This is a genomic window from Pantoea sp. App145 (assembly GCF_047947045.1).
Classification (GTDB): Bacteria; Pseudomonadota; Gammaproteobacteria; order Enterobacterales; family Enterobacteriaceae; genus Pantoea.
Window position 1 is genome coordinate 172551 of record NZ_CP133291.1, and the last position, 57671, is coordinate 230221.

The 57671-nt window shown below is 53.0% G+C and carries 45 protein-coding genes and 2 pseudogenes (2 of these 47 cut by a window edge); 24 read left to right on the top strand and 23 right to left on the bottom strand.

The window, feature by feature from the left end:
- The 4 genes from RCF31_RS20710 to efeB form a co-directional block, all read left to right on the top strand.
- Nucleotides 1-423 carry the final stretch of an ABC transporter substrate-binding protein gene (locus RCF31_RS20710; RefSeq protein WP_416413674.1) on the top strand. It extends 597 nt beyond the left edge of the window, so only the last 423 of its 1020 coding nucleotides appear in the window; its start codon lies off the left edge, out of view; it ends in the stop codon at nt 421-423.
- 353 nt (nt 424-776) lie between these two features.
- Complete coding sequence (gene efeU, locus RCF31_RS20715; protein ID WP_416413675.1) at nt 777-2369, top strand: iron uptake transporter permease EfeU; 1593 nt, start codon at nt 777-779, stop codon at nt 2367-2369.
- A gap of 30 nt (nt 2370-2399) precedes the next feature.
- Nucleotides 2400-3614 carry an iron uptake system protein EfeO gene (gene efeO / locus RCF31_RS20720; protein ID WP_299449875.1) on the top strand — a complete coding sequence of 405 codons (1215 nt, stop codon included), beginning with the start codon at nt 2400-2402 and terminating at the stop codon, nt 3612-3614.
- Between the two features lie 3 nt (nt 3615-3617).
- A complete protein-coding gene (gene efeB, locus RCF31_RS20725) occupies nt 3618-4883 on the top strand; it encodes an iron uptake transporter deferrochelatase/peroxidase subunit (protein ID WP_299449876.1) in 1266 nt (421 codons plus the stop codon).
- A 51-nt stretch (nt 4884-4934) separates the two neighbouring features.
- Here efeB and RCF31_RS20730 read toward each other — a convergent pair whose 3' ends face one another.
- Nucleotides 4935-5240, bottom strand: coding sequence for a DUF1471 domain-containing protein (locus RCF31_RS20730; protein ID WP_299449877.1), 306 nt, complete (start codon nt 5238-5240; stop codon nt 4935-4937).
- 542 nt (nt 5241-5782) lie between these two features.
- Here RCF31_RS20730 and zinT point away from each other — a divergent pair.
- Nucleotides 5783-6430 (top strand): metal-binding protein ZinT, encoded by a 648-nt coding sequence (zinT, locus tag RCF31_RS20735; protein ID WP_416413676.1) that lies wholly within the window; start codon nt 5783-5785, stop codon nt 6428-6430.
- On the opposite strand, the gene RCF31_RS20740 is transcribed toward zinT, so the two are convergent.
- Nucleotides 6427-7335 (bottom strand): alpha/beta hydrolase, encoded by a 909-nt coding sequence (locus tag RCF31_RS20740; RefSeq protein WP_416413677.1) that lies wholly within the window; start codon nt 7333-7335, stop codon nt 6427-6429. The genes zinT and RCF31_RS20740 overlap by 4 nt on opposite strands.
- 290 nt (nt 7336-7625) lie before the next feature.
- Here RCF31_RS20740 and RCF31_RS20745 point away from each other — a divergent pair, with 290 nt between their 5' ends.
- From RCF31_RS20745 to RCF31_RS20785, 9 genes and pseudogenes are all read left to right on the top strand, one after another.
- Nucleotides 7626-8192, top strand: coding sequence for a sugar dehydrogenase complex small subunit (locus RCF31_RS20745; protein WP_416413678.1), 567 nt, complete (start codon nt 7626-7628; stop codon nt 8190-8192).
- Between the two features lie 30 nt (nt 8193-8222).
- A complete protein-coding gene (locus tag RCF31_RS20750) occupies nt 8223-9878 on the top strand; it encodes a GMC family oxidoreductase (protein WP_313688976.1) in 1656 nt (551 codons plus the stop codon).
- Nucleotides 9875-11275 (top strand): c-type cytochrome, encoded by a 1401-nt coding sequence (locus tag RCF31_RS20755; RefSeq protein WP_416413679.1) that lies wholly within the window; start codon nt 9875-9877, stop codon nt 11273-11275. Before RCF31_RS20750 ends, RCF31_RS20755 begins: the two co-directional genes overlap by 4 nt.
- 89 nt (nt 11276-11364) lie before the next feature.
- Nucleotides 11365-11496, top strand: a pseudogene (locus RCF31_RS20760) (LysR family transcriptional regulator); the annotation flags it as partial.
- A gap of 111 nt (nt 11497-11607) precedes the next feature.
- Nucleotides 11608-11886, top strand: a complete 279-nt coding sequence (locus RCF31_RS20765) for a hypothetical protein (protein ID WP_416413681.1) — start codon at nt 11608-11610, stop codon at nt 11884-11886.
- A gap of 341 nt (nt 11887-12227) precedes the next feature.
- Nucleotides 12228-13541 (top strand): MFS transporter, encoded by a 1314-nt coding sequence (locus RCF31_RS20770; RefSeq protein ID WP_416413682.1) that lies wholly within the window; start codon nt 12228-12230, stop codon nt 13539-13541.
- 268 nt (nt 13542-13809) lie between these two features.
- A complete protein-coding gene (locus RCF31_RS20775) occupies nt 13810-16860 on the top strand; it encodes a hypothetical protein (protein ID WP_416413683.1) in 3051 nt (1016 codons plus the stop codon).
- Nucleotides 16861-17018: 158 nt separating this feature from the next.
- Complete coding sequence (locus tag RCF31_RS20780; RefSeq protein ID WP_416413786.1) at nt 17019-18134, top strand: metallophosphoesterase; 1116 nt, start codon at nt 17019-17021, stop codon at nt 18132-18134.
- A gap of 276 nt (nt 18135-18410) precedes the next feature.
- Nucleotides 18411-20771 (top strand): glucose/quinate/shikimate family membrane-bound PQQ-dependent dehydrogenase, encoded by a 2361-nt coding sequence (locus RCF31_RS20785; RefSeq protein ID WP_416413684.1) that lies wholly within the window; start codon nt 18411-18413, stop codon nt 20769-20771.
- Nucleotides 20772-20817: 46 nt separating this feature from the next.
- Here RCF31_RS20785 and RCF31_RS20790 read toward each other — a convergent pair whose 3' ends face one another.
- From RCF31_RS20790 to RCF31_RS20805, 4 genes are all read right to left on the bottom strand, one after another.
- The gene (locus tag RCF31_RS20790) at nt 20818-21618 is read right to left on the bottom strand and encodes a pyrroline-5-carboxylate reductase family protein (protein WP_416413685.1); all 801 of its coding nucleotides are present in this window, start codon (nt 21616-21618) and stop codon (nt 20818-20820) included.
- The gene (locus tag RCF31_RS20795) at nt 21615-22799 is read right to left on the bottom strand and encodes a M20 aminoacylase family protein (RefSeq protein WP_416413686.1); all 1185 of its coding nucleotides are present in this window, start codon (nt 22797-22799) and stop codon (nt 21615-21617) included. Before RCF31_RS20795 ends, RCF31_RS20790 begins: the two co-directional genes overlap by 4 nt.
- Before the next feature lie 62 nt (nt 22800-22861).
- A complete protein-coding gene (locus RCF31_RS20800) occupies nt 22862-23563 on the bottom strand; it encodes a GntR family transcriptional regulator (RefSeq protein ID WP_299449891.1) in 702 nt (233 codons plus the stop codon).
- A 136-nt stretch (nt 23564-23699) separates the two neighbouring features.
- Entirely contained in the window at nt 23700-23936 is a 237-nt protein-coding gene (locus RCF31_RS20805) for a hypothetical protein (RefSeq protein WP_299449892.1), read from the bottom strand.
- 130 nt (nt 23937-24066) lie between these two features.
- Between RCF31_RS20805 and RCF31_RS20810 the strand changes: the two genes are divergently transcribed.
- Genes RCF31_RS20810 through RCF31_RS20835 form a run of 6 tightly spaced genes read left to right on the top strand, consistent with a single transcriptional unit; the run spans nt 24067 to nt 29317 of the window.
- Complete coding sequence (locus RCF31_RS20810) at nt 24067-25173, top strand: ABC transporter substrate-binding protein (RefSeq protein ID WP_416413687.1); 1107 nt, start codon at nt 24067-24069, stop codon at nt 25171-25173.
- A 36-nt stretch (nt 25174-25209) separates the two neighbouring features.
- A complete protein-coding gene (locus RCF31_RS20815; protein WP_416413688.1) occupies nt 25210-26103 on the top strand; it encodes a branched-chain amino acid ABC transporter permease in 894 nt (297 codons plus the stop codon).
- Nucleotides 26096-26968, top strand: a complete 873-nt coding sequence (locus tag RCF31_RS20820; RefSeq protein ID WP_416413689.1) for a branched-chain amino acid ABC transporter permease — start codon at nt 26096-26098, stop codon at nt 26966-26968. Before RCF31_RS20815 ends, RCF31_RS20820 begins: the two co-directional genes overlap by 8 nt.
- Nucleotides 26965-27744, top strand: coding sequence for an ABC transporter ATP-binding protein (locus RCF31_RS20825; RefSeq protein ID WP_313688246.1), 780 nt, complete (start codon nt 26965-26967; stop codon nt 27742-27744). The genes RCF31_RS20820 and RCF31_RS20825 overlap by 4 nt, the downstream gene beginning before the upstream one ends.
- Nucleotides 27741-28460 (top strand): ABC transporter ATP-binding protein, encoded by a 720-nt coding sequence (locus RCF31_RS20830; RefSeq protein WP_299449897.1) that lies wholly within the window; start codon nt 27741-27743, stop codon nt 28458-28460. The genes RCF31_RS20825 and RCF31_RS20830 overlap by 4 nt, the downstream gene beginning before the upstream one ends.
- Nucleotides 28457-29317: a VOC family protein gene (locus RCF31_RS20835; protein ID WP_416413690.1), complete on the top strand. Its 861-nt coding sequence runs from the start codon at nt 28457-28459 to the stop codon at nt 29315-29317. Before RCF31_RS20830 ends, RCF31_RS20835 begins: the two co-directional genes overlap by 4 nt.
- On the opposite strand, the gene RCF31_RS20840 is transcribed toward RCF31_RS20835, so the two are convergent.
- The 13 genes and pseudogenes from RCF31_RS20840 to RCF31_RS20900 all read right to left on the bottom strand — a co-directional run bounded on the left by RCF31_RS20840 (nt 29302) and on the right by RCF31_RS20900 (nt 44008).
- Nucleotides 29302-30891, bottom strand: coding sequence for a hypothetical protein (locus tag RCF31_RS20840; protein WP_416413691.1), 1590 nt, complete (start codon nt 30889-30891; stop codon nt 29302-29304). The genes RCF31_RS20835 and RCF31_RS20840 overlap by 16 nt on opposite strands.
- A 21-nt stretch (nt 30892-30912) precedes the next feature.
- The gene (locus tag RCF31_RS20845) at nt 30913-32121 is read right to left on the bottom strand and encodes a hypothetical protein (RefSeq protein WP_416413692.1); all 1209 of its coding nucleotides are present in this window, start codon (nt 32119-32121) and stop codon (nt 30913-30915) included.
- A gap of 53 nt (nt 32122-32174) precedes the next feature.
- Nucleotides 32175-33821 (bottom strand): hypothetical protein, encoded by a 1647-nt coding sequence (locus tag RCF31_RS20850; protein WP_416413693.1) that lies wholly within the window; start codon nt 33819-33821, stop codon nt 32175-32177.
- Between the two features lie 147 nt (nt 33822-33968).
- A pseudogene (locus tag RCF31_RS20855) lies at nt 33969-34046 on the bottom strand (respiratory nitrate reductase subunit gamma); the annotation flags it as partial.
- A 116-nt stretch (nt 34047-34162) separates the two neighbouring features.
- Nucleotides 34163-35575 (bottom strand): flagellar filament capping protein FliD, encoded by a 1413-nt coding sequence (gene fliD, locus RCF31_RS20860; RefSeq protein ID WP_416413694.1) that lies wholly within the window; start codon nt 35573-35575, stop codon nt 34163-34165.
- A 212-nt stretch (nt 35576-35787) separates the two neighbouring features.
- A complete protein-coding gene (locus RCF31_RS20865; protein ID WP_416413695.1) occupies nt 35788-37518 on the bottom strand; it encodes a penicillin-binding transpeptidase domain-containing protein in 1731 nt (576 codons plus the stop codon).
- Between the two features lie 309 nt (nt 37519-37827).
- On the bottom strand, nt 37828-38199 hold the full coding sequence (locus tag RCF31_RS20870; protein ID WP_416413787.1) for a helix-turn-helix domain-containing protein: 372 nt from the start codon (nt 38197-38199) through the stop codon (nt 37828-37830).
- Nucleotides 38200-38268: 69 nt separating this feature from the next.
- Entirely contained in the window at nt 38269-39615 is a 1347-nt protein-coding gene (locus tag RCF31_RS20875; protein WP_416413788.1) for an ISNCY family transposase, read from the bottom strand.
- A 285-nt stretch (nt 39616-39900) separates the two neighbouring features.
- Nucleotides 39901-40830: an arginase family protein gene (locus RCF31_RS20880; RefSeq protein ID WP_416413696.1), complete on the bottom strand. Its 930-nt coding sequence runs from the start codon at nt 40828-40830 to the stop codon at nt 39901-39903.
- A gap of 132 nt (nt 40831-40962) precedes the next feature.
- Nucleotides 40963-42198: a type II toxin-antitoxin system HipA family toxin gene (locus RCF31_RS20885; protein WP_416413697.1), complete on the bottom strand. Its 1236-nt coding sequence runs from the start codon at nt 42196-42198 to the stop codon at nt 40963-40965.
- Nucleotides 42188-42439, bottom strand: coding sequence for a helix-turn-helix domain-containing protein (locus RCF31_RS20890; protein ID WP_299449914.1), 252 nt, complete (start codon nt 42437-42439; stop codon nt 42188-42190). Before RCF31_RS20890 ends, RCF31_RS20885 begins: the two co-directional genes overlap by 11 nt.
- Nucleotides 42440-42543: 104 nt before the next feature.
- Nucleotides 42544-43680, bottom strand: a complete 1137-nt coding sequence (locus RCF31_RS20895) for an HlyD family secretion protein (RefSeq protein ID WP_299449915.1) — start codon at nt 43678-43680, stop codon at nt 42544-42546.
- 4 nt (nt 43681-43684) lie between these two features.
- On the bottom strand, nt 43685-44008 hold the full coding sequence (locus tag RCF31_RS20900) for a DUF3302 domain-containing protein (RefSeq protein ID WP_299449917.1): 324 nt from the start codon (nt 44006-44008) through the stop codon (nt 43685-43687).
- Between the two features lie 282 nt (nt 44009-44290).
- Between RCF31_RS20900 and pqiB the strand changes: the two genes are divergently transcribed.
- Nucleotides 44291-45958 carry an intermembrane transport protein PqiB gene (gene pqiB / locus RCF31_RS20905; protein WP_416413789.1) on the top strand — a complete coding sequence of 556 codons (1668 nt, stop codon included), beginning with the start codon at nt 44291-44293 and terminating at the stop codon, nt 45956-45958.
- On the opposite strand, the gene malT is transcribed toward pqiB, so the two are convergent.
- Nucleotides 45929-48631, bottom strand: a complete 2703-nt coding sequence (gene malT, locus RCF31_RS20910) for an HTH-type transcriptional regulator MalT (protein WP_416413698.1) — start codon at nt 48629-48631, stop codon at nt 45929-45931. The genes pqiB and malT overlap by 30 nt on opposite strands.
- 285 nt (nt 48632-48916) lie before the next feature.
- Between malT and malP the strand changes: the two genes are divergently transcribed.
- Complete coding sequence (gene malP, locus RCF31_RS20915) at nt 48917-51316, top strand: maltodextrin phosphorylase (RefSeq protein WP_416413699.1); 2400 nt, start codon at nt 48917-48919, stop codon at nt 51314-51316.
- Complete coding sequence (gene malQ, locus RCF31_RS20920; RefSeq protein WP_416413700.1) at nt 51313-53334, top strand: 4-alpha-glucanotransferase; 2022 nt, start codon at nt 51313-51315, stop codon at nt 53332-53334. Before malP ends, malQ begins: the two co-directional genes overlap by 4 nt.
- Before the next feature lie 164 nt (nt 53335-53498).
- Here malQ and malM read toward each other — a convergent pair whose 3' ends face one another.
- From malM to malK, 3 genes are all read right to left on the bottom strand, one after another.
- The gene (gene malM, locus RCF31_RS20925) at nt 53499-54422 is read right to left on the bottom strand and encodes a maltose operon protein MalM (RefSeq protein WP_416413701.1); all 924 of its coding nucleotides are present in this window, start codon (nt 54420-54422) and stop codon (nt 53499-53501) included.
- A gap of 95 nt (nt 54423-54517) precedes the next feature.
- Nucleotides 54518-55819, bottom strand: a complete 1302-nt coding sequence (locus RCF31_RS20930) for a maltoporin (protein WP_416413702.1) — start codon at nt 55817-55819, stop codon at nt 54518-54520.
- A 42-nt stretch (nt 55820-55861) separates the two neighbouring features.
- Nucleotides 55862-56971 (bottom strand): maltose/maltodextrin ABC transporter ATP-binding protein MalK, encoded by a 1110-nt coding sequence (malK, locus tag RCF31_RS20935; RefSeq protein WP_416413703.1) that lies wholly within the window; start codon nt 56969-56971, stop codon nt 55862-55864.
- A gap of 361 nt (nt 56972-57332) precedes the next feature.
- On the opposite strand from malK, the gene malE reads away from it, so the two are divergent.
- A protein-coding gene (malE, locus tag RCF31_RS20940; RefSeq protein WP_313689686.1) for a maltose/maltodextrin ABC transporter substrate-binding protein MalE crosses the window boundary here: on the top strand, nt 57333-57671 show its beginning. Its footprint extends 852 nt past the window's final position; 339 of the gene's 1191 nt are visible here — the first part of the coding sequence; it begins with the start codon at nt 57333-57335; its stop codon lies off the right edge, out of view.

The following is a 57671-nucleotide window of genomic DNA, read 5'->3' on the forward strand; positions in this document are numbered from 1 at the left end:
CGCAACACGCTGATTGATACCTGGATCAACCTTGCTGGTGGGCGCAATGTGGCGGCGGGGATTGATGGCAATATGAAGCCTATTTCTCCGGAGGATGTTATTCGCTGGAACCCGGACGTGATTATCATAGGTGCTGGTGCGGGCAATCTGGCGGATTCTGATTACGCGGGCCTTTTCAATAGCGTGAAGGCGGTGCGGAACCATCGTGTCTGGCAGAATCCGGCGGGCGTATTCCCGTGGGACCGTTATGGTACAGAGGTTGCGTTGCAGATTCAGTGGGCCACCGCGAAGCTCCACCCGGAACTGTTTCCCGCACTGAACATCAATGAGGCGACGCGACGTTTTTATCGCCAGTTTTATCAGTATCCGCTAAGTGCTGCCGAGGCTGAGCGGATATTGCAGGCGCTGCCGCCAGCCTCCTGATAAATAAAATCCCTGTCATATCAATCTGTTTCCTTTACATATCTCTACAATCGCAAAATAACCTCTGCCGGCTGGTGAACAACCCAGCTGGCAAAATTTCACAGGTGTGTATTTTTAATACAGAAAACCGCCAAACAAGAGCCCCCTGATTAATCAGGGGCTTCCTTAAGGTTAACTTAATGTTGTGATGTTCGTCACGATGGTTTGCCAGATAATATCTGGCGAACCAGAGATCAAATAGTGTTTTTCCTTTTTTTACTTCGTCGCTGTTGGGGAATATTTATTATTTTTATGTGTAGTGATACTAATAATTATTATCATTACGCTTTTAGCGACTATCTGGAGCACTCTACTTGCTGGCGACGTTCATTATCGCATTGCGCGAAGGTCTTGAAGCTGCATTAATCGTAGGTATTATCGCCGCTTTCTTACGCAAAAATGGCAAACCACTGACTGCCATGTGGGTGGGCGTGGTATGTGCTGTCATTCTTTCCCTTGCTGTCGGTTTTGTACTGAACCTGACTGAGAATGCCTTACCGCAGGCACGTCAGGAGATGATGGAATCCATTATCGGCCTGGTTGCGGTGTTCTTTGTTACTGGCATGGTGATGTGGATGAACTCCCATGCTCACAACCTGAAGCGTCAGCTTGAAACCGAAGCTGCAGAGGCGATCACCCGTTCCAGTGCGATGGCGCTGGCAAGCATGGCCTTTTTGTCGGTGCTGAAAGAAGGGTTCGAGACCAGCGTCTTCTTACTGGCAACCTTTTCTGCCTCGCAATCGGCAATCTGGGCGGCGGTGGGTGCGGTTCTGGGCTTGCTGGTGGCGATTCTGGTGGGATGGGGCATTTATGCCGGTGGGATTCGTATCAATCTTTCCCGCTTCTTCCGTTTTACGGGTCTGTTCCTGATTCTGGTTGCCGCCGGATTAATCATCTCCGCCTTACGCAGCGCCCATGAAGCGGGCTGGCTGAATGCGGGGCAGCAGCGCGTTGCTGACCTCACCTGGCTGGTGACGCCGGGTACGATTCAGTCTGCACTGATCACCGGCGTGCTCGGTATCCCGGCCGATCCCCGACTGGTGGAGTTTGCTGGCTGGCTGATTTACATCGTCGCAGTTGCGGCATTGATCTACTGGCCAGCACACCTGCGACCGGCACCCAAACGTGCGGCGCAATTCACCGCCGTGACCGGAGCAGGCCTGGCGCTCACCGCTCTGCTGCTGTTCCTGGTTTATCCGGCACCGAATGCCGATATCCCTGATGAAATTCCGCTGGTGAGTCGCACTTCGCAGCAAACCGTGGGCCATATCAGTAGCCAGCCTGCTACAGGCAAACCCCAGTTTGCCGTTACCCTTGAGGGGCTACCTGCCGCAGCGCTGACGGTGCCTGATGATCAGTTAAGCAAAGTCACCACTTCGGGTAAGCAGGAGTGGCAGGCAGATTACAGCTATGAGCCAGCCGATGCCAGCTCGCCACTGACACTGGACCAGGTGATGGAAGCCTATGGCAACCGCATTCCGGTGGGATTAAGCCCGGCGCAGCATCCCGGCCCGTATCAGGCGAAATGGACAGTGAATTGCAGCGTGGATGCCACCATGCTGCGTGGCGTGGTGGTGACCGCCGAATCGCACTCATCAACCTATATCACGTTATCCGGCAGTGGCCTGCAATCGCCCCGTACCATCAGCGCCCGCGCCCGCAATGCAGAAGCGGGCTGTGACTGGCAGATCAGCCCGGCGTTTTCACAGGATATCGAGCAGCGCCTGCGTGATGCGGTGGCTGCGCAGGATGTCTACCACTTCTGGGCCGTTATTTTACCTTCGCTTTTTGCCATTCTGGCCTTCACCTGCTTTTTCTCAGCCAGTCGTCAGTTCAGACGGCTAAAAGGTGATCGCGCCCGAGGACGCAGCAAACAGGGACTGCTGGACAGTTCAACTCACCAATGACATTGCCTGAAAAACAAACAGGAAGGCACGATGAAGACAAAACCGTTCACCAAAAAATACGCGCTCATTGCGGCAGGGATTTCCGCGGCTCTGCTGCTTTCGGTTGATGCGCAGGCCGCAACGCAGGCACCTGTGAAAAACGGTGTTTCGCAGGTCAATATCACCATGACCAGTGAAGGCGATGGCACCTGCCATATCGACCACACCACTGCGAAAGCGGGCCCGGTCACCTTTACCGTCGTGAACAAAACTGCGACGTCACTGACTGAGCTGGAGTTGCTGAGCGACAACCGTATTCTGGGTGAAAAAGAAAACCTGGCACCGGGCCTGCCAGCGGTGAAATTCACCCTGACGCTGGACGGTGGCACTTATCAGATTTATTGCCCCGGCGCGAAGCAGGAGCTGACTAACTTCACCGTGACGGGCAAGAGTGCGGCGGCACCATCAGGTAGCGCGGCGACCTTACTTAACGAAGGGGCGAAAGGTTATGGCGCTTATGTCAGTGGCGTGGTCGATGCCATGGTGGTGGCGGTCGATCGTTTGAAGGCGGATATCGATGCGGGCGACCTGGAAAAAGCCAAAGCTGACTACGCCAAAGCGCGTCCCTTCTATGAACGTATCGAATCTGATGTCAGTGGTTTCGTGTTGCCGGGCTTTAAAGCCACCGATAATGCGGGCAACCTCGACTATCTGATCGATATGCGCGCGTCTAACCTCGATCCGAAAGTGGGCTGGCACGGTTTCCATGCGATTGAACGCGACCTGTTTGAGAAAGGCGCTATCACTGCCGAAACGAAGCAAACTGCGGCGGAACTGCAGGCCAATGTCGGCAAACTGGACAAACTGATCAAATCCATCAACTTCAAACCGGAAGACCTGGCGAACGGCGCCGCGGATCTGCTGGAAGAAGTGCAAAGCACCAAAATCAGCGGGGAAGAAGAAGCGTTCAGCCATCTTGATCTGATCGATTTCGCCGGTGATATCGAGGGTGCCGAGCAGGCATTTGCCTTCCTGAAACCGGGTCTGGAAAAAATCGATCCCGACCTGACCAAACGCGTGAGCGAGCAGTTTGCTGCCGTGCATGCGTTACTGGAAACCTACCGCGATCCAGCGATTCCGGGGGGGTACAAATACTACACCGCCGAGCTGAAAGCTTCCGATGGCGCAAAACTGAGCCGTGCGGTGCAGGCGTTGCAGGAACCTTTATCAAAAATCGCTGAAAAAGTCGCAACCAGCGGAAAATAATCGATGAGCGATAAGTCAAAACCGGCCAGGGAGGCCGGTAATTTCACCCGACGCGATTTGCTGAAAGGGGCGGTGGCCAGTGCGCTGGCTGTTCCGGCCATCAGTGTAGCGCATGGACAGAATGAAGCGATCCACAACCCTGAGGATCGTGTTGATCTTTCTCGTGAGCATGCTTTTTATGGCACTGCGGGTCAGGCGGGCATTGAGACGCCACCGCAGCGTCATATTATGTTTATGACCTTTGATTTAACCTCGCACAATCCGCGTGATTTGCAGGTTTTGCTGGCACGCTGGTCATCCGCCATTGCGCAAATGATGCGTGGTGAAACCATTGGTCAGGTAGAACCGACTCGCACCAGCGGCGTGGGCAATGATACCGGCGAAGCGATGGATCTGGGACCCGCCTCGTTGACCGTCACCGTGGGCCTGGGGCCGCGTATTTTCAGCGAAGCGATGGGGCTGGCGGATAAAAAGCCTGCGCTGATGCGTGAGTTGATTCAGCTGCCAAGCGACAACTTCAGCCCGGAACTGACTGGCGGTGATCTCTCCATTCAGGCTTGTGCGGATGACCCTCAGGTGGCTTACCATGCGGTACGCAACCTGGCACGTATCGCCAAATCGACAGGGACAGCGGCCACACGCTGGTCGGTATTGGGCTTTGGTCGTGCCTCGGCCGGGAAAGGGCAATCCACGCCGCGTAACCTGTTTGGTTTCAAAGACGGCACGCGCAATATCACCGAAAAAACCGATTTTAACCGCCATGTGTGGATCAAAGATGATGGCCCGGCCTGGCAGCAGCAGGGTACCTACCAGGTGGTGCGGAAGATTCGCATGCACATTGAAAACTGGGATACCGACCGCGTCAGCGATCAAAACAATGTATTTGGACGCCATAAGCTTTCTGGCGCGCCGCTCAGCGGGCACAAAGAGTTTGATCAGCCTGATTTTGCAGTGAAAGATCAAAGCGGAGAACTCGTTATTCCGGCAACGGCGCATATCAGCCTGGCCGCGCATGAGAATAACAAGGGAATTCGGATACTTCGTCGTTCCTACAATTATACCGATGGTCTTAATAACCTTGGCTTGCTGGATGCGGGGCTGCTGTTTATCAGTTATCAGAATGATCCGGCGCACTTTGAAACATTACAGGCCAAACTGGGCGCGGCAGATGCGCTGAATGAATATATTTCACATATTGGTTCCGGCATTTTCTTTATTCCACCGGCACCGGCTGAAGGTTCCTATATTGGCGCTGAATTATTCAGCTAAATAACGACACATCGCCAGGAGAAGCGTACCTGGCGATGTGTCTCACGCGCGTTAGCCATATGCCACTTTGTCATTGATGTGATACAGCGTTGCGGTGGCCGCCATCACATGCTGACCATCATTGCCGGGTTTATGGGAATCCACATTGGTGATGTGATAACCCACTGCACCGGCTTCCAGGGCCTTTTTCACAAAGGCGTCGTTGAGTTCTTCCATTGATGTCACCCAGCTCACGCTGGTCACGCCTACGGGGTGGATCGACGCAATTTCACGGTGAGATAATCCTGAGCGGACCAGTACCGGGTTAATTGTCTTCTCGGTAAAAATGGAAATGATGTCATTCACTAATGCTTTCATATCTGACTCCTCAAACGCTACTGTTAAGCCAGTTATACGTATGGTATCGGGTTGTTGTCGTTTAATCTTCGTTGATAAAAATCGACGGTTGCGCACGGCAGGTAATCACCACCGTTAGGAATAATAAATACCTTTTAGCCGGATGACTTTTAGCTTTAACTGCTAATTAACACGCAAGCAACCTTCTGCCACAACTCAATTAACTTTGTGCGAATATTTTTTCATTTGATTACAATTAGCGGTGGCGACAGCGCCCAATAACATCACTTCGCACCATATTATAAATAAGTTGTTAAGCATTGGTTTAATGTGGGTTTGCCTGATGAGAAGTATGTAAATATTTCTCCATGCCACATCATAATAAACATTCTCTACGTCCGATTAGCCCAAAATGAATTTGGGCTTTTTTTTAGGCCCTGCCTGTTATGTGGCGCTTTTTACCCGCCTTTTCCTCAGCCTGCAGGATATGTCGGAGCAAACTTTGCGTTACAAATTGTTATGATATAACATTTCCATTTTGACCAATGGAGAGTGCAGTTGTGATGGGTAAATTTAAAAAAATAGCGTTATCTCTGGGACTTATGACCATCAGCGTTCAGGCGTTTTCACATGGCGATCATGCGCATGGTAAACCCCTGACGCAAAAGGAGCAGCAGGCGGCGGACGGAGTGTTTGCTGATCATGACGTGCAGGACAGAACTTTATCGGACTGGGAAGGGGTGTGGCAGTCGGTTTACCCTTTACTGCTTAATGGCGACCTCGACCCGGTGCTGCGCAAAAAAGTGGAGAAGGGCAACAGCAAAACCTTCGCCCAGATCAAAGAGTATTACCGCAAAGGCTATGCCACCAACGTAGATACCATTGGTATTGAAAATGGGGTGATGGAGTTCCATATCGGCGATCAATCCAGTTCCTGCCATTACGCCTATGACGGGCACAAAATTCTGACCTATGCCTCGGGCAAGAAAGGCGTGCGTTATCTGTTTAGCTGCCAGGATGCCACCAGCCACGCCCCCAAATTTGTTCAGTTCAGCGATCACATCATCGGCCCACGTCAGTCGTCCCATTTTCATATTTTTATGGGCAACACCTCACAGGAGGCGTTGCTGAAGGAAATGGACAACTGGCCGACTTACTATCCGTGGCAGATGCAAAAGGCTGAAGTGGTGGACGAGATGTTGCACCACTAAACCAGGCGCGATAGCCACTTTTCATACAGGCCCGGCCACGCCACGGTAGGGGTGCCGGGCCGTCCCATACCAAAGCCATGCCCGCCCCGGCTGTAACGATGTAACTCAACGGCAACGTGCTGTTGTTCACAGGCGTGTTCCATGATCAGGGTGTTTTCAGGGTTTGATACCGGGTCATCCTCTGCCTGTACCAGAAAAAAAGGCGGTGACTGGGGACGCACATAATTTTGCACTGACCAGGCGGCGTTCTCGGTGGCGGAGGCATGCGGGCCAACCAGAATCCGGTGCGTGGAAGTATGGGTGTAAGGCTGCTCCAGCGTGATGATGGGATAAATCAGTGCAGCCCGGTCAGCAGTGGCTGGCAACTGGTCGATGTCATCCTGTGGGGCATAAGAAGGATAATCAGAGCGGGTTGCGGCCAGCCCGAGAAGATGGCCGCCCGCCGAAAAGCCCAAGACGCTGACCTGTTTTTCGCGTTGCCGCACCATCCGCAGCGCTCGTTGCGCATCCTGCAGTGAAACCCTGTTGCCATCTTTCCATCCTTCACCCGGCAGACGATAGCTGAGTACATAGGCAGTGATACCCCGGGCCACCAGCCACTCAGCGGCAGGCCACGCTTCTTTACCCATCTCAATTCGTTTATAGCCACCGCCCGCAGCAATCAGCACGGCCTGACCACGCGGAACCGCGGGCCTGATCATCGTCAGGGTGGGCAGGGCGATATTGCGCTGAGCACCCGTTGCGGAAATGATCAGGTTGCCAGTCGGCCCGCCACCGCCGGGCGGTTCCCCCTGCCACAGGGGAATGACCGCACGTGAAACTGTCGGTGCGGCGAAAGCCAACCGGGTATGCCCCGCAACGAAAACGCTGGCAGCAAGCCCGGTCAGAAAGTGGCGACGATCCATAGCAACTCCTTGTTAATGCGCTAAACCTCTATCCCGCCATACAATCCGGGAGAAAAGATGAAGTATTCAGCCCGCTGTGTAACAAAATGAATCGCGGATTGATTATGGTGCTTATTTGTTACTCATTCGTTGCTTGTTAATTAATCGATTTCACAATGGGTTATCATTTAGTGCTATTCCCCCTGAGAATATGAGGTGTTTTATAAAAACCTGATAACAGTTTTGAAACTTAACCGGTAGGATGTTACCCGTAACTTTATTGTTCCTTTCGCATTAACATCAGGTAACCCATGAAACGACAAATTCCAACTGAAACCGTTTCTGTAACCAAAAATGGAACCGGTTCCACTCGCAGGGAATTTCTCTTTGCGACCCTTGGTTTGACGCTCACCGGCGCGGTCGCCACCCTGCCGGGCAGGGCTTTCGCCGCCAGCGTCCTCAGTGCCAGCGTTGCAGTAAAGCAGTTCATCAGCATCTCCCAGGCCATCACCGAACATAAGCATCTGGATACTGTGCTGGCCGCGCGTTTTTTTCAGGCATTCAGTCAACGTGATGCGCAGTTTGGCCCGCGTCTGACCCAGCTGGCGCGGCTGCTGCAACCCGGCATGAGCGCGCAGCAGTTGCTGGATCAGGCCGATAAAGCCGGTCTGCACGATTTCCTCTACCAAATCGTTACCGCCTGGTACACCGGTACGGTGGGGAATGACTACCACGGCACCCTGGTCGCTTATAAACAGGCGCTGATGTATCAAACCGTCAGCGATGGCCTGATCGTGCCGACTTATTGTGGTAACGGTCCGATCTGGTGGACCGCACCGATTCCGGATGAGCACAGCAGTCTGATTGACTCGCTATAAATTTCCCTTTCATAAAAAACGACGAAAATCATGAAAAAACCGATTTTTTCTGCGCAGGGTGATGCTGCAGCAGACATTGTTATTGTTGGCTCCGGCGTGGTGGGTGGCTTGATGGCGAATGAGCTGGTCAGCCAGGGCTATTCCGTACTGGTACTGGAAGCAGGTTTACGTATTGATCGTGCGCAGGCAGTAGAAAACTGGCGCAACATGCCATTTGCTAACCGTGCTGGCTCTGATTTTCAGGGGTTATATCCGCAATCGAAATTTGCCCCGGCACCGCTCTACTTCCCACCGAATAATTATGTGAATGTTACCGGTCCGGATGCTGGCAGCTTTCAGCAGGGTTACCTGCGCACCGTTGGCGGCACCACCTGGCACTGGGCGGCATCGTGCTGGCGTCATCACCCCAGCGATTTTGTGATGCAGTCAAAATATGGCGTGGGTCGCGACTGGCCCATCAGCTATGACGAGTTGGAACCCTGGTATTGCCGTGCGGAAAGCGAAATTGGCGTGGCAGGTCCGAACAATGTGGCGATGCAATCGCCGTCGGAGCGTAGCCAGCCTTACCCGATGGATATGGTGCCTTTCGCCCACGGTGATAATTATTTTGCCAGCGTGGTTAACCCGCATGGTTACAACCTGGTACCCATCCCCCAGGGACGCAGCACGCGCCCGTGGCAGGGGCGTCCTACCTGTTGTGGGAACAATAACTGCCAACCCATTTGCCCGATCGGCGCGATGTACAACGGTATCCACCATATCGAACGTGCGGAGCGTGCCGGTGCCGTGGTGCTGGCCGAAGCCGTGGTTTACAAAATTGATACCGACGGTAATAACCGCGTGACAGCCGTGCACTGGAAAGACAGCTCTGGCGCGTCACATAAAGCCACCGGCAAAGCGTTTGCGCTGGCCTGCAACGGTATTGAAACGCCACGTCTGCTGCTGATGGCGGCGAACGGCGGCAACCCGAATGGTATTGCCAATGGTTCGGATATGGTGGGACGCAACATGATGGACCACTCCGGCTTCCATTGCTCATTCCTGACCGAAGAACCGGTGTGGCTGGGTCGTGGCCCGGCACAAAGTAGCTGCATGGTGGGCTATCGTGATGGCGACTTCCGCCGCGATTATTCTGCTAACAAAATGATTCTTAACAATATCTCACGCGTAGTTGCTGCGACGCAGCAGGCGCTGAAGAAAGGGCTGGTCGGGAAAGCGCTGGATGAGGAAATCCGTTACCGCTCGATCCACAGTGTCGATATTTCTATCAGTCTCGAACCGCTGCCAGACCCGGAAAACCGTCTGACCTTAAGCAAAACCCGCAACGACCCGCATGGCCTGCCTTGCCCGGATATCTATTACGATGTCGGCGATTACGTGCGTAAAGGCGCTGAAGTTTCCCACGCCCAGCTGGAACATATCGGTCAGCTGTTTAATGGCAAGGAGTTCGCCATCAGTAAAGGACTGAATGCCAACAACCATATTATGGGTGGCGTGATCATGGGTAAAAGCGGCAAAGACGCGGTGGTGGATGGTAACTGCCGGGCATTTGATCACGAAAACCTGTGGCTGCCGGGTGGCGGGGCGATCCCTTCCGCAAGCGTGGTCAACAGTACCCTGACGATGGCGGCGCTGGGCCTGAAAGCGGCACAGGATATCGCCCAGCGGATGAGGACAATGGCATGAAAACGCTCATTGTCACTGGCTTTGCGGCTTTGGTCACCTTTGGCGCGCAGGCTGATTCCCTTGATACCAACCTGCTGAAGCAGGGTGAACAGGTTGCCATTGCGTCAGACTGCCAGGCCTGCCATACCGCGCCGGGCAGTAAAACCGCGTTCAGCGGAGGTTATGGTATTGCTTCACCGATGGGGGTGATTTATGCCACCAACATCACGCCAGCCAAAAGTGGTATCGGCGACTATACCGAAGCCCAGTTTTCGGCTGCGGTCCGACATGGCGTACGGGCTGATGGCGCACAGTTGTACCCGGCGATGCCTTATACCTCCTACAGCATGATGACCGATGCGGATCTGCACGCCCTGTATTATTACCTGATGCACGGTGTACCCGCTGTCGAGCAACATAATCCGCAGACGGATCTGCCATTTCCGTTCAGCCTGCGTTTTAGCATGCGTTTCTGGAACATGATGTTTGCTAACGACAAAATGTGGCAAAACGATGGCAGCAAAAGTGCGGAGTGGAATCGGGGTAACTACCTGGTTAACGGCCTGGCGCACTGTAATACCTGCCATACGCCACGTGGTTTCCTGATGCAGGAGCAACAGGATCGTCCGCTGGCTGGCGGACCGCTCGGTAGCTGGTATGCGCCGAATATCACCTCAGACCCGGTGAGCGGTATCGGTGGCTGGAGTGATGATGAGCTGGTGCAGTACCTGAAAACCGGTCGTGCCGCGGGTAAAAATCAGGCGGCAGGCGGGATGGCAGAAGCGGTTGAGCATAGCCTGCAATATCTGCCGGATAGCGATCTGCACGCCATTGCGGTTTACCTGAAAGGCACGGCACCGATTCGTGATGAGGGTGAAACGCAACCGGCCTACAGCTGGGGCGCACCGATGGATATCGAAAATAGCGTACGTGGTCGCAACCCCAACAACGCCAATCTCTCCCTGACCAATGGCGAGGCGCTATTTAGCGGCAATTGCGCCAGTTGCCATCAGCCGGATGGCTCGGGCAGCGCCAATCAGGCTTATCCATCGTTGTTCCACAATACCGCCACGGGCATGCGCAATCCGAACAACCTGATTGCCGCGATTCTGTTTGGCGTGCAACGCGATACCGCCGATCACCAGGTGCTGATGCCAGGCTTTAGCTCACCGTCGTATGTTGATAAGTTGAACGATCAGCAGGTGGCGGATATCAGTAACTTTGTGCTGAAAAACTACGGCAATCCGAATGTGACCGTCACTGCCGGAGATGTTGCCTGGGTTCGTAAAGGTGGCCATCCGCCACTGCTTGCGCGCCTGCAACCGCTGATGATGCCAGCCATCATCGGGGGGATTATCCTGGTGCTGGCGATTATCGGCATCATTTGTCTGCTGCGACGAAAAGCGAAAGCGCAGTAATCATGCGACAGGCCAGGCTAATACCCTGGCCTTTTTTATGATTGCATGTTTTTATCCCGGCACTGGATAAAGAGGAATTACGCACGCTTATGTGGAAAACAGATCATCTCGGCAGCATCACCGCCTTCGTTACCACGGCGCAATTAGGTAGCTTCACGGCGGCGGCTGAACGGCTGGGATTAACCAAATCAGCGGTGGGTAAAAGCGTCAGTCGCCTTGAATTGCCGATAAAACCACACGCACCAAATAAAATAAGCATCGCGCTGATGGCATTGTTATGCAGCTGCGTAATGTTTGACAGATAATCGGCGACATAACTGAAGCTGGAAAACATGGCGGCGAATATTGACGTCACGGTGGCGATGGTGAGCCACAATTTGCCGTTACGTAATACCGATAATTGGTTGGCGAACGATACTTTCTGTGTTGCGGGCACAATAATCGCAATTTCTGTGGTTATCACGCCAAATACGGCGACAGAGAGAGCCAGTAAAAGCAATGTGCTTTTATTTTGCATAGAACACCCTTACGAAAAAATCGCTAATGAAATAAAGGGAAAGCGGAATATGGAACCTGACCTTTCCGGGGTGGATATCATCCTTAACTTTTAGCCGCGGGGAAACAGGCCTCTGGATGTTACTGAGGAGACATAAATTCAACTATCGAAGGGTGTTGATGAGCAAATACAACATTGTTGTTACAACCTGATGTTACAACTCCTGTGATAGAGCGCTGATTCTGCGTGTGAAAGGCAGCCGGAACGCGTGCTGTCAGGTTGTTTTATTTTGTTCCCGCCTCTCGCCAGACGTTTAACCACGCGCTTTCCACCGCCACATCACGCTGTGTGTAACAGCTTTCCTTAACACGATTTGCAGTGATTCAGATCGCAAAAATAATATCCAGACTCTCTTTAATAGATAGCAGAACAACGAATCTACACGAAGGGGGCATTATGCAGGACCGTATTCCCGGAACACGTTGGTATCGCGTTATTGCGCCGATTTTGATCGTTTGCATCGTCTCCTTCATGGATCGCGTCAATATCAGCTTTGCGCTGCCTGGTGGTATGGATCAGGACCTGGCAATCACCAGCCAAATGGCAGGTATCGTCAGCGGTATTTTCTTTATCGGTTATCTGTTTTTGCAGGTACCGGGTGGCCGGACGGCGGTGAACGGCAGCGGTAAACGTTTTATCGCCTGGTCGCTGGTTGCCTGGACGCTGGTCTCCATCGCTACCGGTTTTGTCACCAACCACTATCAATTGCTGGCGTTACGCTTTGTACTGGGCGTATCGGAAGGGGGGATGTTACCCGTGGTCTTAACCATGGTGAGTAACTGGTTCCCCGAGAAAGAGCTGGGTCGTGCCAATGCTTTCGTGATGATGTTTGCTCCGCTAGGCGGCATGTTTACCGCACCGATCTCCGGCTACATCATCAATGTACTGGACTGGCGCTGGCTGTTTATTATTGAAGGCTTGTTATCGGCGGTGATCCTGCTGATCTGGTGGCTGGTGGTCAGCGACCGTCCAGAAGAAGCGCGCTGGCTGCCTGAGAAGGAAAAAGCCTGGCTGCTCAGTGAGCTAGGACGTGAACGTGCGGCGGTGCGTGCCGTCGCGTCAGTGACCAAAGCCCCTTTAAAAGCGGTGTTTCGTAACCGGGGCCTGATGAAGCTGGTGGCACTGAATTTCTTCTATCAAACCGGGGATTACGGTTACACCCTGTGGTTGCCGAGTATTCTGAAAAACCTGACCGGATCGAATATGGCGGGGATTGGTTTGCTGGCGGCCTTGCCGTTTGTCGCGACCATTGCGGGTATTTACGCGATTTCATGGTTAAGCGACCGTACTGGCAAACGTCGTCTGTGGGTGATGGTGTCGTTGTTCTGCTTTGCGGCGGCGCTGCTGGCTTCGGTGATCCTGCACAGTAACGTGGTGGCGTCCTACATCGCGCTGGTGGTGTGTGGTTTCTTCCTGAAGGCTGCGACCAGCCCGTTCTGGTCAATTCCTGGCCGCATTGCCGCGCCGGAAGTTGCGGGCAGCGCGCGCGGGGTGATCAATGGCCTCGGTAACCTGGGGGGCTTCTGCGGTCCGTACCTGGTCGGCATCATGACCATGCTTTATGGACAGAATGTCGCGGTATGCTGGCTGGCGGGTTCACTGGTGGTAGCCGGTCTGCTGACCACCACGCTGCCCAAAGCCTGTGACCTGAAACCTTCAGAAGGGTTGGGGGATATGCAGCAGGACAACCTGGCGACGTATAAACATTAACGTCATATTCTGAAGCGGCGCGAATTATCACGCGCCACAATTGCGTTCGCATAAGGGGATGCTTTCCCCTTCCATAAACATGATATCGCGCAACCAGCACCGCGAAGTTGTTATTGATGATGGTTAATTGACATAAATCAATAAATTAAACATTTTGTCGGTATTGCTTTGTTTATTTCCGATAGAAAAAGAGTAAAAACAGAATCTCAATCAGGAGGGGTGGGATAATGTTTTTATGATTTTATTAAACGATTGCCAGGGAGAGATAATGCGATCAACCGACCTCAACTTAAATAATACCAGTCTTAATTTTACTCAGTTGTATGATGCTAAAAATAATCATCGTACATTGAACGAAAATAAAGATGTAAAGATTCTGAATTACCAGGAGCACCCTTTACTTATGGATGCTGAAGAGAAACTGGCGGAATCCAAATGGGACAGAGATATCAGGCAACTGGTGCTCGATATCGTCAGGGAAGAAAGTGGCAAGCCCGATGCAGAAAGCTATGATGCTTTGTTGAATGCTAACGTAAGTAAAAATGATTTTATCAGATTAATTCTTGCCAATAAAAATGGGGAGAGCATTTCAAAGGATAATAATAGCCACCTTCTTTCCAAAATAGAAAAAAAGGATGTTAGCAATTTTAAAGACAAAATCGCCGGTATGGTTAAAGCGTCCCCGGAAAGGACCGAGTTATTATTAAAAAATGGCACCTATGGGTTAGCTCAACAACTGCAGGCCGATAGATGGGATGCTCAATGTTGCGACAAGGCAATGAAATTAGTCAATGCTATGTGGGATGGCTGCCTGACAGATACAGTATCTGACAAAGAATTCCCACTGAACGCGGTTAATAATGCTAATTTACAGGAGCATATTAACAATCACTTTTCAAAGCCAAAAGATAGACATACTTCACCGACGATAGAAAAAAATCAATTTTTGCGATTACTTCTTGCCGCCAAAAAACAGCAGGTGACTTCATCACCGAGTCCGGCAGAAATTCAGGAATTACAGAGCACGATTGAAAAAGAACTGGCTGAACGCCCATTGACAAGCCAGCAAGCGCTAGTCCCGGAACATAATCCCTTCGCCAACACGGAGAAAATCACTTTTGATCGGGTTGAGAACGGGCGAAGTTTATCGGATATGACGCTGGTTCAGAAGGCAACATTGGGCCTCTATGCATCAAATGCTTTAAAGGACATCGCTCCACCAACGTTATCCAAACCTGAGAGGAGGTTTAAGGACCCCAAAGCTGGGAAGACGGGGCTGGTTAAGACAGCAGATAAAGATAAAACCCCCTTTACCAAAATGCCCGGCACCTGTAAGGCGGACTACTCAAATAAAACTATCAAAACAGATAACACGATTAACACAGATAACTCTGTCAAGACGGATAACACAATAGCTAAGTCAGTTCAGACCATTTTAACCACGGCTGCTGCAACTATGCTTGCCGGCCCTAAAGCTGGACTGGCCGCATTCGCAGTCTCAATGGCCGCCCCCACTGAGGAGGCGATGATTAATATCCATACAAAGGCCCGGCATGAACAAATAGAAAAAGAAACGAAATTAAAAGAGGACATGCTAAAAAGCATTGAGGATAATGTCGATATTGATATTGCAGATCAGCCTGGTGATATGATGAGAAGCGCGCTTCTGCAGGCCTATAGATGGGCCCCTTTCCTGAAGAATGCCGAAGAGCGTATTGATAATGACCGTATCATAGCAGATGTCATTCCAAGTACGTTTCCTGCACTTTACCTTAAAGCAAAAATTCTTGGAGAAAAAATCGAAAAAGGATTTACCCCAATCGATATTGCCAGTGGTTTGGCGAAGAAATTTATTGAAGAAAATAGAGACACTTTCTTAAATATTGTAGGATGGGGTGGTGACCTTACCTGGCCAGCTGATTATCCGGGGTATTTAAGAACTGCTATGGAAGATGGGGATATTCTAAAAATTATCGAAGATAAAGTAGATGCGGCGTTAAAGGATCCTAAAAACATACGAAAAATCAAGGAATCGTTGAGAGGTACGGCTGACGTAATGGCGGATATATATAATATCACGCACCCTAATAGTCCGGTAGGAAAACTGACCAGGGCGGATCTTGACAATGTCCAACAGCTCGTTTTCCAGGGAACTACGCTGTCAAATCTCTTCCTGCATAAAGGTTATATATTTAGTATTAATCCTGGTTTTGAGCCTGTAAACCTTAACAGGTTAATGAGTTCACTATTCACACCAATGCCAAAAGAACTCAGAGATGAAATTGACCTGGGCCTTTCCTTTAGAAACAGAGTCGAGTATAATCGCAAAGATAAAGTCCTGATCCCCAATAAAGCTGACGAAATTACCAGAAGGATACAGGGTTTGATTCCTGGTAAACTAAGTGGCAAGGTCGAAAATATTCTGTCAAAACCCGCCATTGATAATGTTGACAGTGATTTCGATTTCGCCACCTGGACGCGTTGGGAGTCCAACATCTTTCGTGGGGCAGAAACATTAAAGGCTGTGTTAGCGCTTTTCCCGATATGGGGACCTGCAATGAAAATAACACCACTGGTCAACTATGGTATAAGTTTATTGGGTTGTTCACCTTCAATAATAAAATCAGTTATTGAAGATAACCCAGAAAAACAAAAGAAACATATCACAGATGCTCTGTTTGCGCTGGGTACCAATGCTTTTGCTGGTTCAGCATCAACGCTTAATGCGCCAGCGATAAAGAATCTGGCAGCAAAGGCGGCGCAGGCAATATCTAAATATCCTCAGGGTAAAGTGGATGTGATAGCGAAATTTATGAAAGCTGCAGGTGTACTTACCGGAAATAAGGCAAGTGGAGGAATAAAAAACGTGGCTGATTTCTGGAATTCACTCAACCAGGGTCAAAAAATGTTGATGGCAAGGGTCTTAGGGAATAGTGGGAAATTATTCAACGATAAACTCGCTAAACTTTTTGCTAATGAAAATAAAGGCACCACGGCAGCCACTGAGCCCACGGCAGCCTCCAGCACTCAGAATTCACAAACAACACGGCAGACACAAGGAGTGAGTGCCAGCTCGGCATCGCAAACGACTGAGGCTAATGCCCAACCGAAGCAGTACTACGTCAGTATAAAAGGTGAGAGTATATGGGATATCGCCCTTAAATTTGAGAGTGAATACGAGAATGCTGCTCGGGCCTTTTGGGAGACGAACAGGGACACACTTCCGGGTGCACCATTTATTACTGAGGAACTCCCGGAATTCACACCGGTTGAAATGCCGGATTACAACAAGTTTGGCAAAAAGGCACCCGCTCAGTAGTATTATTTATCAATAAGTTAACCACTACCACGGCACAACCTCAGGTTGTGCCCTGCCCATAATCCACTGGATGATTCCGCCAGTTTTGAAAAGCCACTGACATTTTTTTAGCCGATAATGGCGAACTAAAACTTGTTAAAATTCCAGGGAATATCATGATGTTTCACCTGATTTTCAGCATACCTGGCTGGTATGTTATCGCGCGTTTTATTGCTCCCCTGGCCCTGCCAATCGGAGTGAAGATTCTGTTCTCCGCCGTGGTGTTGCTTGCTACTCAGTATCTGTTTTTCAGTCGTTTTACCTCCGGCAGCATCATGTCGCCGGAAATGCCGCGTCCGGTGATTATCCTGTTCAACTGGGCATTCTGTGCGGTGCTGTTTCTCGCGATGCTCCAGGTGGTCATCGATGCGGTGGGGCTGATTGCGCTGCTGGTCGGGCATCCGCTGGTCATTTCCCCCGAGGTACGCTATCTGGCTGGCGGGATCGCCATGTTGCTGGCCGCTGTGGGTGTGCATCAGGCGATACGCGTCCCACCGGTGAAAGATGTGGTTTTCAACATTAAGAACCTGCCTGCTGAGTTTGAAGGTTATCAGTTGTTGCAGCTGACGGACTTACACATCAGCAAACTGTTCAATGGAAAATGGACAGCGAAGATGGTGGAGAAGGCGATGGCGCTTGACGTTGATCTGATTGTCGTCACGGGTGATGTGATTGATGGCACCCTGAATAACCGGCGCAATGATGTTGCGCCATTGCAGGGTCTGAGTGCGCCTGATGGTGTGTTTGCCATCACCGGCAACCACGAATATTTCTTTGAACAGGCGCGCTGGACGGAACACCTGGCCTCGCTGGGGCTGAACCCCTTGCTTAACAGCCATACGGTAGTGACACGAGATGATGCCAGCCTGGTGATTGTCGGGGTGACGGATGCGTCAGCGCCAGGCCGGGGTGCGCCGGGGCCGGATTTGGCACGTGCACTGTCGGGTGCACCGCTCAATGCGCCAGTGGTGTTGTTGGACCATCAACCCCGCAATGCCCGTCAGAATGCGGCGCAGGGCGCAGATGTGCAGCTTTCCGGGCATACACACGGCGGCTTAATTGCTGGCTTCGATCGCCTGTTCGCCAAACCGAATGGCGGGTTTGTTTCCGGCCTTTATGCCGTAGAAGGTATGCAGCTTTACGTGAATAACGGCACTGCGTTGTGGCCGGGCATGGCAGTGCGTTTAGGACGTCCTTCTGAACTGACGCGCATTACGCTGAAAAGAGCAAACTGAGTGATGGGGCGCGGAGCCCCATCACTACTTCGCGCGATAAATCGCGCCGCTACGAGTGATATCGTTTCCACCGAAGCTCCATTTCATCAAATCCCCCATATTGACAACTTCAATTCAGAAAGAAGGAATAACAATTAATTATCTGATAAATATGTTTATTTTAAATATTTGGAAGGAATTCGCGCGGAATTATAATGTAAATATCTTGTGATAACGTTTACACTAATGATGTAAATTATTTACAGTTGTCACGTTTTTTCCTTCAAGGTTAATAAAATGTCACGGGCATCCCGAATTTTAAATTTGTTAACACTCATCTTTTCAGTGCTTTGTGCTGCATGGTTGCTGATTGGTGGTGTCTGGTTGCTGTCGCTGGGCGGCAGTGCTTATTACCTGATTAGCGGTCTGGCAATGGCGGCGTTTAGCTGGCTGTTGCTGAAGAAAAAGCGCAGCGCGCTCTATCTTTACGCCGCGATTCTGTTGCTGACCGCTATCTGGGCCTGGCATGAAGCCGGGAGCGATTACTGGACGCTGGTTCCGCGTCTGGATATCTGGGTGTTGTTGGGTATCTGGTTGATCCTGCCTTTCAGCTATCGTCAATTCTCCACCACTAACAAAAAGCCGCTCGGTGCGATGCTGGTCGCCTTGCTGGCTAACGTGGCGTTGCTGGCGGGTTCTGCGCTGCACGATCCGCAGGAAATCAACGGCGAACTGCCGCTGACCGATAAAGCACCGGCTGCTTCTACGGTTCCGGCGGAAGACTGGACTGCGTATGGCCGTACCCAGGAAGGGGTGCGCTATTCACCGCTGCAACAGATCAACGAGCATAACGTTAAAGATTTGCAGGTGGCCTGGCAGTTTGAGACCGGCGATCACAAAACAGCCAATGACCCGGGTGAGATCACTAACGAAGTGACGCCGCTGAAAGTCGGCAACATGCTGTATCTCTGCACCCCACATCAGATCCTGATTGCTCTGGATGCGGCGAGCGGCAAAGAGAAATGGCGCTTTGATCCCAAACTGAAATCGGATCCGACCTTCCAGCACATTACCTGCCGTGGTGTCTCTTATCATGAAATGCCGACCGCAGCCGAAGGCAGCACCAGCCAGCCTGCCAGCTGTGCTCGCCGTATCTTTCTGCCAGTGGATGATGGTCGTCTGTTCGCGCTCGACGCGCAAACCGGCGAGCGTTGCCAGACTTTCGCTAATCATGGCGAACTGAATCTGCAACATCAGCAGCCGAATGCCTATCCGGGTGGTTACGAGCCGACATCTCCGCCGATCGTGACGGATAATATGGTGATTGTGGCGGGTTCGGTGACTGACAACCTGTCCACGCGCGAGCCTTCGGGTGTGATCCGTGGTTTTGATATCAACAGTGGCAAACTGGTGTGGGCCTTCGATCCGGGCGCGAAAGATCCGAATGCGCTGCCAGCGGATGGCGCAACCTTTACCGCCAACTCACCGAACTCCTGGGCTCCGGCAGCCTATGATGCCAAACGTGACATCATCTATCTGCCGATGGGCGTATCCACGCCAGATATCTGGGGTGGCAATCGCACCGCCGACCAGGAACGTTTCGCCAGTGGGTTGTTAGCCCTGCATGCCTCCACCGGTAAACTGGCCTGGTTCTATCAGACCGTACACCACGATCTGTGGGATATGGATTTGCCTTCACAGCCGACGCTGGCGGATATCACCGACAAAGACGGCAACACCGTTCCGGTGGTGTATGTCCCGGCTAAAACCGGCAACATTTTTGTTCTGAACCGCGAAACCGGCAAGCCAGTGGTCCCGGCCCCGGAAACTCCGGTTCCGCAAGGTCCGGCCAAAGGTGATCACCTCAATCCAACCCAGCCATTCTCTGAGCTGACATTCCGTCCGCAGCAGAAATTGCAGGGCAAGGATATGTGGGGTGCCACCATGTTCGATCAGCTGGTGTGCCGCGTGATGTTCCATCGCCTGCGCTACGAAGGGCCGTTTACGCCGCCTTCTGAGCAGGGCACGCTGGTATTCCCGGGTGACTTCGGCATGTTTGAGTGGGGCGGTATTGCGGTGGATACCGATCGTCAGATTGCCATTGCCAACCCGATGGCAATGCCGTTTATCTCCAAACTGATTCCGCGTGGTCCGGGCAACCCGATTGAGCCGGGTGCCGATGGGGCTGCGGGCTCCGGTTCTGAATCAGGTGTGCAGCATATGTACGGCGTGCCTTATGGTGTGGAACTGAATCCGTTCCTGTCATCGTTCGGCCTGCCATGCCTGCAACCTTCATGGGGCTTTGTTTCCGCGATCAACTTACAGAATCATCAGATCGTCTGGAAAAAACGTATTGGTACGGTGCGTGATAGCGCTCCGGTGCCGTTACCGTTCAAAATGGGCGTGCCGATGTTAGGCGGTCCGGTCACCACTGCCGGTAACGTGTTCTTCGTGGCGGGTACGCTGGATAACTACTTGCGCGCCTATAGCGTCCGTGATGGTCAGTTGCTGTGGCAGGCTCGTCTGCCTGCGGGTGGTCAGGCAACGCCGATGACCTATGCGGTCGATGGCAAGCAGTATGTGGTAATCATGGCAGGTGGGCACGGTTCATTCGGCACCAAACTGGGCGATTACGTTATCGCTTATAAGCTGCCGTAAACCTAATCGCCTTCGTTAATCACGCCCCCGTCGGGGGCGTTTTCGCTTAGTTTCCGGATAATTCGGTGGTTCTGCGCAATGCCGCCAGCACGCTTTGCTGTAATCCGGCAGCAAAATCACTTTTGTTCAGTTCAAATATGCCGTTGATACCGACGCCGCCCGGGGAATTGTTGATATCCATCAGCTGGCGCGGGTGGCACTGTTTCAGCTTCAGCATCTCCACTGCGCCGATAAGATTTTCGTACACCGCCTGGGTGGATTGCGTGCGCGTCAATCCCGCCAGTACGCCCGCATCCGCTAACGATTCAATAAAGTAATAAACGTAGTTCACCCCGGCCACGGCAAAGGCGGTGAAGGCATCAATCAGACGTTCCTCCAGCAGCATTACCTTGCCAAAACTCTCGAGGAACGGCAGCAACGGGCCGCGCTCAACCTGTTGATTAAACGCCACACCACTGAAGCCCAGCCCGGTATCGGTGAGGGTATTGGGGATAATGCGCGCGATAGGACGCGTGGCTCCCAGCAGCACCGCCAGTTTCTCCAGTGTCACCCCGGCGATGATAGAGATCACGGTGGTATTCGGGGCGGCATACTGATTAATCTGCGCGGCAACCGCTGCCAGATCATCCTGGGGGCGGATGCCCAGCACAATGTAGTCCGCGCTGGCCAGCGCTGCGGGTTCCGGCAGGGTGCTGGTGAGTTGATAACGCGTCTGGAGCAGTGCAATACGCGCTGGATCGATGTCCGAAAGGGTGACACGGTTGGCAGATAATGTGTGACGTTGTAACGCTGCGCGGATAATGGCTTCTGCCATCTGTCCGGCACCAAAGAAGTGGATGTGGCTCATCGGGGCATCTCCTGGTCAGAAAAACGCGAAGGTAATGACCGTTCCACCAGTGACACCCACAAGCCGATACCAGGGGCGATCAGGTCATCATTGAAATCGTAATCCGGGCTGTGCAGCGAAGCGGACGGTCTCGTGCCGTCAGCGCCGAGCCATAAATAGGCTCCGGGGCAGGCCTGCAACAGATAAGCAAAATCCTCAGCCGCCATTGAGGGACGTGGATTGTCATGCACACAGGTGATAGCTGGCGTCGCGAGGGCGGCCTGGCGCAATGCGTCAGCCTGGCTGGCATGGTTTTGGGTGACCGGGTATCCATAGGCCCACTCGACGCTCCCCGTGACACCCAGGGCCTGCGGGACAGTGCGGGCATAGTCGTCAATCAGCTGCCAGCAACGCTCGCGCGTCGCGGTGCTCAGGCAGCGCAGCGTGCCAGCCAATGTCAGGCGATCCGGGATGACGTTAATAGCTTCCCCGGCGTGAATCTGCGTCACGCTGATAACACATTGCTCCAGCGGCGACAGGCGGCGTGCGGCGATGGTCTGTAACGCCAGCACCAGCTGCGAGGCGGCGATAATCGGGTCAGCGCCCCGTTCCGGCATGGCAGCATGACAGCCTTTACCCTGTAGCGTGATGGTGAAGTTATCCTGCGATGCCATCATTACCCCGGGACTGATGGCGCATTCACCCAGCGGCAGGCCGGGCCAGTTATGCAGTGCAAATACCGACTGCATCGGAAAACGGCTGAATAAACCGTCTTCAATCATCAGGCGGCCACCTCCGGCATTCTCTTCTGCGGGCTGGAAAATAAAACAGACGGTGCCGCTAAACTGGCGCGTTTGCGCTAAATGACGCGCGGCCCCGAGCAGGATAGCGCTGTGTCCATCATGGCCGCAGGCGTGCATCGCTCCTGCATGGAGCGATTGCCAGTCACAGCCAGTGCGTTCCTGCATTGGCAGCGCATCAATATCTGCGCGTAGCCCGATAGTGGGACCTGGCCCGTTGTGCAGGACCGCCACCATACCGGTCCCGGCAATACCACGATGGACTTCCAGACCAAACCCGCTTAATAACTCAGCGATCTTTTCTGATGTTTTGATTTCCTGTAAACCAATTTCCGGGATGCGATGCAATTCCCGCCGCCAGTCAATCGCCTGACGGATCAGCTCCTGAGAAATATCTCCCATAGCGCCCCGCAATATGATAGGTAATAACATGGCGGTGTGAATAACCGCCGCTAATTAATGCTTCAAAGACTTAAATATATCCGCGCCAGGCCTTCTTTGGTCACCGCCACAGCATGCTCTGAACTCAGGGAAATATGTTGTTCCATTAAGCGGACGCCTTTATCAATATCACGGGCGCGCAGGGCGGCAATAATTTCCACATGTTCATCGTAAGCGTTATTGCGGCGTACCGGGGCTTCCAGATCGATACGACGGAAGAAGCGGCTGAGGGAGTTTAAACTCTCCAGCATCTCGTATAGCCGGGTATTGCGGGCGATACGGGCAATCTCCATATGAAACAGCTCATCCACCTGGGCAATGCGCGCCCAGTAGTCGGCATCCTGCAACTCGGGGGGATGAAGGGTGACGTTTTCCCAGATGGCGGTAGTACGCGCAATATCTTCATCGCTGGCGCGCAGGCAGGCAAAGCGAAAGGTGGATTGCTCAATCACCATGCGCACTTCATACAGTTCACGCACACCGTCTGGCGTCAGATCGCGCGAGTAAAAACCCCGGTTCGGTACAAAGTTCATAAAACCTTCCTGCGCCAGACGGTTCAGCGCCTCGCGCACCGGGGTGCGGGAAACCCCCAGCTCCGCCGCCAGCTCGACTTCATTGACACGTTCGCCAGGACGAAACTGGTAGTCAATTGCCAGCAGCTTAACCTTCTCGTACACCTTTTCTACGCTGTCGGCACTGCGGATTTTCTTTTTTGCGATGACCAATGCTGTCCCCTTAATTCCCTGCTGCATCGTGACTACCGCAGCGCTATTTTTAAATTGTTAGCACAGTCCCGGGGCGCAACTCAACAAATAAATGCATACACTTCTGCGTGCATCCTCTCGGGCAATCCCGCTTTATTTAAGACGCCATGCTTATGTTTATTTGCACCATGAAATGACAGCGCTGCACCAAAATAGACTTAAGTGTATTCACTTGTGCATTACGATAAATCCTGCCTGATTGGTTTTTTAATCCCGTGATCGTTTGCCAGGTAAAATTATTTCTGCGGTCACTGGCGTTGTATTTGTTGAGTATTTTCTCACCAGCGGCAGAAACCCGCTGCTTCTTCATGCCTGCCATTGTGGCGTATGGCACAGCCCTTGCTTAATACACAAGTGTATGCACTTCTGCATCGACTTTGTTTCACCTCGCCAACATCAGGGCCCCTTTATGGGGATAGATACCGGCCTCAGAGCCGGAACTTATTGAAAACTGGAGAAAGATCATGAAAAAGATGTTCCCCTTTTCGGCTGTTACGGGTGTTTTGTTGTCACTGGTTGCACATAACGCGCTGGCGGATATCACGCTGGGGGCGATTTTGCCGCTCACCGGGACCAGCGCCAGCATTGGTGAAGATCAGCGTCGTGGTATCGAACTGGCGGTGAATCAGATCAATGCTGCGGGTGGTGTAAACGGTGAAAAACTCCAGGTGATAGTGGAAGACTCAGCAGGCAGCCCGGTGACGGGCCTGAGCGCAGTGCGCAAGCTGACGCAGGTCAACAAAGTGCCGCTGGTCGTAGGGGATTTCTCCTCCAGTGTCACTATCCCGGTGGGGCAATACCTGGTGAAGAACCAGCTGCTGCATATCAATATTTCCGGCACCAGTGCCGATATCCGCAAAATCGGTAAAACCTCGTGGAGCGTGATTGGTCTTGATGATCTTTCCGCGCGTTTCTCAGCCGCAGATGTGCGCAAACTGGGTTACAGCAAAGTGGCATTTGTCGCACCAGATGGGGCCTACGGCCAGGGCATGGCACAGCAATTCACCAAAGCGTTTGAAGCCGCTGGCGGCAAAGTTGTGGCAAAGGTGCTGTATACCAGTGGGCAGCCTTCTTACCGCCGTGAACTGGAGCAAATCTCCCGCGCTCAACCCCAGGCTTACGTGTATACCAGCTACGGTCAGGATGCCATCGTCCTGAATCGTGAGGCGTGGGAACTTGGCCTGCACAACACCCCGTGGTACGGCATGTATTTGACGATGGCGATTGCCGACTCTCCTGCACAGTACACCAATGGTCAGCTTGGCATGGAAGTGGGCGGAGCCAGCGGTAATCAGGCGGCAGAAGCCTATAACCAGCAATATCAGGCACAGTTTAAAGAGAAACCGCGTTCCGTCTACGGTAGCTATGCCTATGACAGCATCATGCTAGCCGCAGCTGCGATCAAGCAGGCACACAGCAGCGCACCGGCAGCCATGATCACCGCCATGCAAACCGTCGCACCAGGTTTTAACGGCCTGACCGGCAAACTCGATCTGGATAGCGATAACCAACGCCAGAGCCAACCGTATCTCAACGTGAAAGCGCAGAACGGTGAACTGGTGGCGCGCTAACCCGTGCCTTTACGGTCTTGATTGCAGGAAAACGTTATGTTGCCGTTTATGCTCGATACGCTAATGCGCACTGCCGATTTATCGCTGGTGGCGCTGGGATTAAGCCTGGTTTATGGGCTGGTGCGTTTTGCCAATATCGCCCATATGCAATACGCCATGACCGGCGCGTTTCTTACCGCCGGTGGTTTGCAACTCGGTATGCCGCTGTTGCTGGCGATGCTGCTGGCCGCTGCGTTATGCGGCCTGTTGTCGGTGCTGTTGCATCACTGGGTGTTTCAGCCATTGCTGAAGAGTGGCACCGCCAACGCCATGATTGGCTCGCTGGCGGTGTCGATGGTGATTATCGCGGTGATGCTGGGGGCCGAGGGATCGGCACCCGTCAGCTTTAATCTGCCGATGGGCAGCATGTGGGAGTTCGCCGGTGCGCGTCTCTCCAGTGACCGGTTGTTCAGCCTGATCATTACCTTGTCGCTGATCCTCGTCTTTGCGCTGGTGTTGTTCTGGACGCCGCAGGGGCGGGCGGTGCGCGCGCTTGCCAGCAATCGTGAACTGGCGGCGGCATCGGGGCTTAACGCCACTGCCATCGTGCATGTGGTGAATCTGGTGGCCGGGATGCTCGCTAGCCTCGGGGGTTCGATGATGGCGATGCAGGGCAGTGCCTACATTAATCAGGGCAATGACCTGATGCTGCCGGTGCTGGCGGCCGCCATTCTCGGTGGGTTGGGTAACCCGCTCGGGGCGGTGTTTGGTGCGTTGCTGATCGCCATCACCGAAACCCTTATCACCAATGTCGATTTCGGCAGTCTGATTGACGGGCAAATGGCCTTTGTGCCGGTGACCTGGGTCAATGCCTGCTCGTTTGTCATGCTGCTGCTGGCGTTATGGCTGCGTCCTTTTGGCTTGTTTAACCGTGAGGTGCGACGTGTCTGAGTTTCTCCTGAATATTTTCTGCCTGGCGGGGATCTATGCGGTCATTGCACTGGCGCTCAATCTCCAGGCGGGTTACGCCGGGTTACTCAACTTCGGCCATATCGCTTTCGTCGGTATCGGCGCTTACGCGGTGGCACTGAGCAGCCAGTTCGGCTGGTCATTGTGGTTTGCCTTACCGGCAGGTATCGCTATTGCCATGTTAGTCAGCCTGCTGATGGCAACGCTGGGTCGTCAGCTGGCAGCGGATTACTGGGGCATCGCGACGCTGGCGCTGGCGGAGATCATCCGCATTGTCATTACCAATGAGGATCAGATAACCGGCGGCGCACAGGGGATTGGCGGTATTAGCGCGCCCTGGAACGGCGGGCCACTGCTGTTTGGCGGAGTGATTTTGCTGGCCGTGGTGTTGAGTACCGTGGTTTCCCTGCGTTTTGCTGCCAGTCGCTTTGGTCGCGCGCTGCGCCTGATGCGTGAGCAACCGCAGCTGGCAATGTGCATGGGCTACTCGCTGCCGTGGCTAAAATGCCGGGCGCTGATGAGCAGCGCGGTGATGGGTTGCCTGGCAGGGATGTTGCTGGCCTGGTACACCAACTACGCCAGCCCTGATTATCTGCTGTCATCGGAAACCTTCCTGATCTGGAGCATGGTGATGATTGGGGGGCTGGGTAACGTGCGGGGTGTGTTGCTTGGCGTACTGGTGGTGGAGGCGCTATACAACCTGATTCCGTTTGCCAAAGACTACTTACACTTCAGCGCTGATCTGACCGGCGCATTACGTCTCGGTCTGGTCGGATTCACCTTGCTGCTCTGCCTGCTGCTGCGTCCGGCGGGGCTGCTGCCGGAAAAATTGAGGGTTTTATCATGACACCCATTTTACAGGTCACTGACCTGAGTAAAGCCTTTGGCGGTAACAAGGTGTTGACCTCCGTCAGCTTCACGCTGGGGAAGGGGGAAATCCTCGGCCTGTTGGGGCCGAATGGCTCAGGCAAAAGTACGCTGCTGAACACCATCTCTGGCTTTACGCCTGCGGACAGCGGCAGCATCCGTTTTGCAGAGCACACCATTGACCGTCTGCCCACGCATCGCATTATTGCTGCCGGTATCGCCCGTACTTTTCAGTTACCGGCGATGCCGGAAAAAATGACGGTGCTGGAAGTGGTAATGGCTGCCGGAACGCGCGCCCATGGCTTGTGGAGTGGTCTGCTGGCCTTGCGGCAGGCACGGAAAATCGAACGGCAGGATAAAGAGAAAGCATTGCATCTGCTGGAAGTCATGTTGCTCAGCAAGGTGAAAGATTTGCCTGCCGCGGCGTTATCGGGCGGGCAGAAGAAATTGCTGGGTATTGCCTGCGCGCTGATGGGCAATCCGCAGGTGCTGATGCTCGATGAACCGATGGCGGGGGTGCATCCGCATCTGCGCCAGCAACTGGTAGAGACGCTGCTGACGCTCGCGGCACAGGGGATTGCGTTGCTGGTGATTGAGCATGATATGCATTTTATCGCCAGCCTGTGCCAGCGCTGCATTGTGCTGGATCGCGGACAGATCGTCGCCAGCTGCCGTCCGGATGAACTGGCTAACAATCAACAGGTGCTGGAGGCCTATCTCGGCCACGGCACAGCTGCATTAAAGGAAGCAGTATGATCACGCTGAATGAAGTGGTGGCAGGATACACCCCAGGCATCGATATCCTGCACGGTATTTCGCTTGAGGTTAACGACTGTGAAATCGTTACGCTGCTGGGTCCCAACGGTTGCGGTAAATCGACGCTGTTAAAAACCATTGCTGGCTTTCTGGCTCCGCGTCAGGGAAGTGTCACCATCAATGGCCGGGAAACCGGCGGCATTCCGGCACACCGCAAAGTGCGCGATTGTGCGCTGGGGTTTGTTCCGCAGTTAAATAACGTGTTTAACAATCTGACCATTGCAGAAAACCTGCAAACCGGCGGGCAGTTTCTTGCCCCGGAACAACGACGCCAACGCATGGCAAGCCTGGCGGAAACCTATCCGGTGCTGAAGGCCAAATGGCGTATGGCAGCCTCAGCGCTCTCAGGGGGAGAACGACAAATTCTGGCGCTGGCGCGTGCGTTAATGCCCGCACCAGAGGTGTTGTTATTGGATGAACCTTCTGCTGGCCTGTCACCGAAAATGCTGAGTGACGTATTCAGCGCGATTCAGACTATCCGTCATCAGGAAAAAGTGACGGTGTTGATGGTGGAGCAGAATGCGATGGAAGCACTGCATATCTCGGATCGTGCCTATGTGCTGGCGCTGGGCAAGGTCGCCATGAGTGGCACCGCAGACAAATTACTTAACGATCCGCAGATGCGGGAACTCTACTTTGGAGGTCGGGCAGCATGACTTCTCCGCTCAAACCACGTTTTGATCACGCGGTGATTAACGTGAATGACCAACTCGATCAGGCCTGTGATCGTTTTACCCGGATGGGGTTTCAATTGCTGGCGCGCGGGCATCACAGCATGGGGTCCAGCAACCATCTGGCGATTTTTGGCGAAAACTATCTGGAACTGCTGGGTTATGAACCGACGCGCGCCACTGGCAGCCGGGGATTGTGGCAGGTGACGATTGGTCTGGCGGGACTGGTGTGGAAAACTACCGATGCCCGGCAGGCGTGGCAGATACTGAAGGCGCTGCACCTGGAGGGGGAACCACCGACGATGTTCTCTCGCGAAGTGACCCTGCCTGATGGTGAACATTGTAATGCCAGGTTCTGTATTACCCGGCTGCGTGCCAGTGCAGTTGCCGGAGGGTTCAGCTTTTTCTGCCAGCACCTGACACCACAGGCGGTATGGCAGCCGGAGTGGCAGCAGCATCCGAACGGGGTGAAGGACATCACCGAGTTTGTGCTGGCTGCTGACAATCCCGGGGCCGGGATGGCGCTGTATGCCCGTCTGTTTGCCAGCGAGCCGGGGCTGGATAGCAGCGGCGCGGGCTATGCGTTGCAGGGGGGGCGGACGCGCATCCGGGTGATCACCCCGCAACAGGTTAACAGGGAGTTTGGCATAGTGGTTACTGCACCTGAAGCCCGGATGGTGGCGCTGGTGTTTGCGGTTGAATCCTTATCGGTACTGCAATCCTGTCTTGATCAGGGGGAAATACCGTTTGTCATGCGTGACGGTGCTGTGCTGGTCAGCGCTGAGGCATCAGGGTATTTGCCGCTGGTGTTTCGGGAGGCTACTCATCAGCCCAACTCCTGATCCCGTGGCCATTTCAGTTGCTGTTCTGGCCCGTCATACCACTGTTCCAGGGATGAAATCGGTGTCGTCTCCAGGGCGGCAAAATGGAGGGTTGATGGTCCAAGCCATTCCAGATCCAGCTGTTCGTGTTGTGAAGCCGGTATCCTGTCCTTCCCTTGGGCCTCGGCCAGCGCCCTGGCCACTTCGGCAAAGTTCGCGGGATAGAACTTAGAATCCCACAATAAACGCAGCGCTTTGGCGGCGGTGACCTCCGGCAATTTGTCACACTGACTTAACATTCTCACCATCTGTTCATAGGGAGTGCCGAAGGTGGGGGTGGAATGATAGATGACACGAAATCTCGCAACCTCTTCCCGTGAGACGTGGGTTCTGACCGTCTCGTGAATCTGTCCCAGCTCGGTCCGATCAGCTGGCACACAGGCGAGCTCCATAGCGTCATGCAACTGCGGCAGGGGAATGTCTTCATGTATCAGGCAGAGCAACAACAGCATCAGCTGGTTGATATTGCTGATATTCTTTCCCCGATTGATGGCATCCCAGCGTGATTTAACCTGTGCGATATGCTGATCCTGCGCAATTCCGCGCAGTTTCATCACGTTTCTCACGGTTGCCATACTGGTTTCCGCCCCGGCATTGTAGAGCAGCAGCCAGAATTGTGGCCCATCCATACCCGGTCGACCATTCTGGCTTAACAGGCTTATCAGCCATTCCTGCCGGGTTTCTTTATGTTTTCTACGTCGGCAACGATCAAACCAACGCTGCTGACGTTCGGCGATCTTCGTCCGGAAAGCCGTCTGTGCCAGCTTAATCATGTCATCACTCATGCGCAGGCCGACGTTATCCAGCGCCGACTTCAGCTCTGCCCAGTGGCAATCTTCATAACCGGGTTGTTGCAGCAAAGCGATCAATATATCCAGCGGCTTGCCTGCGCGAGACGCTGTTTTGAGATTCTCTTTGACCCACTTTTCCATTTTTTCTGACAGCGTCACTTTGAACGGTTTCATCAGAGGGCTGAGCTTAGACATCGGGACATTCAGACTTTCTTTCATTTCCAGCAGAACGCGCCGCATCTGCGCTGGGTTAAGATTCAGATAACTCAGTTCGTCGAGCAGTAACTTCAACCGATCGCTCTTGCCTGCCAGTTTGCATTCTGAGGCAATTCTGTCCCAGGTCGTCTCGATTAACTGTTGGGTATACGCGTCGAGCCTTACCCGAGCGACCGCCAGAGCAGGCGGCAACGTGGTTTTGTTTACCAACACACCGAAGTTATTCAGGATGATCAGCAGTTCAGATGTTTGTGTTTCTTGCAGGAACTTGTCGCTCAGCAGAAACAATAATTTTTCCAGGGCAGTGACCACATCGTTTTCATTGATAAACGTTTCCCAGTACCGTGCAATCAGGCCTGGCAGCTCCAGTAACCCTGCGGTGGGGCCTTGTTTCACCGGTGGCCCGGAAAGTTGTTCCGGGCTTTGGCACACGGTGGTGATGGTGAAAGTTGGGTTGAACAGGTTCTGCGAACAGTCAGCAGTAGCTGGACCTGCTACGGCAGAGAATGATGTGGATGGGCTATACATAAAGATTTCTCTGTAGGGTGGTTAGGGTTCCAGTTCCTGGTCCAACTGCCATTTCCACTCCTGTTCCTTAACAGGGAAAAGTTCGTCTTGCCCTGGTAACTGAAATCGGACGGGTGAGGCTGGTTTTGCAACAGGAGGAGGGGGGCTCATCGCTAACTCAGGTTCCAGATCAATAAGCTCAGGAACCGGGTCATCAGGGACAACGACAACACCATTACGTTGTTGCATGACCATATTGCGTGCATGACCTATGATCGCCGGACAGACATACTCGTCAATCTCCCATAGCAATCGCACCATTTTGCCAGGTGTCATGTCATCCAGATCCTGATACTGGTTGAGCAATTCCACCATTTGCATAAATTGCGGCACTTCTTTGTTGATGCCCGGCCAGACTATCTTTATCCACTCCACATCAGCCTGGGTGAACCTGGCCCGCGCGGCGGCGGCGGCATGTCCCATCGCCGTGGAGTTGACCTCGACATTGCCTTCCGTCAAGGCAACCATGACTTCAACCGGTTGCAGGCTGGACTTGTTTTCGAGCCGCAGCAGCAACCTGATCAGGTGGGGCACCATGCTGGTGGTGTGGCGATGGTCAAGGCTATGCCAGGTATCATTCACTAACTTAATCTGCACCTGGTTGATGTTGACCGTCATTGCCGCCAGCATATTACGCACCGTTGTCATTCCTGTAGGCTGAGCTGCGTTATAAAGCAATAACCAAAGTTCAGGTGGCTTGATAGGGGGTCTTCCTGGCTGACTGAGCAGGCTTCTTAGCCGTTCCTTCTTAGATAAACCGCAGGCCTTTTTCCAGTTGCCATCAAACCATGTTTGCTGCGTATCGGTGATTTTTGTTCGGTGTGCCAATTGAGCCAGCTTCACTGTGTCATAACTCACCTTCATCCCCACTCGCTTCAGGAGGCGTGTCAGGGTCCTCATGCTACAGCCCTGATAACCCGGCATTTTTTGCAGCGCTATCAGTTTATCCAGCGCAGTCGTCTTGCAGCCGACAGCCTTCAGGTTTGTCCTGAGCCAGTCAATTCTCCAGCGTTCATATTCTTCCGCACTGTCCGGATTATTTGGATAATCAGCGCGCGGGGACATTGTAAAATTCAGGGGGCTTTGGCTGACAAAAGCAATCTGTGAAGATAAAACCGTCTGCCAGAGCATCACAGGGGGCGTTGCCGTTGGTACAAAGGGTGAGATCAATAGGGTTGTCTGGCTATTCATAAGGATTCCGTGCCTGGTGGAGGAAAAATGCCCGCGTCAATGCAGGATAGTGGTTATTCCGTGGGTTCAGTCTCGATCAGGCCATCCCACTCGTGTGCCTCCCGATAGCCGAATTCGTCCGGGACGGCTGCGGATAGCCATGGGTTGTCAGCCTGTGGTGTTGTGGTTGTGACGGTAGAGGAGGCGGTAACGTCGGATGTGGCAGCTGTCGATTGACGGGCAATGATATCCAGCACGATACTCAAAGTAATGAAGCAGACATCTGCTCCAATTTCCCACATGAGGCGCAGGAGTGCCGGAGTACTCATCCCATTTAACGCCTGCGGACACCCCTCCAGGTTCAGCATCTCTAACACCTGGAATTTCTTCTCCTGATTAGGAAACGGTGATCGCTTTTTACTGATAATGTGTTCCCAGGCGACAGTTGCCCACTCAATCACCGCCTGGGCCGGGCGGGGTGTTCTGGCAGCCAGACCGGCACGATACATACTCGTCGGGTTGACCTCTACACCGGCGTTGCTCAGGATAAACGACAGTTGAGCCGCATTGATTTTGCACTCTATCATCGTCAGCCCCATTATTTTCTCCAGCGTCCTCCCTCCCTGCTGGACATGGCGATCCCAGCTCTCCTTAATATTTTTCTTTTGTTCATCGGTCAGGTTAACCGCCATGCTCTCAGTGGCCGTGCTGAGCGCCAGGCTAACGCTGCCGAATCCCAAAGTCACGCCTGCTTTCCATAACAGGAGCCACAGCTGCCCTGACCCCAGAGACGGACGCTGCCCCTGACACAGCAAAACAACCAGTGCACCGGACGTGGTTTGGTTACTGAGTTTTTTTCGATTGGCCGTAAACCATGTGTCAAACCAGCGCTGCTGAGCGTTATTGATGGTGGCGTTAAAAACGGAAAGTGCGCTTTTCATCACATGGTCATTCACGGCCAGGGCTTTCTGTAACTGATAATCCTGCAATCCTAACTGCTGATATTCAGCCATATTCAGCAGCTTAACCAGTCGACTAATCACACAGTCTTCGCTGGCAAGTGTTTCCCACAACGCTTTAACCTGCGCCTTTGGTTTATCGGAAAGTACTACCTTGCGATCGCGAAGAAGGACAACAAGCGTGGTGGATATCACATCTACACCAATTTTCAGCAACGCACGCCGCATGGCGGGTTGCCTGAGCCTGGGGCATCCCTCCGCATTCAGCATGGTTCTGACCCAGCCGGTGGCTGGGCGCCTTTGTTTTAAAGGATTTTTTTTACTGTACGTTTCAAACCACAACTGTTCCTCAGCAGAAACTTCCGCCTTAACTGTCGCCAGTGAATCACCTGCTGCCGAGACACTGACCTTTATTTCATTCAGCAACAACACTTCTCTGAGTTGATACCCCATCAAATCACCAATTTCATGTCGCTCGAACTGAAACAACAAATTTTCCATCTGGCTTTGCCTGCTCCCCACTTGTGGGACGTTGTTCCAGTGGGTTGCAAAATCAGTCATCAGCGCCTTCAGGCAGACATTTTTGGTGTCCTCACTCATTATTCTGAGCGCAGTTTTACGCTGGACGGGGGTATTACTGTCTGGTTGAGCAGGGGCATGCTGGACAATTTGCAGATGACTGGCCAATTTGCGCCTTTTAATTGCAGCTGGCATGGCGGAAGCCGATATTGGACGTACCGATAGGGTTGGATTGATATCCATAGGAACTCCGTTTCACGATGGTCATTAACTGACGTTAATTATATGACTTATTGTCAGATAAAAGCGCTACATGCCGCGCAGTTTCAAACTTGCCATCGTAACAGATGAACATCGGCCCAGCAGGCAAATGCCAGCTGGACCGATTTTTTATCTGCGTGATCTCACGACCTGGTAGCGACGGGTAAAATATTCCACTGGTGCGCTCCACACGTGTACCAGGCGGGACAAGCTTGCAGGAGGCAACGCGGGAATTGCAGCGCGAATACATTTTGCGGGTGTTTAATAGCGTCAGGCTAAAAAGCCGGGAATAAAGTGACCCGGCATCTCCGGGTCACTGGGAGTTATTTATTGTTGCTATTGGTCATATTTTCGAACTGTGTGGTCAGATAACTACTCGTGCTGTTGAGTGAGCTGAGCATTGTGTCCAGATGAGTAAATTGAGTTTTATAGCGGGCAATAGTATTGTCTATTTTCTGAGTGGCTTTATTATAGTGATCGGTCAACGAATTAAGTTTTTTACTGATACTATCCGTTGCCCCCTGGAGCACCCCTTTGCTGCTCAGTATTGAAGTCATGCTGGTGGCCAGCACCGTCGCTACCCCGGTAGTTTTCCCATCTCCGGCAAAAATATCGCGGACAGCCTCCGGGGTGACGGAGAGTGCGCTACTGAGCTTGTCCTCATCCAGTTTGAGTTTACCGCTCACGGGGTCGGAAGTGATGCCCGCCTGGGTCATGGTTTTGAACGTGGTGGAGCCGGAACTATTAGCCAGAATACTTTTTAATTGCGTCTGGATAATGCGCAGCGTTCCATCTCCCAGCAAAGCACCATTTTTACTGTCCTGATCCTGACCCGCATCTACCGGTGTGTATTTGGTCAGATTTCCTATTGTGTCCTGTAGCGAATTATACGACGTGACCCAATCAGAAATTGCGTTTTTTGCTTTGGCACTGTCACTGCTAACCGTGAGGACCTGGTTGCCAGTGGTCACATCATTTAATTTAAGCGTGACACCTTCAACCGCATCCGTAATGACATTACTGCTATTTTCAATGCTGACGTTATTAATGCTGAACAGCGCATTTTTCGCAGCGACATTTTGTGTCATCCCGTTACTATTGGCAGCGGCATCGTAACCAATAAAGCCATGTAACGTATCATCACCCGTGACCGCAATGGATTTCACCGCATGTCCGGTGCCGGTTTCGGTTGATGTTAACGACAGACGATACTCTTTATCAGAGACACGAATCAGGCTGGCAGTGATACCCGCATTGGCCTTATTGATGGTGTCGCGTAGTGCTGAAAGTGAGGTTTGGTCTTTGCTGAGGGTAATGTTGTGCTCTTTGCCATCCTCCATGGAAATTTTTAGCGTCCGGCTATCCGCATCACTGCCAGCTGGCAATTTGGTGTCATTTTTTGCCGCGCTGGTGAGGGTCTGTGCCTGCGCGAGTTGCGTAATACTGACGGTATATTTTCCCGGAATCGCTTTGCCGTCAGAATCGGCGCTAAACGCTGTGGAGCTGCTGACTGTGTTGGTCTGGGTATAAAGCCCGGCTTCCTGCAACTTACTGTTAGCTGTCTGAAAATTCTGGATTGCTGTTTTCAGCGAACCATAGGCAGAAAGCCTGGCAGTCGCTGCTGATTGCTGCTTTGAAATAGGGGTTAAAACCTGTTTCTCCGCAGTGGTTAGCTTGGTGAGAATCTCATCAAGTTTTAACCCCGAGCCTATACCTAACGTAGAAATCCCTACCATTTTCTCCTCCTGTTAATATTTTATTACATTTACTGTCTCAAAAATTACAACAAGGTGGGATCTTATGATCGATAGGCTTACGCAATCCTTACGTTATGACGTGTTTTTCAGGGCATTTGTACTGATGGATTGGTTGGGAGGTCAAAAAATAAGCAGCAAGAAAAGGGCGGCTGTCAAACGCCGCGCGCCTTTCCTGGTTTGATTGACTAACTTCAGGAAGAAGTTGCGGAAGATTTCAGGTTAATTGCGTCTGGCGGCACGTTCATATGTTTAAGCACCGGCCCCATGATCTTGCCGAAAATGGGGGCCGCGACAGAACCACCAAAATGATCGCCTGCTGTGGGGTGGTTAACCATCACGACCAGAGCCACATCCGGATGACTGGCAGGCGCAACACCCGCTGTATAGTTGATGTAACCGCCATCATATTTACCGTCGGTACCCATTTTTTCCGCCGTACCGGTTTTCGTTGCCAGACGGTAGCCAGGTACTGCCGCGCGTAATCCCGATCCACCCGGTAAAACGTCACTCTCCATCATATGAACGACGATTTGGGCTGTGGCCTGATTAGCGACCCGAACACCCATCACCGGCGGTGTCACTTTGGTAATTGAAAGCGGTCGATAAATGCCGAAGGAACCAAGCGTTGCATACTCACGCGCAATCTGCAGTGGCGTGACCCGCAGACCATAACCAAAAGAGAATGTCGCACGTTCGATATCAGCCCAACGCTGGCGATGCAACGGGAAGTAACCCACACTTTCACCCGTCAAACCTAACCCTGTTGGTTTACCCAAGCCAAACGCCTGATAGGTATCGACAATGGCCTGAGCAGGCATCGCCAGCGCAATATGGGAAGCCCCGGTGTCACTCGATTTCTGCAGAATTCCTGTTATCGTCAGGCGCGGCCAGTGCCCCACATCACGTATGACATGGCCGTTAACCACATAGGGGGAGGTATCGATAACCGAATCCGGATTAATTAAATGGCGTTCCAGCCCTTCAAGAACGACCAATGGTTTGACCGTTGAGCCCGGTTCATAACTATCGTTGATGGCGGTGTTACGCATATCAGCAGGGGAGGCGCTCTCATAATTATTCGGGTTAAATGAGGGATAGGAGGCCATTGCCAGAATTTCACCGGTGTCAATTTTTACCAACACCGCCGCACCCGAATCGGCTTTATTCAATAGCACGCCATCACGTAACGCGCTGTAGAGAGTATATTGATCGAATTTATCGATGCTGAGTTGCACCGTTGGCGGTGACTGTGGAGGTTCGTAATCAATCATTGAAATGATATGACCGTCACCATCCTGGCGATATTCCTCTTTACCAGGTTTTCCCTCAAGTACGGCGTTATAGCCTTTTTCCAGCCCATTCAGACCGGTATTGTCGGCCCCGACGATACCTAAAAGCGGCGCGGCGGCTTCACTCATGGGATAAAAGCGGCTGTCATCGTCCACAGAGCTAATACCTTTAAGGTGCAGCTCTGTAATATCTTTGGCAATGCCCAGTTCGATTTTACGTCCGAGGTAGAGGAAACGTTTGTCTGGATTATCGGTAATTTCCGCACGTAATACTTCAGGACTCAGATTAAGTGCAGTTGTCAGATAGCTCCACTTGGCACTGGTGAAATCGGGGTTAGCTTGCAGTACGCGTTTGGGATCGGCAATGATGTCACGCGATGGCACGCTGAGGGCCAGCGCCTCACCATCCCGGTCAACCAGCGTGCCTCGATTGGTGGGCAGAGTGACGGTTCGTAGCGAACGCTGATCAGCTTCATGTTCCAGCATCGGATGATTCAGCAACTGTAGATCAGCAATACGAGTCAGCAGCAGTCCCAGGCAGCCGAGAACGCCCACACATATTAAGTTGTATCGGTAACGATTAAATGAGGAACGGGACGAATCCGTTCCCTGGTGTTTTTTTTGGGGGGGCATATTATTCCGCTATGATCATCTAAATTCCCCAATCACTTATAAATAAATAATTTACCTGACAAAAGACAAACTATGTGTCAGTTCGTTAAGAATCTTAATCAGAAGATGTACCTATAACATCTATGTAGCATAGGGCGCATTAACTGAGCTGATTGATGGTAAAACGAGCGGAACCGTCCAGGAGAACATCCGCATCTCCAGAACGGCCAGGTCAGCTTTGCCTCTATAGATTATGTCTATCCATTATTAAGATGTCGTCTCAGTGGCTAAGTTAAAGTGTCATCTCTGGCATGGGCAGAGTCTGGCTGGTCAGAGTTTGTCTTTCGGATGGGCTACCCAGGTCTTCTCGGCAATCATCAGCTTCCTGACGGTTTCTTTTGAGATGCTCAGCCCGCAGCCCGCGTTGAGTAACCGCCATGCGCCCGTCGGACTCATACCGCGGCAGCGGGTGCGGATAAGCTTCACCACCTGAGACTTCAGCTCTTCTTTCAGCTGATAGTTGCTGGGTTTACCCCGGCGCAGATCCACCATGCCGTCCCGGCCGGATTCGCGGTAGCGACTCACCAGACGCCGGCACTGGCGGGGAGAGACTTCCATTGACTGCGCGGCTTCTGCCGCTGTGATGTCACCTGCCAGATACATTTCAATCAGGTCAGCCCGCAGCTGCTCCTGCAGGGTCATCACTTTTTTTCCTGACTCATTTTTCCTCCCTGTGGCGTTGTGTCCGCTGAAGCGGGCCGGGGAAGGGCATCAGCGTTTCAGGTCAGAGACAAAGTCCTCCGGGCTGACCAGCACCGGATTGATCGCCCTCAGCGCTTCAAGTGCGCGTTGCTGCGCCCGCCGTCGCGGCATCTTTTTGCTGCGTGAGCGTTTCCCTTCAGCTTCCAGCTCATCCTGTTTTTCCTGCGCCAGCCGCAGTACGGTTCCGAGGCGTTTGTTATCGACGATCTCACCCTGATCCACGCAGGACAGCTTGTCAAAAACCTGATAACTCAGCTCGCGGTGAGCATAACGAAAGCTGATCCTGCCGTCAGGATATTCGAATACCGTGATTTTCTCACCCGCGATGCGGGTATTGGCATCAGAGGGTTCAATGAGATAAAGCATTTTATCATACTGAAAAGTAAGCGATTTTGATAATTTCCGCTGGTCCTGCCAGGCAAAGATATCGTCCAGCTCTTCCTGCGTTAGGCCCGCCGGACGGTGCAGATCCTTCGGATACTTAGGCGGGCGCGCAAAGCGCCGGTTAAAGTCATCGATAAAGCCTGCAACCCAGCGGTTCGCTTCTCCGATGGAGCTGATGCTCTGCAGCCGCAGCTCCTTCACGAGCCGGTCCTGCAGCGTCTGGTTGGCACGCTCCACGCGGCCTTTGGCCTGGCTGCTGTTCGCACAGATGAGTTCGATGCTCAGATCGCGCAGCGCCCGGCCAAACTGCGTGGTGCCGCTGCGGCGTGCGTCCGTCCCGTTAACGCGGAAAACGGCGTGCTTGTCGCTGTAGAATGCGACGGGTTTTCCATGTAAATCAATATACTCCCGCGTTGCCGTCATATAGTCGAACGCAGATTCTGAATCACAGAAGCGAAGGTGCATCAGTCGGCCGGTGGCATCGTCAACGTACACGAGCAGGCAGCACTTCGGTGCGCGATCCTCAAACCAGGCATGGTGGGAACCGTCCAGCTGAACGAGTTCTCCGGTGCAGTCGCGCCGGTGCCGTGGCTGATAAATATGAACCTGACGACGTGAATGTGGCCGCCAGAGTCCGTCTGAAATCATCCAGTTGCGGACAGTCTCGACGGAGACCGGAATACCGTGTCGTTCAAGCAGCTTTTCGGTGGCCAGAGTCGGGCCAAAATCCGCGTAGTGTTGCCGGATCAGATGCAGTGCGGCGCAACGTAAATCTTCGGGAATGCGGTTGTTGCCGGGACGCCCGCGACGTTCTGATACAATCGATGCCGCACCATGTTCACGGTAACGCCGCAGAACACGCTGCACCTGACGCACGGTGAGCTCGAGAAGGCGTGCGGCTTCGCGCTGGAGCAGCGTGCGGTCGTGAACGCGCTGAATGATGCCGAGCCGGTATAGATCTTTATCTGTCATGGTCACCAACATAAAGTCTGCATCCTGAGCTGAGCCTGAGGAAATTTAAGACTAGTTCAGGGACGAAATCTGTAAATTGTTCCGTACGACATTAGCGCTTTGGAGTAACAGATTAGATGCGCACAATCATGATTATGTTAAATACGATATCCGCACACGCCCCGGACCACACCTCGCCCGTAGCGGCGTGATTTATCACGCGGGTTTTCCCTCATCATGGCTGGACGATGCGCGATAAATCGCGCCGCTACGGCAAAACTTCACCATCATTACCCTGCTCTTTTTTCAGATTTCACGTAGCGACGTCATTCTGGTGATCTGACTGATAATCCGCGCAATCAGTTGAGCCTGCTGGCCGGAAGGATCAAGGTCTGGGTCGTAGATGGTTACAGTGATGCCACAACAGCGTGGATTTTCAAATAAGCGATGGCCAATGTGAGTAAGACTTTGCGATGTCAGCCCAGGTGAACCTGGGCTATCGACTGCCGAAATCTCTGACTGATCCAGCACATCCATATCAAGATGGACCCAATAACGCCAGCCTGGGAAGTCATTAAGACGACGGTATATTCGTGTGATGATTTCGCTGTCACTCAGCTTTAAAGCGTCGAAAATTGTCATTCGTTCAATGTCGGTAGCAAAGATATCTGCCCAGACATAACCCTCATCGAGAGATTCTCGTTCGCCCAGCTGAATCACGGCTCTATCCGGAACCAATGGCCCCTCAATGCCTGGCCAGCTGGTTAAAATGGCTTCTCCTCTGCCAGTCACCAGAGCGAGATCCATTCCGGCAGCTGCAGCTGGTTTTTGGGCCTCTTTGCGGTTCCAGTTTCCGGGATGACGAAAATCGCTGTGACCATCAATATGAACCAATGCCACTGGCCCGAGTTGTCGGCTGCCGGCCAGCGCACCAGGAAGGATTGCGCAATCCCCACCAATAACTATCGGTTTTAAGCCACTGTTTTGAGCTGAACTCACCTCAGCGGCGAGCCGTATATTCAACTCGCGTAGCTTATGGCCGTTAAGGATGTCGGTTCCCGGCTCAGGAAATGGACTGTACTCGGGCTGTGACATTGTCACAACTTCATATCCAGCGAAGGCTTTTCCTAACCCGTGCGCCATTAACACGTCAGGTGCCTTAAAAGTCCCGGGGATATGATTCTCCCCCAGTGGGTTCAGCCCTAAATTCGACGGAACCAGAATGATTTTTTTCATCAGGGGCTGCTCCTGATTGTCAGATACCTTATTTATTCATAGCTTATGATTCTCGAGCCTTTTGCAATTAACATATCTTTTGTATTCATATAGTGACATTTTTTTCATTACCACTGAATTATCACTATATAGCTACAAAAAAGAGTCTGTTTTACGCTTTTTAGGCCGCTTGACATCCGTGGTTAAAAAAAGGTTGTTGGTTGCCCCGCTTCGGCTCAAAGAATGACTGATGGACGTGTGCAGCGCCGGGAAGTCAGCGAACAATGCCTGATTTGCCAGCTGATCGCTGATCACATCGGCAAATTGCTCCAGCACATGGGCGGGATTGATAATTTTCAGTTCTCGTCCGAATTTGATCAAACTGTCGCGGTCGGGAAACTGTTTGCTTTTATTCAACTTTAACGCCAGATCATTATCGTTGGTGGGATAGATCAGCGTATTTACCACATCATATAACGGAGAAAGTCGCGGCGACGCCTCACTTTCAGCCGGATAAACCAGCGAAAAGTTCTTCAGATGTGCATCGCCGTTGCCGACCATGCAGCTAAACAACACATAGCGCCAGTAAAGCTCAACCTGGGACTGGTCGCGGGTAAACAGACTGACGATTTTCGCGCCAGTTTCATACGATCCGCTGTATTTATGATCGGACGTTCTCCCCGATAGCACACAGAAATCCTCCATCGCCTGCCGCTTATCCCCAGCAATATCAAAACGTTCCATGATAAACAGTTCTTTATTGTCTGAAAGCCAGAAATTGGCGACAGGTAAACCACAGGCTTTTGCCAGAGACATACAGATGAATTCGTTCTCTGCAAGACGGGGATATTCTTCATCACCGGTTTTTGCGATCAGATTTGGATAAAGTACCGTGCCCCGGCTTTCAGTGCTGATCATCACTTTAGGTTGCACACCGGAAATCGTAGTTTGCAGCAGGTATTTATTGAGCAGATATTGAAACGCACTCTCTTTGTGGTCCCATCTCAATAAATCTTCCAGTTTTTCCGGGGATGGTCGTGGTAAATCGATATCGCTGACATAAGAAAGCGCGCCAATACCGGTATCCTGCTGCAGTGCGAGAAACAGCATTTCGGAGATATTACCCACATAACGGCGCAGGCGTTCGGCAATGTGATACCGCACATAGCCTTCAGGTATATTCATCTCAAAGATGTTAAACAACCGGCTGCTGTTATAACTCATACGGTTGTCCGGCAGCATGGTTAACGAGATACGACGGCTGTTCGGCGAGGAATAGGTGAAGTTGTAACTGCCATGCTCATGCAGTAATTTGCCGGTGTATTCCCCCCCGTTGTAGACCTCAATCTGGCGTATTGGCCGGGCAAGCTGTTGCAGATCAGTCATCATCGAACAACGCCTCCAGTTCATCCAGCTGCGGCAAGCCAGCAGTCTGAACCGTTAACATCAGGTCCATGGCCGTCAGATAGATGGTTAAGGCTTTCAGCGATCCGGTATAAACTCCGTTCTCAATTTCAGAGACCAGAGTACGGTGGATTCCTGCGCGTGATGCGGCAACCTGTTGTGTCCACCCCCGCGCTTTGCGTCGTTCACGACATGTTGCTCCAATCGCGTGCATTCCTGGCAACATAGATCCCCCTGCATGATGTATCTATATAGTGACAAAATCGCATATAAATGCTTTTTTGTCACTATATAGATACCATAATCGCAGAAGCATCATTTCGCCGGGAATTAGTGATCAAGATACAGATAATGCATCCAACTGGTCATGCGTAGCAGCACTTTGCGCATCACCGAAACATGCGAAAAGTGATCCGAGTAAACAGCAACCTGGGCAAATATGCCATCTGGCAAGGTATCAACATCAGCATTAGGTATCAGTTCAATTACTGCCAGCACCCCATCACTGCCGGGAGTGATGGTGAGCGATTGCAGCGTGCCCTGCGCCTGATAGGTGCCTCCCGGCACAACAGGAAGAATACTGGTTAATTTTCCCGGAAAAACCTGGCCGGGAAGCGCGGTGAAGACCACTTCAGCTTCATCACCGGCTTTCAGGCGCAACAGAGAATTTTGTCGGAACTGGGCAATGATCTGGCGTTTTTGATCCGGTATGAAAATCATCACCGGCCGCAATGGCAAAGCGGCGGCATAGGTTCCAGGGCGGATAAGCACCTGTGTGGCATAACCATCACTTGGGGCACGAACGACGGTTTGATCTAAATTATATCGGGCCTCAGTCAGCTGAGCTCGCAGGCTGACAATTTGTGATTGCTCCCCATTAACCTGGCTATCCAACTGGCTCTTAATTTGTGCCTGTTCAGCCAGGGAACTTTTTACCAGGGCATCCTGCGCCAGAAAGTTTTGTCTGGCATTATCAATATCCCTTTCGGAAAAAGGATTTACTTTTGCCCTGCTCCCCGCAAGATAACGTTGATAATCTTCGTATAACCTGTCTCGCTCCGCACTGACATGTTGCGTATTGGCGATGGCTTCATCCAGCTGCCCTTTCAGGCTTTGGGTATTGTGAATCGCCGTGGTCAGATCCGCCTGTAATCTATCTACCCGCGCCTGGTAGCGGGTGTTATCAAGGCGAAATAACATCTCACCTTTCTTAATTAACGTATTTTGTTTATTGGTCACTTCACTAACGACTCCGGTAACCTGGGGAGTGATTGGAATAGCAACAACAGCTTTTTGCGCCAGCTCGGTATAAGGATGGTTATAATTCATTAACAATATCAGGGCACCGACGATAAAAACCCCACCCAACGCAGCTGTGGGTACGGTCCATTTGTTTACCGGTATCTTAAATATTTTAAATATCGACCATGCGATAGCAACATAAGTCAGAATAATCAGCAAATCCATAGATTTACTCCGAAGGCGGCTGGTTGATTATACCTTGTTTTCTTTCCAGTTCCGTCACGCGCAGTTTAAGCAGCTCCAGACTTTCATTGGTACTTTGCATTCCCCATCCACGTTCCGGGCGATATAACGTGGCCCAGATCCATAAAAAGGGCCAGATAACATGTAATGTGAATAAACTAACCCAACCGGCAACATGAATAGCATCGGCATGTGGATGGTTACGTGATTTTGCAATAAGGTAAGGGATATCATGAAGAATGATAATCCCATAAAAAATAATAAGAAATACAACGACGAGAACGCCCAGCGCGAAGTAGTTTAGAAACATATCCGCCTCGTTAGCAAACCAGCTTGCTGATAAATATAGACGTTGTGAATAATTGAAGAAAGTATAGCAATAAAAAATTATTCCCTGTCAGAAATGGCTGGCACTACCACTGTTACCTGCCTCGCTTTCAGTATTTAAGCCAGGCGGCAACTCTCTCTTATTTTAATTATTTCTGTGATGGGGTTTCCGATTGTCATTTTTCATGGGAATCAGATAAGGTAATATTTTCTATAATCAGTGTGACCTCCTGAGTCCTTTTAACACATGCTGATGAGCTGAGTCATAATGGAAAACAATGACGAGACTACTCCCGTTAATAAGATTAAACGCTGGTCTCCGGTGTGGTTTTTTCCTTTTATCACCCTGGTGATCGGTGCCTGGATTATCTACTATCACTTCAGCCATCAGGGGCCTGAAATCACCCTGATTACCGACAATGCCGAGGGAATTGAGGGGGGAAAAACGGAGATCAAAAGCCGCAGCATTACGGTTGGCCAGGTCGAAAGCACGGTGTTATCGGATGATCTCCAGCATGTTGAGATTAAAGCGCGCCTGCATGAAGGCATGGAGACATTGCTGCATGGCGACAGCCTTTTCTGGGTGGTGAAACCGCAGGTGGGTTTTCAGGGGGTCAGCGGGCTGGGTACTTTACTGTCAGGCGCTTATATAGAATTACAACCTGGATCTGAGGGGCAAGAACCCCCGAGCTATGCGCTGAGAGACACGCCGCCCCCCGCCGCCGCCAACGCCCCTGGGATCAGAGTCACCCTTTTCAGTGAGAAAGCTGGCCAGCTCAAAGCAGGGGATCCGGTCCTTTTCAGGCATTATCCTGTTGGTACCGTGGAGAGCAACCACTTCGATACGGACAAGCGCCTGATGTCCTATCAGCTGTTTATCTCGGCCCCTTTTGATCGTCTGGTCACGACGAATGTGCGTTTCTGGAAGGACAGCGGCATTGCTATCGATATGTCGGCTGCCGGTCTGCGGGTGGAGATGAGTTCCCTCACCACCTTACTGAGCGGTGGCGTCAGTTTTGATGTCCCCGACGGCTTGCCCTATGGCAGCCCGGCAAAGAATAGGGCGGAATACCCGCTTTTTAATGACCAGCACAGTATTCAGGATTCGCTTTATACCGAGCACGTGGATTATCTGTTGTTTTTCAACAGTTCGGTACGCGGGCTGGAAGCAGGCGCACCCGTTGAGTTTCGTGGATTGCGCGTTGGCACGGTCGCGCAGGTACCGTTCTTCTTACCCGGCGTGGTGCAGGATCTGCAACGTAATTATCGCCCTCCCTTGCTGATCCGTATTGAACCCGAACGCTTTGTCAGCAGTATGGGGACAAACTTCAATTTGCAACAACGACTTCAGGAAGCGAAAAAGAATGGCCTGCGCGCCACCCTGAAAACCGGCAGCCTGATTTCTGGCTCGCTGTATGTTGATCTGGATTTTTATCCTCAAGCGGAACCGTATACCGGTCTCACCACGCTGGCAGGCTACGAAATTATTCCAACCATGGACAGTGGGCTGGGTCAGATCCAGCAAAAACTGGTGGCGGTGCTCGATAAACTCAACACGTTGCCGCTTAACCCCTTGCTGACACAGGCGACGGATACCTTCAAAGCCAGCCAACTCACCTTACGTGAGTCGCAAACGGCGCTGCATAATCTCAACCTGTTTATGGGCAGTGAGGCGATGAAATCCTTACCGGAACAAACACAGCAAACGTTACGGGAACTGAGCCGCAATATGCGCAGTCTGCAACCCGGCTCTCCGGCTTACGAGAAAATGGTGGCGAACATGCAGCGTCTTGATCAGGTCCTGCGGGAGTTACAACCGGTATTGAAGACCCTCAACAACAAGAGCAACGCCCTGGTTATCGCCCCTGCCGTTGCTCAGGATCCTCAACCGAAGGCCATACAATCAAACATACCCCATCATGCGCAGCATTGATTGCGCCTGGTTTACCGCATCAGAGCGATGGGACACCCCCAGCTTCTGATACAGATTTCGAATGTGCGTTTTAATGGTGGTGGCGGCAATATCCAGTTCACCGGCAATCTGGTCGTTACTGTAACCTGAGTAAATCAACCCCAGTACCTGCCACTCGCGCTGAGTCAGTGGGCTGGTCCGAATCAGCTCCGGTACGTCAGGGTGACTCAGCAGGCGGCTGACAAAACCTTCATCGAAATGAGCGAACTTATGCCGATGATGTTTATTGATCTCATCAAGAATGCGTCGTGCCCGATGGTTATCCAGTTCATTCAGAATGTTGAGCTGAATCAACTGGCGTAGCTGCTGTGCCATCATCTCGCCCTCAATGACAAAGTGGCAGATGAAACCGGTGCTACGCGCCAGTTGCAGTGCTTCTATTAACGTTCGCTGCGCGTCGGCTTTACGATCGGTCTGCCAATGGATCTGGTTCATCAGCAGCAGGTTGCGATTTAAGTCACTCATCAGCCGCAATGCGCGGGCGTTATCATTTAACTCATCCAGTACCACTTCGGCATGGGTCAGATTGCCCAGCAGAATCTGCGCCCGGGCGATATTGCGCCATTGCCCTTGCAGGAAATGATTATTGGCAAACTCCGGTTTTGCGGTTTGATGCAGCCAGTTGCTGGCGCTTTGTTTGTCGCCAGTCATCTGCCAGTAAATGACTCTGACCTCGTCAGCATTGGTGATCCAGTCACTGTGCCAGTTACCATTGTTCAACAGATTTTCCAGCCGGTTGAGATGACTACGCGCATTATCGAGGTTGCCGCGCGCAAGGGAACATTGCACCAGCAAACCCAGACACTGGATTTGTTGCTGTTGCTGAAAACCTTTCAGCACCTTGATACCACTCCGCGCAGCCTGTTCCGCCTCTTCCAGCCGTCCCCAGGCCCACATCAGCTGAGCGCGGATGCGCAGCAGGAATTCATGCAAAGGAAATTGCGTCAGATGCTGTTCGTGCACCAGCACAAATGCCTTCTCCTGCGTCTCATAGGCATTCTGCAGGTAGCCCTGTGCAAACAAAATTTCGCTTTGCTGAATCAGGCTCCAGAGCGCGTAATGCCAGGCCTCATCACGCCGGGCCATCTGCTCCGTCTGACGCATCAACTGCAATGAATTCACCAAATCGCCTTTACAGTGCATCACTTCGCCGAGCACCGAAGTGGCAACAATGCGGCTGTAAGTGCAACTGTCGGGCAGGGTTTCCAGCGCCAGCATCGCCAGACGTTCGGCGTCCTCCGCGTTGCCATTATTGATGGTCACCTGTGCGCGCACGGCATTGAATTCACCGCGCAGGGCCTCATCAACCTGGCAACGGCCCTCCTCCTCAAACCTCGCCAGCAGGCTATTCACCTCATAAAACCGATGCTGACTCTGCATCAGCCAGGCCTGAAGCAGCACCAGCCGGGGATTTTCCAGCAACGTTTCCCACGGCAGGGTTTTCAGCGAGGCCTCCAGCAGCGTCAGTTCACTTTGATTGAACAGCGTCCAGGCATGCTCCAGCAACACATCCCTCAACATACTGGTGTCACCGGAAGCCAGCGCGTGATGGATGGCTTCACGCGGATACCCCTGCGCCATCCAGCTTTCTGCTGCTGCGCGATGGATAGCCGGCAGCTCTGCGGCCAATTCCCGCTTGCAGCGCAGCCGAAGAAAGCTGCCAAATAATGGGTGATAACTAAACCACTGCCCGGAATCGTCCATACGCTGTAAAAAAAGCCCCTGCCGCTCCACTTCTTCCAGCCGCATCTGGCCGTTCTCTTCCCCTGTGACACAGGTAATCAGCGCGTCGTTCATCGAACGCAGCAGCGAACTTTTCAGCAGAAAATGACGTGTGGTGACATCAACGTTATCCAGTACTTCCTCAACCAGGTAATCTGACAAATGGCTGGCATTAATACCGGAAAGACGCCGCGCAGAATCCTGAGCCGCGCTGGCCCCCTGACGGGCAGAAAGGGCGATGAGTTGTAACGCGGTAGCCCAGCCAGCGACGTCATCACATAGCTGATCACTCTCTTCGGATGCCAGCGGAGCCGCGAGCCGACCATCAAAGAACTGTCGCGCTTCCTGATGAGTAAACGCCAGTTGCTGGCTGCTCAGTTCGATAAGTTGTTCGCGCACACGAAGGTTAGCGATACCCAGTTGAGGCAAGTTGCGCGACAGCAGGATCACTGTCAGGTTATCCGGCTGGTGACGTAAAAAGAACCGCATCGCTTCATGAATCGCGGGGTTGGTGATGTGATGGTAATCATCAATGATCAACCAGAGCGGCTTTTGCCATTCCGTCACTTCAATAAATAACTGGGCAAATAACGCATTGAGGTTTACATACTGGCGCTTCTGCGCCAATGCCTCGCTACGCGAGCAGCCGCCTTGCGTGGCCTGCTGGAGTGCTGCAATCAGATAATCGGCAAACGGCTCCGGGTGATTGTCTCCTTCGTCTAATGAGTACCACCCCAGATTTGTTTTCTCCGCAGCCCACTGTGAGACCAGCGTGGTCTTGCCATAACCTGCCGGGCTGGTGACCAGCACCAGTCGGTAATTGCCAGCAGCAGTCAGTTTTTGCAGCAGGCGATCGCGCGTGACGGTGCTGTCAAGGCGAACGGGACGACTGAGTTTCGAGGGTATTAACATAGTCGCATGCTCCTCCCTTTACATGTTGCGAATTATTTTTTTACGCTTCGAAATTATTATTCATACACGTTCGATTATTCGTGTACTGATTGCAAGCAAACTCATTAACTAATCTTTACAAAAGCGGCAGTTATCACATTCCTGGCTCGCTTTCAGAATTCCCGCATCCCTCTCCCCCCCGCTACTCCTCCCCGGTGAATTTGTCGCAGGAGGAGGAGCACAGCGGGTCACACGGGCAAACTAACTCGCATATTTTCTCTGGCGACTTACAGGACTAACCCGGCTATGACACAGCAATTTGATCACGCCCGTTTTATCGACGCCCTGACACGGCAATGGCAACGTTTTGGCCTGCGCGATGCACGCGACATGACGCAGCAACAATGGTGGCAAGCCCTGAGCGGTGCGCTGGCTGATATGCTGGCGAACCTGCCAGCCCAGCCCGTCAGCACACAACAGCGTCACGTTAACTACATCTCCATGGAGTTTTTGATTGGTCGGCTGACCGGTAACAATTTGCTCAATCTGGGCTGGTATGACGCGATTAATGACGCGTTGAAACAATGGGATATCTCGCTCAGTACGGTACTGGAGTGTGAAACCGATCCGGCGCTGGGCAATGGCGGGCTGGGACGTCTGGCGGCATGCTTCCTTGATTCAATGGCGACCGTCGGGCAGCCCGCCACCGGTTATGGCCTGAATTATCAGTACGGCTTGTTCCGCCAGCGCTTTGTCGATGGCAGACAGCATGAACAACCGGATGACTGGCAGCGTGACAGCTATCCGTGGTTTAGCCATAACGCGGCGCTGACGGTGCCGGTGGCAATAGGGGGAAAAGTCATCAGCGAAAACGGGGTGCCGCGCTGGGAACCGGCTTTTTGTTTGCAGGGTGAAGCCTGGGATCTGCCCGTGGTCGGCTACCAAAACGGGGTGACCCAGCCGCTGCGATTGTGGCAGGCAAAACATGCTGAACCCTTTGATCTTCAACGCTTTAACGACGGTGATTTTTTACGCGCCGAACAGCAGGGCATCACAGCGGAGAAGCTGACGAAGGTGCTCTACCCCAATGACAACCATCAAGCGGGTAAAAAGCTGCGTCTGATGCAGCAATATTTCCAGTGCGCCTGCTCGGTCGCGGATATTCTGCGCCGTCATCATCAGGCCGGACGCGCCATCGCCACGCTGCCTGATTACGAAGTGATTCAGCTCAATGATACCCACCCAACGCTGGCAATTCCCGAGCTGATGCGTCTGCTGCTGGACGAACATCAGCTGAGCTGGGACCAGGCATGGGACATCACCCAGCGCACCTTTGCCTACACCAACCATACGCTGATGCCGGAGGCGCTGGAGCGTTGGGATGTGCGTATGGTCCGCGCCCTGCTGCCCCGTCATATGATGATCATCAACACCCTGAATGCGCAGTTGAAAAAACAGGTTACCGCCCGCTGGCCGGATGATGAAGCGGTGTGGGCAAAACTGGCACTGGTGCACAGCAACCAGTTACGCATGGCGAATTTGTGCGTGGTCGGAGGCTTTGCGGTGAATGGTGTCGCCGCCATGCATTCACAGCTGGTGGTGGATGATCTCTTCCCTGAATATCACATGCTGTGGCCTGAGAAGTTCCATAACGTCACCAACGGCGTAACGCCGCGCCGCTGGATTAACCAATGCAACCCGGCGCTGGCGACGCTTATCAGCGCTACCCTGCGCCAGCCGTGGATCAACAATCTCGATGCGTTGCAGGATTTAGCCCCGTTTGCCGATAATGCAGAATTCCGCGCCCGCTACCGCGCCATCAAACAACGTAATAAAGTCCAATTGACGCGCTGGATCGGCGAACGCACCGGCATCGTCATCAACCCGGAGGCGATGTTTGATGTGCAGATCAAACGCCTGCACGAATACAAACGGCAGCATCTGACCTTGCTGCACATCATTGCCCTGTGGCAAACCCTGGTGAGCGATCCGCAGGCCAATCTCACTCCGCGCGTGGTGCTGTTTGCCGCCAAAGCTGCACCCGGCTATGTGCTGGCGAAGAACATCATCTATGCCATCAACAAAGTAGCGCATACCATCAATAACGACCCACGGGTGGGAGACCGTCTGAAGGTGGTCTTCATTCCTGACTACAACATTTCGGTGGCTGAACGGCTGATTCCGGCAGCGGATCTGTCGGAGCAAATATCTACCGCCGGGAAAGAAGCGTCCGGCACCGGCAATATGAAACTGGCACTGAACGGTGCGCTGACCATTGGCACGCTCGACGGCGCGAACGTGGAAATTGCGCAACAGGTTGGCAGCGAAAATATCTTTATCTTTGGTCACACGGTTGAGCAGGTCAACGCATTGAAAACCGAAGGATACGCGCCTGCGGTCTGGCGCAAAAAAGATCCGCAGCTCGACAAAGTTTTGACTGCGCTGGAAGACGGCACCTTTAGCGATGGCGATACACACGCGTTTGACGATCTGCTGCACAGCCTCGGCCCGCAGGGCGGCGACCCCTATCTGGTACTGGCGGACTTCCGCCACTACCTGAAAGCGCAGGAACAGGTGGAGGCGCTGTGGGCCGACGAGGAAGCCTGGACCCGCGCTGCGATCCTCAATACGGCGCGCTGTGGCATGTTCAGTTCCGATCGTTCCATCCGCGACTACCAGCAACGTATCTGGCAGGCTGCACGATGAAACCGCAAAACCTTATCGCCCTGGATTACATCGATGCCCATGGCCAGTCGCAAACGATCTCTACCCTGACCCGCCAGCGTTTGCTGGCGGTACTCAAACCGGCTGCCCCAGGATTATCCCCTCTGCCGCCCGTAAAGGTATTTCGTCACGGCGAGCTGCTGCTGTTATCTCCCGCATGTACCCGCCCGGCTGAGTGGCAATTGCAAAGCGAGAACGGACAGATCTGGACAGGACAATGTGCCGCCGGTCAGCCCCTGCAACTACCGTCTCTGCCAGAGGGTTACCACCAGTTGCGCTTAAAGGTGGGTGACGGCAGCTGGCCCTGCTCAATAATCGTGACACCGTCACGTTGTTATGAACCTGAAGCGCTACGTAAAGGTGAATCACTGTGGGGCTGCTGCGTACAGCTTTATACCCTGAAGTCCGAAAGTAACTGGGGTATCGGCGATTTCGGCGATCTCAAACAGATGTTGCACGAGGTCGGTGAGCGCGGCGGGTCTTTTATTGGACTGAATCCGCTACATGCCCTGTTTCCGGCCATACCGGAAAGTGCCAGCCCTTACAGCCCTTCGTCACGTCGCTGGCTCAACATTATCTATATCGATGTCCCCTCGGTGCCAGATTTTATTCAAAGCCGGGAAGCACAAGTCTGGTGGTATTCAGACCAGACACAGCAGGCATTACAATTGGCACGCGCGGCAGCATGGGTTGACTATCGTGCCGTCACCGCCTTGAAACTGGCGGCACTGCGTCTGGCTTGGCGGCATTTCCGGCAGCGTGCGGTGACCGATCCGGCGGTAAAAGCCTTTGAGACATTTGTCACTACCGGGGGAGAAAGCCTGTGGCATCAGGGCGTCTATGATGCGCTGCATGCGGATCAGATGGCGCAGGATGGCAATCGCTATGGCTGGCAGCAATGGCCAGAAGCGTATCAGCATCCTGACAATGCGGCAGTACGGGCCTTCGCCATCGAGCACAGTAACGAAGTTCATTTTTACCTGTGGTTGCAATGGCTGGCCGAGACGCAGTTCGCGGCCTGCTGGCAGCTGTGTCAGCAGCAGCAAATGCCGATCGGGTTGTATCGTGATCTGGCCGTCGGTGTGGCTCAGGGGGGCGCAGAAACCTGGAGCGACCGTGAGCTGTATTGCTTGCAGGCCAGCGTTGGTGCACCGCCAGATATCCTTGGCCCGCTGGGTCAAAACTGGGGATTACCGCCGATGGACCCACAGGTGATGCAGGATCGTGCTTATGATCCATGGATCACCCTGTTGCGGGCCAACATGCGTGACTGCGGAGCATTGCGCATTGACCATGTGATGGCGCTGTTGCGCCTGTGGTGGATCCCGCAGGATGGCAGCGCGGCCCAGGGTGCCTATGTCCATTACCCTATCGATGATCTGCTGGCGATCCTCGCGCTGGAAAGCCAGCGTCATCGTTGTATGGTGATCGGAGAGGATCTGGGAACGGTGCCCGCCGCCATTGTCGGGAAATTGCGCGACGCCGGGGTTTATTCTTACAAGGTGCTGTTTTTCGAGCAAACGTCAAAGAATGCGTTCCGCCCGCCGCAGCAATGGATGCGTCAGGCGATGGCAGTCGCCACCACGCATGATATGCCTACGTTGCGCGGCTGGTGGCAAAGTGACGATCTGACGTCTGGCAGCCAGCTGGGGCTGTATCCCGACAAAGTGATTCTGGCCGGTTTGCATCAGGACCGCCTGGCAGCGAAACAGGCCTTGCTGCGTACCCTGCAACAGGCTGGCTATCTGCCAGCAAGCAAACATCCTGTCACGATGAGTAAAACGTTAAACCAGGCGATGCATCGTTTTCTCGCTGATAGCAACAGCGCGCTGCTGGGGTTACAGCCGGAAGACTGGCTGGATATGGCTTCCCCGGTGAATGTTCCGGGCACCACCGATCAATACCCCAACTGGCGGCGCAAGCTGCGCGTCACACTAGAAGCGTTATTCAGCGATCCGCATATCAACGCCCTGCTGGCAGATATTGACCAACGACGTTAACTGCATGACCTCGCGCGATAAATCGCGCCGCTACGACCCGGTGCGAGGTTCAGTAGCGGCGCAATTTATTGCGCAATGCCGTGAACGGTGCTGGAAAATCCCAGACATAAAAAAGGTGCGCCGTAGCGCACCAGGTGGGGCAACTCAGCATTGCCGGGGTCGCATCACCCCTTGCCTTTAACACTGCTGATAAAAGTGGGCCGTGCGGTGGTTGATCCCAGACGTTCGGCCTCATCAAGCAGCTTAAGTGCCTTATCGATATTGCCCTGTTTCACTGCCTGCTGGATGCGCTGATTAAAGTAACTCTCGGTATCATCCATGATCGGCTCATGTTTCACCGTTGGCTGTGGCGCGGCAACGACCGGGGCCGGTGCTGCGGGTTGGGTGCTGCCAATCGTCACCGGAGCCGGACCAGAGGATCCAAACAGCGGCCCGACAAGAATCGAGGATCCTGAATTGGTTTTCACCTTCACTTTCAGCTCACCCTCACGACTATGTCGGGCAACAGGATCCGGGATATCGGGGATAGCATTGCTGGTCCCTTTGGCATAAGCCTTGGCCGGATCCAGCAAGGTGGTGGTTTGCGTCAGATCTTTTTCGGTGGTAAACACCAGCAAATAGATCTTTTGCTGCCCCGGCACCGGCGTCAGTTTCATCACCCCTTCCAGCCGATCGGCAGTCATCACACCGGGTTCCTGATAGGTAAAAAACTGGCTCGGAAACCAGGCTGCGGGACGCAGGTTTTCATCCAGCACCAAAACGTTAGGGGCGTACACCTGGTTATTCTTTACTTCGCTGCTTAACGTCACCGTCAGTTCACCAATACTGGCAGGCAGACTGTAGGCTGCAATCGCTCCGGTTACGCCGGGAGCCGTTAACTGTGGACTGGTGTCAGTCAGGCGGGTGACCTGGTTGCGGGAGGCATCCAGTGGCGTCCAGCTCAATTGTTGCAGACTGCCTGCCGGGAAAGTGGGAGCCGCCGAGAGATCCTGCGGCACCAGGGTGATTTCAGCCTGTGCTGGCAGGGTGCTACCCACCAGCAACGCAGCACTCAGGCAAAGTGCGGTAAATGTTTTTGTCATTTTCATGGTATTGACCTTAACGGGGTGTCAGGCAGCGGCGTAAACCAGGCAATGGCCGCCGCTGCCGAAGAGACATTATTCAGAGGTGATGCAGGATCGGCTTACCACCAGATCTCCATCTGTGCACCAAACGTCCACTCGTCGTTGTTACCACGACTGTTGGTTAAGATGCCGTTACCGGTGCTATCAGCAGAGGCAAAGGAGGTCAGGTCACCGGAGGAATCTTTGGTGTAGCCCCATTTCTCATCCCATTTGGCGTAAGTGGCGAACAGACGCAGCGCCGGGCGTGACCAGATGCTGTCGCCAGCCTGCCACTGCTGAGCAAGGGTAATTTTGTACTGGCCGTTGCGCTCTTTCGCCTGCTGAGATTTGACGTTGTCGTAGCCGACTTCCAGCAGGGTGCTCATGATCGGCGTCCATTTGTACATCGGGCGCACACCAACGGTGTACCACTCGGTACCACGATCGTTGTCGAGGTCGGTGTTCTGATACATGGCGACGTACATCAGGTCCCAGTCATCTGCCAGCGAGATCGCCCCGTGGTCAAGGATGCGATACATGTTGCCGTTGTTATTGATGTTGGTGCCTTGCGGAATGCCTTTGCCCTGTGAAGTCATGGCATCGGTGGCATATTGCAGTACAAACTTGTTGTAGCCTTTCAGCATGCTCTGCGTGTGTTCGGCGGTGAACATCCAGCCATCTCTGGATGCACCGTCTTCCAGATGGTAGCCATCACGTTCGTTGGCACGACCGTAATCGACACCCAGTTCCAGCACCCCGTTCGGGTTGGTTTGCAGGCCAGCAAGACGCACATCGAATACATCGTTGGCGGTGGCAGTGGCGTAATCACGTGTCTGATCGCTGGAGAAGGCGTAAGAACCGCCTGATTCAGATGAACGGGTCGCCGCGAAAGAGAGTTTACCGAAACCGAGGTCAACATCTTCCAAACCGGCACCAGGCCCCGAGATATCCCAGTAGTAGAAGTCGATCATATGCACGTCATGGCGCTGATAGAAGCGTTTACCTGCCCACATGGTGGCGCCTGGCAAGGCATCAATCAGGTTTTTACCTTTGACGTTGGCTTCACGAAAAGCCGGGGAAGTCGCTTCCCAGTCGTTCTGCTGAGAAACCGAGTAAGCTACGTTCGTATCGAAGTAGAAGCTTTTATCGCCCTCCTTCCACACTTCCTGGCCCAGTTTAAGTTCAGCATAGGTTTCGCATTCGTTTCCCAGACGGTATTTGCTTTGCGCACCGGTTGCCTGAAAACATTGCTGTTCGCCGCCACTGCCGGTCCAGCCGATGCCGGAACGGGCATAGCCGGTAAAATCGACCGCCATAGACGGGGCTGAAAGCGTACCCGCCGCGATGGCAACCGCGAGGGGAAGTTTGCGCAGAGTTAACATGTTTATTCTCCTGAGGTCATTGCTTTTCTTGTTTTTACGGGGCTAAACACCAGGCTCCTGATGCAACCTGCGACAAGCGCTCCCGTCCTCACGGAACAGGTGACAACGCTCAGGCGGCAGACCAATGCCCATCAGGGCGCCCTCTTCTACCAGCACTACGTCCTCCTGGCGGTAAACCAGGTTCTGACGAATGGCGGGAATTTGGATGTGAATTTGCGTTTCAAAACCCAGTTGCTCGACCACCTGCACCTCTCCTTCGAGGGTGACATCGGCGATCTCACTGGAAATCAGATGTTCGGGACGGATACCTAATGACATGTTGCTGCCCACCTGCACGCCCGCGCTGTCCACCGGCAGCCACACCAGTTGATCGTTAGGCAGACGCACCTGCACCTGCTCAATAGCGGTGGCGGTCACTTTGACGGGCAGGAAATTCATCTTCGGGGAGCCGATAAAACCGGCAACAAAGCGGTTGGCGGGATAGTGATAAAGTTCGAGTGGCTTGCCTACCTGCGCCACGCGCCCGGCATCCAGCACCACGATCTTATCGGCCAGCGTCATCGCTTCGATTTGATCGTGCGTGACGTAAATCATGGTACGCTTCAGGCGTTTATGCAGACGGGAAATCTCAATACGCATCTGCACACGTAACGCCGCATCCAGGTTGGAGAGCGGTTCATCCAGCAAAAACACCCGCGGTTCCGCCACCAGCGTACGGCCAATCGCCACGCGCTGCCGCTGCCCACCGGAAAGCGCTTTCGGACGGCGATCCAGCAGGTGCGCCAATTGCAACACCTCCGCGACCTGGTTCACTCGCTGCACGATTTCCGCTTTTTTCACTCCGGCCAGTTTCAGGCCGAAAGACATGTTCTCCGCCACGGAAAGATGGGGATAGAGCGCATAGGACTGGAACACCATCCCAACACCGCGTTCAGCGGGAGGCACTTCATTCATCCGTTGATCGCCAATGCGCAATTCGCCACGGGTGATGGTTTCCAGCCCGGCAATCATGCGCAGCAACGTGGATTTCCCACAGCCTGATGGGCCGACAAACACCACAAACTCCCCTTCGCCGATCTCCAGGTTGATATCTTTCGATACCTCGGTATCACCCCAGGCTTTGGTGACATTGCGTAACGTGACGCTCGCCATGATGCTTATTCCTCTCAACGTGCTAATCCTTGTCCACGAAACGGCGGACAGACCCCGGCGACCACTATGGGCATCGACGTAGCAGGCAACATCCTCCGCAACGGGCTGATTTATGGGGGAGGAGTTGGGAGGAGGAGGTCAGGTGGACAAACCGTCCAGAAGCGGAGGGCAGACGATTTTTGTGACCGGCAAGACAAACCGGAACTGACAGTTTTGTGCGCCAGACCGTGATAACCGCCCTGTTTTGCAACGCAGATCACAGCAAGCGGCAGGCAGGCGTAGAACACAGGAGGATGAAAAGTTAACGGAGACAAACAGAATGAAACGACAAGATTACCGTTTCTGCTAACAGGATGGAGTTATGACGATGAATACCGGTGCACGAATTCTGGCCTTATCCGCCCTTACCGCCGTGCTCTTTTCGGCCTCGGCGATGGCGAAGATCGAAGAAGGAAAACTGGTCATCTGGATCAACGGCGATAAAGGCTATAACGGCCTGGCTGAAGTCGGCAAAAAGTTTGAACAGGAAACCGGCATTAAGGTGACCGTCGAACATCCCGACAAGATGGAAGAGAAGTATCCGCAGGTGGCAGCAACCGGCGATGGTCCGGACATCATCTTCTGGGCGCACGATCGCTTTGGTGGTTATGCCGAATCAGGACTGCTGGCGGAGATTAGCCCGGACAAGAATTTCCAGGAG

Bases quoted from the DNA above. Each gene is read 5' to 3' on its own strand.
- efeO (WP_299449875.1), top strand. From the start codon at position 2,400: ATGAAGACAAAACCGTTCACCAAAAAATACGCGCTCATTGCGGCAGGG.
- efeB (WP_299449876.1), top strand. From the start codon at position 3,618: ATGAGCGATAAGTCAAAACCGGCCAGGGAGGCCGGTAATTTCACCCGA.
- RCF31_RS20730 (WP_299449877.1), bottom strand. From the start codon at position 5,240: ATGAAAGCATTAGTGAATGACATCATTTCCATTTTTACCGAGAAGACA.
- zinT (WP_416413676.1), top strand. From the start codon at position 5,783: ATGGGTAAATTTAAAAAAATAGCGTTATCTCTGGGACTTATGACCATC.
- RCF31_RS20740 (WP_416413677.1), bottom strand. From the start codon at position 7,335: ATGGATCGTCGCCACTTTCTGACCGGGCTTGCTGCCAGCGTTTTCGTT.
- RCF31_RS20745 (WP_416413678.1), top strand. From the start codon at position 7,626: ATGAAACGACAAATTCCAACTGAAACCGTTTCTGTAACCAAAAATGGA.
- RCF31_RS20750 (WP_313688976.1), top strand. From the start codon at position 8,223: ATGAAAAAACCGATTTTTTCTGCGCAGGGTGATGCTGCAGCAGACATT.
- RCF31_RS20755 (WP_416413679.1), top strand. From the start codon at position 9,875: ATGAAAACGCTCATTGTCACTGGCTTTGCGGCTTTGGTCACCTTTGGC.
- RCF31_RS20765 (WP_416413681.1), top strand. From the start codon at position 11,608: ATGGCGGCGAATATTGACGTCACGGTGGCGATGGTGAGCCACAATTTG.
- RCF31_RS20770 (WP_416413682.1), top strand. From the start codon at position 12,228: ATGCAGGACCGTATTCCCGGAACACGTTGGTATCGCGTTATTGCGCCG.
- RCF31_RS20775 (WP_416413683.1), top strand. From the start codon at position 13,810: ATGCGATCAACCGACCTCAACTTAAATAATACCAGTCTTAATTTTACT.
- RCF31_RS20780 (WP_416413786.1), top strand. From the start codon at position 17,019: ATGTTTCACCTGATTTTCAGCATACCTGGCTGGTATGTTATCGCGCGT.
- RCF31_RS20785 (WP_416413684.1), top strand. From the start codon at position 18,411: ATGTCACGGGCATCCCGAATTTTAAATTTGTTAACACTCATCTTTTCA.
- RCF31_RS20790 (WP_416413685.1), bottom strand. From the start codon at position 21,618: ATGAGCCACATCCACTTCTTTGGTGCCGGACAGATGGCAGAAGCCATT.
- RCF31_RS20795 (WP_416413686.1), bottom strand. From the start codon at position 22,799: ATGGGAGATATTTCTCAGGAGCTGATCCGTCAGGCGATTGACTGGCGG.
- RCF31_RS20810 (WP_416413687.1), top strand. From the start codon at position 24,067: ATGAAAAAGATGTTCCCCTTTTCGGCTGTTACGGGTGTTTTGTTGTCA.
- RCF31_RS20815 (WP_416413688.1), top strand. From the start codon at position 25,210: ATGTTGCCGTTTATGCTCGATACGCTAATGCGCACTGCCGATTTATCG.
- RCF31_RS20825 (WP_313688246.1), top strand. From the start codon at position 26,965: ATGACACCCATTTTACAGGTCACTGACCTGAGTAAAGCCTTTGGCGGT.
- RCF31_RS20830 (WP_299449897.1), top strand. From the start codon at position 27,741: ATGATCACGCTGAATGAAGTGGTGGCAGGATACACCCCAGGCATCGAT.
- RCF31_RS20835 (WP_416413690.1), top strand. From the start codon at position 28,457: ATGACTTCTCCGCTCAAACCACGTTTTGATCACGCGGTGATTAACGTG.
- RCF31_RS20840 (WP_416413691.1), bottom strand. From the start codon at position 30,891: ATGTATAGCCCATCCACATCATTCTCTGCCGTAGCAGGTCCAGCTACT.
- RCF31_RS20845 (WP_416413692.1), bottom strand. From the start codon at position 32,121: ATGAATAGCCAGACAACCCTATTGATCTCACCCTTTGTACCAACGGCA.
- RCF31_RS20850 (WP_416413693.1), bottom strand. From the start codon at position 33,821: ATGGATATCAATCCAACCCTATCGGTACGTCCAATATCGGCTTCCGCC.
- fliD (WP_416413694.1), bottom strand. From the start codon at position 35,575: ATGGTAGGGATTTCTACGTTAGGTATAGGCTCGGGGTTAAAACTTGAT.
- RCF31_RS20865 (WP_416413695.1), bottom strand. From the start codon at position 37,518: ATGCCCCCCCAAAAAAAACACCAGGGAACGGATTCGTCCCGTTCCTCA.
- RCF31_RS20870 (WP_416413787.1), bottom strand. From the start codon at position 38,199: ATGACCCTGCAGGAGCAGCTGCGGGCTGACCTGATTGAAATGTATCTG.
- RCF31_RS20875 (WP_416413788.1), bottom strand. From the start codon at position 39,615: ATGACAGATAAAGATCTATACCGGCTCGGCATCATTCAGCGCGTTCAC.
- RCF31_RS20880 (WP_416413696.1), bottom strand. From the start codon at position 40,830: ATGAAAAAAATCATTCTGGTTCCGTCGAATTTAGGGCTGAACCCACTG.
- RCF31_RS20885 (WP_416413697.1), bottom strand. From the start codon at position 42,198: ATGATGACTGATCTGCAACAGCTTGCCCGGCCAATACGCCAGATTGAG.
- RCF31_RS20890 (WP_299449914.1), bottom strand. From the start codon at position 42,439: ATGTTGCCAGGAATGCACGCGATTGGAGCAACATGTCGTGAACGACGC.
- RCF31_RS20895 (WP_299449915.1), bottom strand. From the start codon at position 43,680: ATGGATTTGCTGATTATTCTGACTTATGTTGCTATCGCATGGTCGATA.
- RCF31_RS20900 (WP_299449917.1), bottom strand. From the start codon at position 44,008: ATGTTTCTAAACTACTTCGCGCTGGGCGTTCTCGTCGTTGTATTTCTT.
- malT (WP_416413698.1), bottom strand. From the start codon at position 48,631: ATGTTAATACCCTCGAAACTCAGTCGTCCCGTTCGCCTTGACAGCACC.
- malP (WP_416413699.1), top strand. From the start codon at position 48,917: ATGACACAGCAATTTGATCACGCCCGTTTTATCGACGCCCTGACACGG.
- malQ (WP_416413700.1), top strand. From the start codon at position 51,313: ATGAAACCGCAAAACCTTATCGCCCTGGATTACATCGATGCCCATGGC.
- malM (WP_416413701.1), bottom strand. From the start codon at position 54,422: ATGAAAATGACAAAAACATTTACCGCACTTTGCCTGAGTGCTGCGTTG.
- RCF31_RS20930 (WP_416413702.1), bottom strand. From the start codon at position 55,819: ATGTTAACTCTGCGCAAACTTCCCCTCGCGGTTGCCATCGCGGCGGGT.
- malK (WP_416413703.1), bottom strand. From the start codon at position 56,971: ATGGCGAGCGTCACGTTACGCAATGTCACCAAAGCCTGGGGTGATACC.